Genomic DNA, 41,652 nt, shown 5'->3' on the forward strand with positions numbered 1-41,652 from the left:
AGCTCCAACCCCCGCCCCACCCGGATTGAGAACCAAACCCCTCAACCCAATGACTCACTGGAGTTGATATTAGTGACATCTTCTGGTACTGTTGTGCGGCGGCAAGTTGGGGGAGCTACGCGATCGCAAGTCCTAGAAAAGGCGCAACAACTTCGTAATGATGTCACCAATTGGCGTAGAACAGACTATCGTGGTAGCACCAAGCAGTTCTATCAGTGGCTAGTTGCCCCATTGGAAAAAGAGTTACAAGCCCAAGAAATCAATAATATTAGCTTTATTATGGATGCGGGTTTACGCTCAATCCCTGTCGCAGCACTCAATGATGGCAATCAGTTTCTGATCGAACGCTATAGTGTCGGCTTAATACCCAGCTTTTCTCTGACGGATACTCGCTACCAGGATTTGAGGAATGACCAAGTTTTGGCGATGGGAGCTGCCAAATTCATCGATCAAAAATCCTTACCAGCAGTTCCTGTAGAATTAGGAGCGATCACCGATCAGCTTTGGTCGGGTAAGGAGTTCCTCAACGAACGCTTTACCTTAGAAAATCTCAAACAAGCCCGCTCCTCACAGCCCTTTGGCATTATTCATCTAGCCACCCATGCTGAATTTCGTCCAGGCAAGCCGTCGAATTCTTATATCCAGTTTTGGAATAGTAAGCTAGGACTAGACGAGCTACCTCAACTCAAATTAAATGAACCCTCCCTGGAGTTGTTGGTATTGAGTGCCTGTCGCACGGCTTTAGGAGATGAGGAGGCAGAGTTGGGCTTTGCAGGATTAGCTGTCATGGCTGGATCAAAGTCAGCCCTAGGTAGTCTGTGGTATGTAAACGATGAAGCCACCTTGGGATTAATGACCGCTTTTTACCACTACTTAAAGGCAGCTCCGGTTAAAACCGAAGCACTCCGTCAGGCACAACTAGCCATGCTGAAGGGGGACGTGCGTATTGAAGACGGACACTTAATTGTTGCGAATGAGCGTATTCCTTTACCACCAGAATTAGCCCATTTAGGAAATAGACAATTAACCCACCCCTATTACTGGAGTGCCTTCACCTTAATTGGCAGTCCTTGGTAAGAATGCAATTGGGCATCAATTTCTCATCAGCAAAGGTCTAGCAATCCTTTTGCTGATGTAAATACTCCAATACAAAGGGTTCTAGTAAGTGAATACCATCAAGGACTCGGACAAGCCAGTTATTAAATTGCACAATATTCTTGACACCGAGCCAGTACACAACAAAACCTTCTTTAACTAATTCATAGCTCAGTCGGTCTACTTCAAAGTGGGGGGCTTCTCCATACAAAATAACTCCAGGCTTGACACCGCATAGTGAACCAAAGGTTTTTGCTAAATCTAGGTCGAGAGCTTCGTAGTGGCTAGGTAGCAAGGTGTATTTGTGTTCTAAGAGCAAGCCAACTCGACCGCCAAGCTTCAAGGGAACCCATTGATCAGGTGGGGAAACCCACTTTAAGAACTCCTGAATAGCCCACTCGTCTAGGATAGCAGAGTTGGTATGAGACATTTGGATGTAGCAATATAGTTTTTAAGCCATTATTTTATAGCGCTTCTTCGTTGAACGTAATACGCCAAATCTTGTGTAATACACGACGAGGGTTGACATCGGTCTAATCCTGATAAACTTTCTCTTCCCATCATGAACGATATCAACAACCGCAATCCAGTTCTGCTCATTCACGGCATTATCCGTACCTCCTCCGTTTTCCGCAAGATGAACCCTTATTTGAGGCAGCGGGGTTGGTCAATTTACACCCTCGATCTCAAGCCCAATAACGCCACACTGGGTCTAGACCAAATGGCAGCACAAGTTGCAGATTATGTCAACCGAACGTTTGCGCCCAACCAACCTATTGATTTAGTGGGTTTGAGTATGGGGGGACTCGTTACCCGCTATTACGTGCAGCGATTAGGAGGGATAGATCGAGTGCAGCGCTATATTACCATATCCTCACCCCATCATGGCACTTGGCTCGCTTACCTGTGGAATCGCCGCGCCTGCCTTCAGATGCGTCCTGACAGTGCCTTTTTAAAGGATTTGAATCGAGATTCAAAAATGTTAGGGCGTCTCAAATTTACCTCCATTTGGACGCCTTGGGATTTTATAATCGTACCTGCCCACAGTTCTCAAATGCCTGTAGGTCGGAATGTCAAAGTGCCCGTTGTTGCCCATGCCAGCATGGTGATCAACTCACAAAGCCTGCAAGTCGTCGCCTCTGCCCTCTCAGAACCGCTTAAACAGATTCAGCGAACCTATCCTGAAGGGCATCACCAATGGCAGCTAACTCGTGACTGCCAAAAATTGCCTCCCGATGGCGGTAAAATTTGAATTCCATTAAGTTATGGAACGGGTCTTGTAAGAAAAAGGTACGATGCTCGGTAAGCTGACCCGGAAAACGAAGTTTGGGCTGTTGGTAAAAGGTAAGTTGGCGTTGTTGCGATCGCTCTAGCAGTGCTTCCCAGTCGGCTTCAACGGTGAAAATTAAGCCGAAGTGCCGGGGATAAATCCCCTGTTGGGGGGGTAGGGGTTCGTGAGTCAAATGTGCCACGAGTTGATGCCCATACAGATTCAGAATCACCGCCTGGCGAGTTTCTCGCCCAATTTTACAGCCCAATTCGTTGCCATAATAGTTTTTAGTCTGCTCAATGTCAGTCACGGGAAAGGCTAGATGAAAAAGAACTGGATTCATAGCTACCACTCTGAGATTTGCATAAGTTTAAAATCACCTTAAAACGATCTCCACAAATTTGCGATGCTTTCTACAATTTCTGCCGTTAATCCTTGGCTCCTAGGCGTTGGCTTGAATACGGTTTTATTAGCAATGGCTTGGGCAATTCCCAAAAAGTTGCTTACTCCTGCCGGACTCATCCACGCCTGGATACTCGGTATCCTGATTTGGGGGACGCTGGGCTGGCGGGGTTACTTCGTCGTCATGTTTTATTTTTTAGTCGGTTCAGCCGTTACCCGCATCGGTATGGCGCAAAAGGAAGCGGCGGGAATTGCCGAGAAACGTTCTGGGGCTAGAGGACCTGAAAATGTCTGGGGTTCAGCCCTAACTGGTACGCTCTGCGCCTTAGGAATGCTATGGGTTGAAGAACCCTATCGGAGTTTGCTGTTACTGGGATATGTAGCGAGTTTTTCGACCAAGCTATCAGATACGACGGCTAGCGAGGTAGGCAAAGCCTATGGCAAGCGGACATTACTGATTACTACCTTACAGCCAGTAGAACCGGGGACGGAAGGAGCGATTAGTGTAGAAGGAACCCTAGCAGGCGTTGTGGCATCAGCCGCGATCGCCTTTATTAGTTGGGGCGTGGATCTAATTAGCTTGATAGGAGTAGTATTTTGTGTAGTAGCTGCCTTTATTGCCACCAACTTAGAAAGCGTGATTGGTGCCACCCTGCAATCTCAGGTGGATTGGATGACCAATGAAATCGTGAATTTTATCAATACTCTGATTGGCGCGATCGCCGCTGTCCTCTTACTCTTGACATGGCAATGGCTCACAGGACTGTGATCCCTACTGGAGGGGTGGGGGTGCGGGGGAGCAGGGAAAGCGATCGCAGAAATTAGATTTCAGCTCAAGCCTTAGATGGGTTTCAGGTTCTTTTTTAGAGATGTCTAAGGACGAATGAGCAATGACCAATGACTATTCAGCTTGAGATCCAAACACCATCTGTAGAACCATAGGCTCACCGTCAGCCCGGTGGTACTTATCTGCCCAAGCGCGGATAATTTCATCAAGTTCGTCCAGTGCCTGACCCATATTTTCGGGCGGAATATCTAATTCTTCTAATACCCGCATCACATTCGGCTGACGTTCTGCCCAATCTTTCATTAATCGGAAATACTGCGCCGTATCCTCCACCATGGTGTAAGTGCGTTCTTTGCCATCCACTGGCGAGTAAGAAGCACCCGTTAGAGCGTAGTAGGGTAAACCCCAAGGACAATCAATGCGGGTTACTGTCCCTGAATAAAGTAAACGCCGCTTGATGTGCTCTGCCATCGCCTCGCTCAAAGGCAGACGGCGCTCTGATGGTAACTCTTCTTGAGAGCGAGTGTGCAGGAATTCAATTAATTCCATAAACTGCAACGAATTAACAACCTGGGCGTCTGGCAGGTTATCGGGCAGTTTTTCTTCAATATGTCGTTTTTCGTCCGATTGTAGGCTAGTTCCCGCTATGCGGGATCGACCTGGTTGCCAGGAATACTGCTCCATCCAGACATAGGGAAATTGAATCAGATAGCGAGGTTCCTGAGACCCTAGCATCTTCAACAGTTTCCCTTCTGTTAAAGCTTGCCTGACTTCCTCAACAATAACTTTGACCCGTTTTGGCTCGATATGGTGTAGATGTCCGGTCATCCGGATATTCTCACCCTGTTCCAAATAGGTCATGTATATCGCACACTTGGCAGCAGTCGCGGCTGCATCCAGAAAAGCCCCGTGTCGGTGTCCACTGGTTCTCATCGCGCTGAAAGCCAGGTACAGCATAATCTGATCCATGGCACTGGGGCTAAGGCTTTTGATCAGATCAACATGGTTAATCATTTTAGGGGCGGTCACCTTGCATGGGTACAAAAAATTTTATCCTTTATGGCAAACTCACTAGTTCGCCTATTCTAGTGAGTTCAACTCAAACAGCAGAACACGCGCTTCCTTATAATCAGCACCCTAATGCTCGAATTTGAACTCTCTTTGACTGTATAAAATTATAGAAAGCCAAAGGAAAACCCGAAACTGGAAGATTTCACCTCCAACGTTGTAACTGGTGGAGAAATTCTTCCAGTAAGGTTAATATTATATCAAAAGTTAGACTCGCTTATGCCCAAGAGAACTGCCGACGACCGCTACCTCGATGGCTAATCAGAGGAGCTTGAGTTTTTTCAGCTTGGAAGAAATCCCGACGCCGCTCGCCACGGGCGGGACTCTTCGGACCAGCATCTCCGGTTTGAACTAGTGATGGTAGGTTGTTGGCAGTAGCAGACTTGAGTCGCACAGTTGAGTGATCACCAATAACCTGGGGATTAGCAGCCAGTGAAATTGTGAGCAAGCTTAACAAAGTGATAGAGCTGTAAATGCGCATAGCAGACGTCCGTGTCAGGGTTTCTAGTCCCTGATACGGAGTTCTTAGCAATACTTCAGGAAAAACTTTTATCGAAGTTTATGTAGATTGGATGAAGGTTGATGTAGAATAGCGGATTTACCTTGAACCCAAACCTGCCCCAGATCGGCAATATACCCGTCCTACGGGTACGGGATACGGGATAATTTTTTTTAAAGTTCTCAAACTCATCAGTCTTGAATCATTTCTACCACCAACCAATTCCCAGCTTCATTAAGACGACCCCAGACCGTAAGCTGTTGCTGATCACGACAACTCAGCAGCCGCTCGTTTACTTCTGGCTGCAATGTGATTAGCCTCCAAATCTCACCAGCACGCTCCGTTGGTTGCGACAGAGCGATCGTGTAATCTTGTTCACCGTTACAGTAGAAAGTGCCAGTGAAAAGGGTAGAAAATAAGCCGCTAAAAGACTGACCCGAATAAGGCAAAACCAGCTCCCCCGCTCCCCTGCTAACATGACCGCTAGCTGGATAATCTTCTGGCTTATCCAAGTAGTAACGCTGCCAGTACAGCCAGTCTGGATGCTGAGGCGGTACATTAAAGAGCGGAATCAAAGCGGCTGGGGCAATTGCATCACTAAGCATTGCCTCTTGAAGATGCCGGACGGACAACTCTTTAGGTTGACAGCCCAGTTCAACACACAACGCTGCTGCCATTCCCGCTGCTTGACCGAGGTTCATTACTACAGGTTGCAACCGAGTCGAACCGTTAGCAATGTGAGATACCGAGATATTTTTTTCACAGACAAGAAGACCATCTGTTGACTGTGGCACCAAGCAACCGTAGGGAATAGTGAAAGGTGTTCCCGTCCAACGACCTCCCCAGGGGAGCGATTTTGGTGCTAAGGGGAAATTAACACCAGGATAGTGGTGGTCATTCGGATAGTTACCCAGGGTGATGGTACTCACGTTTCCCGACTCATCCACTGGCAACGTTGCCACTTGTCCCCCTGACACGGGTAAAATATCATGTTCCCATAACGTTTCCAGCCCTATTAGCCGTCTGCTTTCGCGGTAGTAGGGATGTAAGGCGTAGGCACCGCCACCGAATGGGGAGTGGGCTTCGCCGTGAGCGTTCAGCCGAACGGGAGTGGGGAATGGGGAATAGGGGAAGATATCATCAGCTAAACCGTAACGACGCCCTAGCTGAGTTTGAATAAACCGTGCAAAACTCTGGGCGTGCCACCGGGCTTCTTGACAAAATTCCTGTTGGGATGAGAGGGATTCAACTAAACGTCCGACACCTTCACCGTAATCATTACCGCACTGGGGCCAGTTGAGCATAAACAATCCCCCAGGCAGGCGTCCGTAATTGAGAAAATGCTCTGGGCTGTAGCCGTCCCAAGCACCGACGAATTGCTCTGGGGTGTCGTGGGGAGGGGCAGGAATTTCTGGGGCTTCAGCCGCCGTCCCGAAATCCTTGAGGATAACAACCCAGGTTGGGACTTGCACTGGATACCTTTGGGTCAGCTCGTTATGAGATACTGGGGCGCTAGGTTCCTCAACTTGCGATCGCAATTTGCGGGTGTGTAGTGCAGATCCCATCTCCCAACCCCAGCGATATGGCACGTCCCCTAGAGCCAGCAAGTCGCCCAGTTCCGTAGCGTCTAAGATGATTTTTGCGTTAACAGTGATATCGGCAAACCGGACACCTGTAATGCAGTTGCCCTGTTTAAAAACATCTAACGGTGTTTGTCCAGCAATCCAATGCAGGTTGGGTAAAGCCTGCACCCAATCTGCAAATATCTTGGCACCCGTGCGAGGATCGTAAGTGAATAGACTAACCCAAGCATGATCTAATCCCTCTGCCTGTCGATGCTGAAGTGAGTTTAAGAATGCCCCCCACAACCCTGTTTGAAACGCGGCTAATTCACTGCCATCGGGTGCTGAGACACCTGCACAAGTGAGCATTCCTCCCAACCAAGAGAATTCACTTACCAGAACAGTTCGGACACCTCGACGCGCTGCTTGGATAGCCGCAGCCGTTCCACCTGTACCACCTCCGACCACTAAGACATCGGTTGTAATCATCTGGTTAACCATTGAAATTGAAAAATAATATTAAAAAATACTTACTTTTATAGGTTAAAAAAGTCAATACTTCATTTTAAAAAATAATTACGAATAAGCCTTTTGGGTTAGGCATTTTTAATGAAAGGTTATAAAATTTTAATTTATTTTTTGTGGCTATGTATTGCAGATACTCTTACTGTGTTAGCCGATTCTTTGTTTCTAGCTGGAGACATTTCCCTCAGTGCTACAGGCAACCTGGGCATCAATTCTAATGTCTCGTCCATGGGCGCATTGGAATAAGAGTTCCATCTTGTCAATCCAGACATTTAGATTTTTGATAAAAATAATACGGTTAATGGACGGCTGAACTGTATAGAGAAAAAGCACCCAATTCTTGGGCTAACTTCCTCATATTCAAAAATGTTGTCTCGAATTAAGTTCAGTCAATGAATTCACTTAATCTTAAGAATTTGTACAAAAGCCGAAAAAATCAGAAATGGTTGAACGGGTTAAAATGGCTCTGCTGTTTCGGACTGGTGTCAACTCCGCTTTTTTATTCCCTAAAAATTAATGCTCAACTAGTTCCCGATACTACATTAGGAACAGAAAATTCAATTGTCATCCCCCAAGGCGTGCGAGACTTTATTGAAGAAGGGGCAAGATACGGCAGTAATCTGTTCCATAGTTTTGCAGAATTTAATGTCAAGGAGGGACAGTCTGTTTATTTCAACAACCCCAATGGTGTTGATAATATCTTCACTCGTGTCACAGGAGATAACCCCTCCAATATCTTGGGCTCGTTGGGTGTTGATGGAACTGCTAATCTATTTTTACTCAATCCCAACGGTATTGTCTTTGGCGCTAATGCTCAGTTAGATGTAAGAGGCTCGTTTATTGGTTCAACAGCCGATAGCATCAAGTTTGCAGATGGCAGTGAGTTCAATGCGACTAATCCCCAAAATCAGCCCCTACTTACCATTAACGTTCCCATTGGCTTGCAGTTTGGCTCAAATCCCGAAAGTATCATCAATCAATCAACAGCATTGTCTCCCCCCAACCTGCCAACCTTTCCCCCAATTCTTCCCATTTCCACTAACGTAGGTTTAGCCGTACAACCCGGTCAAACCTTAGCCTTAATTGGTGGTGATCTTCTCCTCAATGGTGGTAATTTAACAGCGAATACGGGACAAATTCTCCTCGGTAGTGTTGCTAGTCCTGGTTTAGTTCGTTTCTCTCCCACACCTGATGGTCTAACTTTAAACTATGACAATATTCCTAAGTTCGGCAACATTGAACTATCAAATGGAGCCATTATTAACACGACCGGACTGGGGGGTGGAAAAGTAGAGATTAGAGGTGAAAATGTCAGCCTCAACGGTGGGCGAATTTATGCACTAACGTTGGGAAATATTGATGGTAAGGGCATCGACATTAACGCCCAAACCTTTCGGGCTGAAGGTGGAACGCAAATCTCTACGTTGACATTAGGAAATGGTGCAGGGGGTGCTGTCAACATCCGTGCTACCGATTCAGTAGAACTTAAGGGGATTGGAGTTGATCGCTATAAAGAGTTTGTTGCTAGGTATACGGCATCTGGATTGATAACCCCTTTTGACCCACAAATTCTTCTGATAACTGGTACGGCTGGCGCTGGAGTCGCAGGAGACATCACGATTGATACCGGACAGTTATTGATTGACAATGGGAGCGCCTTAGGTACCCCCACATTAGGTGCTGGAAATGGGGGAGCTATTATCCTGGGTGCCAGGGATTTGGATATAGCCAGTTCAGCAGTCAACAGTGGCACAATTGCGGGGAGTACAGGCACAGGAGGAAGCATTACCATTGAGGCGGAACGATTAAGAGTGCGTGATGGAGCAGGTTTAGTCAGCATCACTCGCACTGAAGCAGCATCGGGGAATATCAACATTAAAGCGTCTGAATCAGTAGAAGTTTTGCGGACTCCCGACGGAAATCCTATTCCAACCTTTATCGGTACAACCGCAGTTGGCATTAATGGGCGAGCTGGGGACATTAATATAGACACCAAGCGGTTGATTATCTCTGAGGGAGGCGGAATTAGCTTATCAAGTGGATCAGTTGTTGGCGATCAACCATTGAATACAACTGCAGGACTAGGAGGTAATTTAACGCTTAGAGCTACTGAGTCAGTAACGGTAGAGGGTAGTTCTGGAGTTTTGGCAAATGGGAGTCGGACTGCTAGTTTCATCTCTGCTGATGCCTATTCTGCTAGTCCCGGAGGGAGTATGCAAATTTTTACACCTGTATTGACTCTCCGGAATGGGGGACTTATTTCTACGGCATCTTTAGGCAGAGGAGATGCAGGAAGTATTACGATTAACGGAGATCGGGTAGAAGTTATTGGTAATGGGAGTCAAGATCAATTTAACAGTCAAATTCAGATTTCTGTTGGGATTGCATCTGGCGTAATCAATCCCAATGCTATAGCAAATGGAGGTTCGTTGAATCTGAATGTTGGGCAATTGATTCTTCGCAATGGGGGAACCCTCAATCTGCAAGCGTTGGGTACGGGACAAGCTGGTAACATCAACGTGGTAGCAGACGCGATCGCTCTTGACAACCAAAGCAGCATTGATGGCAGAACTGCATCCGGTGCAGGCGGAAATATTAACCTCCAGGCGCAGAATATTTTGTTGCGTCGTGGTAGCCAGATTAGCACCGATGCCGGGAATACCACTGGCGGCAACATCACAATTAATACTAATACTTTAGTGGCAGTACCTAAAGAAAATAGCGACATAACAGCCAATGCTCAACAAGGTTCTGGAGGTCGAATTAGTATCACCGCTTCTGGTATTTTTGGTACTCAGTTTCGGGATAGATTGACACCCTTCAATGATATTACCGCTACCTCTGAACTGGGTCTTGAATTTAATGGTACTGTACAAATTGATATTCGAGCCGTTGACCCCAACCAAGGATTAGTTGAATTACCCTCCACTTTTACCGACTCGTCCAATCAAATTGTCGCAGGTTGTCCCGCTGATAAAGGGAATAGTTTTACTGTTACCGGACGCGGTGGTATTCCAGATAATCCCGAGCAATATCTGCGCGGACGTGCTGTTTGGACAGATAGGCGCAATTTATCAGCATCTTATCCAGAAAACTCACCCACACCCTACACCCCACACCCTACACCCCACACCCAATTAATAGAAGCCCAAGATTGGATTGTTGATGAAAATGGCACAGTTACTCTGACGGCTGCACCCTCTGGAGAAAAACTACTGAGTTCTGGGATGAGAGTGAACTCTTGTCAATCCAATGAAAATTCCTAGCTAGCTATAAATCCCAAGTCAAGATTGGCATTCAATCACCTTATCCGTTGAAGTCGCCGCTTGGCTTTTCCAATGGCACATCTGAAACCCCCCCAGCCCCCCTTAACAAGAGGAGAGCAAGAGAGAATATGTGCCAAATTCAAACCCATTTGGTATAACCTGCAACCGTTCAGCGTTTGTTACCGAACAGAGAGGATTCTCCCAACTCTTGACGGCTGGCTTGTTTGCCTACCTTTTGTCGCTTACTCACTAAAGATGAGCGATCGCTTCCTACATCTAAGTTAGACTTTGTTGCTTTGTTGTACTATTACCATTTTTACTTAGTATAACATCTAGTGGGCAATTGTCGGGAAGAGATTACTCCCTTGGTTTGAGTAATTTCTGTGAGAAGCGGAGAAATAAGCCATGGAAAAATCCGCAAAAATACGGTCTATTTAACGCTCGTCTATTAGGTAAAGTCTATTCATCTGCCTGTCAAACGTTATCTCACTCAATCACTTACCCATTAATTCTTATCTTATAAGTCGTATCAAGTTTATGTTTCAAATACCCAAAAACTTCTAGTGGCGGTGAACTTATAGATTAATTCGATGCCTATCCTGATTTCAGCACAGTCTCTACAACGTCAAGGAGTTTAACAATGACAACTTACAATTCTCAAAAATCTCCCCTAATTCTGATTGCTGACGACGACCGATTTACGCGACTCATGCTGCGTCAACTCCTGGAACGAGAGAAATACCAGGTGGCAGAGGTGGAGGATGGAGAACTATGTCTGGCAGCTTACCAACAGTACAAGCCCGATATGGTGCTGCTTGATGCAATGATGCCAGTGATGGACGGCTTTACGTGCTGTAGCCAACTGCAACAACTCAATCGAAAGGATGCACCAGAAAGCGATCGCACTACAGAAAGTATTCCCATCCTGATGATCACCGGACTCAACGATCAAGCATCTATTGATTGGGCATTTAAAGCCGGTGCTACAGATTTTGTGACTAAACCTATCCATGCACCAGCCTTGTTGCAACGCATCCACCGCTTACTAGAAGCAAGTTGGGCGCAAAAGGCGTTGCGCCACAGCGAACAACAGTATCGCTCAGTGGTTGAAAACATCAAAGAAGTAATCTTCCAAATTGATGGAGATGGTAACTGGACATTTCTCAATCCGTCTTGGACTCGACTGACTGGCTTTACCGTTGACGAGAGTCTAGGAACGAATTTTTTGAATTACGTTCATCCTGATGATCAAGCACTGCATCGGGAACTATGGCAATCTGTAATAGTCGGTCAAAAAGCTTGTTTTCAGCAGGAATTGAGATACTTAACCAAAGCTGCAGAATGCCGCTGGATCGAAATTCATGCCCATCCCACTCAGGGGACGACCGATAAAATTATGGGAATTTCTGGTTCTTTTCAAGATATCACTGAACGGTTGTATGCGGCAGCTTTAGAAAAAGAGAAAGTAAGACTGGAAACGGAAGTAATCGAACGCACACGCACTGAGGCAATGGTGCGTCACGCCTTGGAAAAGGAACAAGAATTGGGCGAAGTGAAATCCCAAATTATTACTACGATTTCTCACGAGTTCCGTACTCCACTAACAACCATTCAGTCATCTAGCGAACTGCTAAAACGGTACTCAGAGAAGTTTACAGACGAGAAGAAGCTAAGACATTTTCAAAAAATTGAGAATGCAGTAGAACACATGACTCAACTGCTCAATGATGTAATTTTAATCGGGCAAGCAGAAGCAGGACAATTGCGGTTCACTCCCACTCAACTAGATTTACAGGGTTTGTGCCGCGAGGTGGTTGAGGAGTTTCAGTCTAGCTTGGGAAACCAACACACCCTAATTTTTTCAGGGCAAGGCGATGCAATTCAAGGCAATCTAGATGAGAAGTTACTACAGCAACTTTTAAACCATTTAATCGGCAATGCAGTCAAATACTCACCTCAAGGAGGCACAGTACGTTTCGACTTAGTTTTTCAAGAAGATAAAGTTATTTTTCAGATTCAGGATGAAGGGATTGGCATTCCTCCAGAAGATCGACAGCGGTTGTTTGAATCTTTCTATAGAGCTAGCAATGCTGGCACTATCCAAGGGACTGGATTAGGTTTGGCGATTGTTAAGCGCTGCGTGGATTTGCAGGGGGGGCAAATTCAGGTAGAGAGTGAAGTGGGAGCTGGAACAACGGTAACAGTAACACTGCCGTTGAATTCGAGTTATTCTTAGAGTCAGGTTCTACGTCTAGAGAGTCATTTATTGCAGAAGACCACTAAAATAGAAACTCTTATCCAGTCCTCTTAAGAGGACTTTAGCTATAAGACAGTGGTTTTAACCACTGACTGCATAGTGTTGCAACTGGTGCAAGATCTGAGAAAACCTGTTGTTGGATTATCTGTGACTATGCAAGCCCTTGAAGTCACCGGAACGATCGCTCTAATAAAATTATGAGTAGGATGCTAGGATAGAACAAATGTATTAACCTAGCAGTGTCAGGATTATAGAGGTAGCAGCCATCGTTACTCCCATGACTCCCTTTCATCTGCAAGCCCCCTTTGAAGCCACTGGCGATCAACCTCACGCGATCGCACAACTCACCACCTCACTTCAAGGGGGTAACCGTTTCCAAACCCTACTGGGTGCCACAGGTACGGGTAAAACCTATACCGTTGCTAGAGTTATTGAGCAAATTGGCAAACCTGCCCTAGTTCTCGCTCACAATAAAACCTTAGCGGCTCAACTGTGTAATGAGTTGCGAGACTTCTTCTCTGATAACGCCGTTGAGTACTTTATTTCCTACTACGACTACTACCAACCCGAAGCCTATATTCCCGTCACCGATACTTATATTGAGAAAACGGCGGCGATTAATGATGAAATTGATATGCTGCGACACTCTGCCACGCGATCGCTCTTTGAACGGCGAGATGTGATTGTCGTCGCGTCAATTAGCTGTATCTACGGTTTGGGCATTCCCTCAGAATACCTGAAAGCCTCGATTCCCTTGCGAGTTGGGAAGGAAATGGATCAGCGCCAACTGTTACGAAACTTGGCATCAGTGCAGTATTCCCGTAACGATTTGGAGATGGGGCGGGGCAAATTCCGGGTGAAGGGGGATGTGCTGGAAATTGGTCCTGCTTATGAAGACCGAATTATTCGGGTAGAATTCTTTGGGGATGAAATTGACGCAATTCGCTATGTCGATCCGGTTACAGGTGGCATTATCCAGAGTACGGATGCGTTGAATATTTACCCAGCCCGTCACTTTGTTACCCCCGATGAGCGATTGGAAGAAGCTTGTGAAGCGATAGAAGCGGAACTTCGAGAGAGTTTGGAACAGTTGGTGCAAGCTGGGAAATTGCTAGAAGCGCAGCGCCTCGAACAGCGTACCCGGTATGATTTGGAACTGTTGCGGGAAGTGGGGTACTGCAATGGCGTGGAGAACTATTCCCGGCATTTGGCAGGGCGCATAGCTGGGGAACCGCCAGAATGTTTGATTGATTATTTTCCTAAAGATTGGCTGTTAGTGATAGATGAATCTCACGTTACAGTGCCGCAAATTCGGGGGATGTATAATGGCGACCAATCCAGGAAACGGGTGTTAATTGAGCATGGTTTTCGTCTACCGAGTGCTGCTGACAACCGTCCTCTGAAGGCAGAAGAGTTTTGGACGAAGGTGAATCAATGTATTTTTGTTTCTGCTACTCCAGGAGATTGGGAACTGCAACAATCAGAGGATCAGATCATTGAACAGGTAATTCGTCCGACGGGAGTAGTTGATCCTGAAATCTTTGTGCGTCCTACAGAAGGTCAAATTGATGATTTACTGGGTGAGATTAAAGACAGAGTTGCTAAACAGGAACGGGTTTTGATAACCACCCTTACCAAGCGCATGGCGGAAGATTTGACCGAGTATTTGCAAGATCGGGGGGTTCGGGTACGCTATTTGCACTCGGAAATTAACTCGATTGAACGAATTGAAATCTTGCAGGCGTTGCGCCAGGGTGAGTTTGATGTATTAATTGGGGTCAATCTGTTGCGAGAAGGGTTGGATTTGCCGGAGGTATCGTTAGTCGCTATTTTAGATGCGGATAAGGAAGGGTTTTTGCGAGCAGCGCGATCGCTAATTCAAACCATTGGTAGGGCGGCGCGTCATGTGCGGGGGCAGGCGATTCTGTATGCGGATAATCTCACCGATAGCATGATTAAAGCGATTGATGAGACAGAACGGCGGCGGGGGATTCAGTTGGCATACAACCGGATGCATGGGATTACACCTCAATCGATTATCAAGAAATCTGGTAATGCGATTTTGGCGTTTTTAGATGTGTCGCGGCGGTTGAATGCTCAACAGTTGGAAACCGTTTACGAACAGGTGGATGATTTGCCGTTAGAACAGATTCCGGAGTTAATTAGTCAACTGGAAACCCAGATGAAGGAGGCGGCGAAGAATCTGGAGTTTGAGGAAGCGGCGAAATTGCGCGATCGCATTAAGCATCTGCGGGATAAGTTGTTGGGGCATTAAGCCCGAAAATCAGCCCGGAGTTCAAACTCCGGCGTCATAGATTAAGTCCACTTAAGTTGAGTGAAATTCTTTTAAAGCCAACATTTATTTCCATATAGCAGTCCTAAATGGTTGTGGCAATTTTCCGAAAGGAGATCCTTGCTATACCTGGGTTTCAAGTCACGCAGTTGTCACAAATTATTTAGGGTTGCTATATTTATTACCGAAGTAAAAAAATGCAACTGCTTATAGGAAAAATTATTATGACTAAACGTTACTTTTCTTACACAATCCTTATTGCCAATATCATTTCTATGGGTCTGTGCATCGCAGGCTACTTACTCAACATCGGCTGGTACAGATTTTTGTTTGGCATTATTCTTATTCCGATTCTGCTTATTCACTTCATCTTCCATTGGAGTCTAGTTATAAAGCACACGCGGATCAGCAAGCAGACAGAGCTATATTCATGCCTCAGTAACATAGCCATAGCACTTACCTTGGTTTTACTCCCAGATGTGTCTGATGTGCCTCCATATTACGCAGTTTTTGGTCTGTATAAAAATCCCCCAGATTTATTCGGAACTATTGCTTTGGTTAGTTTCGTTGCTTCCTTTATCCTGACTTTTATTGCAAAGCGAACAGACCGCAAAGATACAAAAAAGTAAGTTGAGTAGAACGAAGTGAAACCTAATATATATTCAGAAGTGAAGAGTAGGGATCGCGCCCTATGGCTTTGTAGGGTGGGGAGTGTCAAAGTTAAGGTGACAAACTCAGGTATTAGGGTATAGCTAATGAACGCTATCACATTGACCATTCCTCGTTTGAGCGCCGATGGTTTTCTCGAACTGTGCAAAGCTAATCAAGACTTGCAGCTAGAACTTACGGCGACAGGAGAAGTCATTATTATGCCCCCAACTTTTTCCTGGACAGGTAAGCAAAATTCTGGTTTAAATGCTCAGTTGTGGAACTGGAATGACAAAACAGGTTTAGGTACTGTCTTCGACTCCTCTACTGGATTTACTCTCCCTAATGGTGCTATCAGGTCGCCTGATGCGAGTTGGGTGAGTAATGAGCGATGGGAGGCGTTGACTGAAATTCAGCAAAAGGAGGAGTTTTCTCCCCTATCTCCTGACTTTGTGGTGGAATTGCGCTCTAGTAGTGATTCCCTCAAAAAGCTCAGAGAAAAAATGCAGGAGTACATCGATAACGGAGTTCGCTTAGGTTGGCTGATTGATACGACAAAAAAGCAAGTAGAAATCTATCGTCCAGGGCGGACTGTAGAGGTGGTGGAGTCTCCTACAATGCTATCGGGTGAGGAGGTGCTGCCAGAGTTTGTGTTGAATTTGAAGAAGGTTTGGTAAGATGCGATCGCTTTAAGCCTTTGCTGAATTGGTAAATATTTAAAATACAGTAGGGAGAAGGGAGAATTCAAAGCCTCTCTACCTTGCAGGAGAGAGGTTTGGAGAGAGGTCTAAATTCTGAGGGAATTAGAGTTGTTGACAAGGGTAAAATCCTACCCTTGAGGCTAAAAAATGATTTAAACTGCATGGGATATCTTTATTTATGGTAAATTTACCTGCCCATGCTCGACAAAAACGAATGCGACTTTATCAGAGAAACTGAAGCCACTCGCGTGCGGGTACTCAGTGAAGCCCTACCCTACATCCAGCAATTTGCAGGTCGGACAGTCGTTGTCAAGTACGGGGGAGCTGCGATGAAAGACAGCAACCTCAAAGACAAAGTAATCCGGGATATTGTCTTCTTATCTTGCGTCGGTGTGCGTCCTGTCGTTGTTCATGGTGGTGGCCCAGAAATTAATAGCTGGTTAGATAAGCTGGGAATCGAACCCCAATTTAAAGATGGCTTGCGAGTCACGGATGCTGCCACGATGGATGTGGTGGAAATGGTATTAGTCGGTCGGGTGAATAAAGAATTAGTCTCCCTAATTAACCGTGCCGGTGGCAAAGCAGTGGGACTGTGCGGCAAAGACGGCAATCTCATCAAAGCCCGTCCAGAAGGTCGAAAGGGGATTGGCTTTGTTGGAGAAGTCAACAGTGTAGACACCCAGCTCATTGAATCTCTAGTAGACAGTGGTTACATTCCTGTTGTGTCGAGTGTTGCCGCTGACGAAACCGGTCAAGCCTACAACATCAATGCCGACACCGTTGCCGGTGAAATTGCAGCAGCGTTGGGAGCAGAAAAGTTAATTTTGCTCACCGATACCCCTGGAATTTTGCAGGATTACAAAGACCCTTCAACCCTGCTTGCTAAACTAGATATTCAACAAGCCCGAAGTTTGATTGAGACGGGTGTTGTTGCTGGTGGAATGATTCCCAAAGTCACCTGCTGTGTGCGATCGCTCGCCCAAGGGGTACGAGCTGCCCACATCTTGGATGGTCGTATTCCCCACGCTCTGCTGCTGGAAATCTTGACGGATGAAGGGATCGGCTCAATGATTGTGGCATCAGAATTTACCAGCTAATCGAAAGAGGCTGCCCCGCTTATCTCTTCAACAATCGACTCAACGGGAGACGACTTTGAGATCGCCTCTTAGCTCTGGCATCTCTTCTCTGTTTGGCTAACTTCAACCCTCTCAATCGGACGGGAGTGTCTTCAGTTTCCTCTTCTTCCTCAGGCTCTACCTCCTGGGGTTCGTCTTTCGTTTTCCACCAACCATACACCCACCCACCAGCGAACCCACCTACAGCGCCAGCTAGGATACTGAAGGGTACAGAATATCTCAAAAAGACAAAGGCAAATAGGAAAACCAACCAAAGTCTCAGTGCCGTTGAAAATCCACCTGAGGAACCTGGTATGAGTTTATTCATATCTTTACCCACTCATCATACTTGACCGTTGGTAATCGGCAACTCACTTAATCCTGTTACCCAACTTGACCATAACAATAGCACTGGAATTAACTCTTAAGTCCTAATTGGGATGCCCAATCTTGAGTGGTATCCAATGAAGTTACCAGCGATTGCTCTGCCTCTGTAAAGGCTTCAGCCGTTGCTCGTTGTTTTTCCAACAAATTGGCTGTGGCATCAGACACATCACCCGTGCGAGATGAGAGGCGATCGCACAACACCTCTACCGGGGCAATGCAGTGTAAAATTTGTAGAGGTAACTGGTGAGCTTGAGCCTGAGCGATCGCCTCTTTTCTTAACGCCTGTCGGTCATACTTCGCATCCAAGATTACCGCGAAACCCTGACTAGCCAGCATAATGCCCAGTTCTAACAAGCGATCATACGTCCTCTGATTCATTTCTGGCGTATATATCTCATCCCCTCCCTGTTGATCTAGGGAAATGCCAGCTAGATGTTTGCGCACGGCATCCGAACGCAGGTGAATCGCTCCCAAATGCCGCGCCAACCGCCGCGCTACCGTACTTTTCCCAGAACCCGACAAACCCGACATTATCATTAACCGTCCCTGATTGGTTTTGGTATATTCCCAAGCCAGCCGATAATAATCAGCCGCCGTAGCTGCGGCTTCCTGTTTGGCATCCTCCGGCACCTCCGGATCATCTAGCAAAAAAGAAGTCACCTTGGCTCGCACATAAGCCTGTCGGCTCAAATAAAGAGGCAGAACTTGCAACCCTTCCCAATCACCCGTTTGCTCCACGTAGGTATTCAAAAAGGCATTGCCTAAATTTTTACACCCCCGCGCATCCAAATCCATCACCGCAAACGCAACATCATACATGACATCAACAAAGCGGAATGGCTCGTTAAATTCAATCCGGTCAAATAGCTGAATTTTATCGTGCCACAAGCAAATATTTCTCAGGTGTAAATCCCCGTGGCATTCACGAATCGCTCCCTTTTCCCGGCGTGCTGACAACAATTCCTGACGCTGTTTAAAAAAGCGATCGCTAAATTCCTGGGTTTCCTCGTACTGTTGTTGAGTTTGAACACTGCCGATGTATTTGTTAGTTTGCTTATAATTTTCGTCAAGAGCCTCACGTACTTTATCCACTGTCCCAAAGCTACGAATGTAATCATTGCTCGGTGCTTGGGCATGAAACTGAGCAACCACTCGCCCGAGTTCTTCCATGTGAGCTTCTGTCAGTTGGCTTTGCTCAAACAGATTAACCAACAGGGTATCTTGGGGAAATTGGCTCATTTTGAGGGCGTATTCTACGGGTTCACCCTCCCCTGCCAAAACAAGCTTGCTATCGGTTTGAGTGATGGGTAAAACCTCCAGATAAATCTCTGGCGCATAGGGTTGATTGAGCCGGAGTTCTTCCTGACAGAAATGCTGCCGACGCTCCAAAGTAGAAAAATCCAAAAATCCAAAATTAACGGGTTTCTTAACTTTGTAGGCGTAATCCCCCGTCAGGAACACGTAAGAAACGTGAGTTTGCATCAACTCAATGGGTGTCTTGACTGGGTGGGGATAGAATCCCGGTTGTTTCATCTGTTCAAGTAGGGAAGACATGGTGCTTTGTGTTGTGTCTGTTTGTCTGTATTGCTTATTATCTTCGCAGTTTTCCCCTCCTTCTTCTGTGACATACAAAAAGCCAGGGACAACTAGATTCCCTGACTTGAGAAGAAGAATACACTGACACCAAGTTTTAGATTACTGCTGGTGCTTCTGATGCTGTTGAATCCTCAGAGCTATCGGATGCCAGAGCGGATGTACCTAGAATGTTGACGACTGTTCGCTGGGGATCATCACTGATGGTAACGCCTTCTGGCAAAACTATCTCATTAATATGCAAGCTTTCGCCTAATTCCAAGTTAGAGACATCTACCTCAATCGATTCTGGAATATTATTTGGAGAACATTCTACTTGAACTTCATTCATGACGTGTTCTAAGACACCACCTTTCTTGACTCCTGCTGCTGTTCCCAACAGATGAACAGGCACGCCTATCTTGACGCTATCCTGAGACGCCATAGAGAAAAAGCTGAGGTGATAGAGAAACTTCTTCCAGGGATGGGTTTGTACTTCTCGCAGCAGTGCTTTTCCACTCCAAGGCAGGTCGGGAATAGTGACCTGAATGGGGGTGTGGTTAATAACATCAGCATTTTTGAGCAAAGTTTCTGCTGCTTTGGCGCTTACTGTCAGAGCCACAGATTCCGCTCCATCGTGACCATAAAGGGTTGCCGGGATTAAACCTTCTCGACGTAGGGCTTTAGGCTTACTGCCTTCGGGTCGCTTTTGACATTCAACTGTAACTTCCATTTCCGTAGCTTTTATGGGTTTTCAAGGGGTGGTTAGTGGTCATTGAGTCATTAGTCTTTTGCTAAAACTAATGAAAAAGTTCAGACTCCTGAGGCTACTGGGGTGCCGTTGGCATCTAGTAGCGCTCGCTTGGGACCGTGGATCGGGTCTTCGACAATAATGGTCTGGTCGCGGCTAGCTCCTAACGAAACTAATGCAATGGGTACTGCCATCAGTTCTGCCAAGAATTTGAGATAATCCAGCGCCTGTTTGGGTAAATCGTCTAATGACCGACAGTCAGCAGTGGATTGCTGCCAACCGGGTAGGGTTTGATAGATCGGTTGGCATCGGGAAAATCGACGAGTGCTGCTGGGAAAGTCTTGACAGCGCTGAGTGTCTATTTCGTAGGCGACGCAAACCTTTATCTCTTCTAGGGTATCGAGCACATCCAGTTTTGTGATTGCCAGACAGTCAATCCCATTGATGCGTACAGCATAGCGACCGATAACAGCGTCGAACCAACCACAACGACGACGGCGACCGGTGGTGGTGCCGAATTCGGCACCGCGATCGCATAATAACTGTCCAAGTTCTTCATGGAGTTCGGTGGGAAAGGGACCTTCACCCACACGGGTGGTATAGGCTTTTGCCACGCCAATTACGCGATCAATGGTCGTCGGTCCAACACCTGCGCCCACGCAAGCACCTCCAGCAACGGGATTCGAGGAGGTAACGTAGGGATACGTCCCGTGATCTAAATCCAGTAACGTCCCTTGAGCGCCTTCAAATAGAATATTGCGTCGTTGTTGAATCACGTCGTAAATTTTCAGGGAACAATCTACGACATGGGGACGCAACCGTTCAGCATACTCCAGGTACTGCTCAATCACCGTATCTGGCTCTAGCGCCGGCAAATTGTAGAGCTTTTCGAGAATGGCATTTTTATAGTTAATCGTCCAGTTGAGCTGTTTTTTTAGGATTTCTGGATCGATAAGATCAACGACTCGAATACCAATCCGCTCCGATTTATCCGCATAAGTCGGACCAATGCCACGACCCGTGGTGCCGATTTTATGGGTTCCGCGCCGCTCTTCCGATGCCTGGTCAATTAACCGATGGTAAGGCATCGTTACGTGGGCAGTTTCGGAAATCAGCAGCTTTTTGGTAGAAATGCCTAAGCTCTCCAGTTGGTCGAGTTCGGCAATTAAAACTTGAGGGTCGATGACTGTGCCAGAACCAATAATGCACTCCGTATCTGGATATAAAATCCCAGAGGGAATCAAGTGCAGTTTAAAGGTTTGACCCTGTACGACAACGGTATGTCCAGCATTGACCCCCCCCTGGTAACGGACGACGACATCTGCGGACTTGCTTAGTAAGTCGGTGACTTTACCTTTCCCTTCGTCGCCCCACTGGGCACCGATTACAACAACGTTAGCCAAGGGTTTGTTAAAAACGCTAAAGTTTACACAAATCACCATTATGAGCAGGGGTTGTGACCCCTGTCAACATAACCTTTAAGAGGTAATCAAAATATATGGCACTCTATGCTGAGTTACATCGTCACTTAGGCGGTTCGGTTGTCCCTCGGATTCTTTGGCGGTACTTCCAACGCCAAACGACTGACCTAGCGCACCGCTTTCCAGAATATCCCGAATTTGAGGAGTTTTACACGCGATCGCGCAGCACACTTGATGAGTATCTGGAACTGCACACCTTAGTAGAAAGCGTGCAAACGGCTCAAACGCTACCTTATTTTATCTATCGCCTGATTCGGGGAGCTTACATCTTTGAAAATTTAGCCTATTTGGAGCTGCGGTACACCCCTTATTTGCGAACGTCTGAACAGTTGAGTCAGTCTGAGCGGATCGAGCAGATGGCAGAGATTATTGAGATTGTAGGTCAAGCTAGTCGGGTTAAGGACTATCCGATTGTCATCAGCCAAATTCTCTGTATGCACTCGCGCCTACCCTATGAGGTAAATAAAGCGATTGTAGAGTTAGCTGCCCAAGGGAAAGAGTATGTGTGTGGGGTGGATCTGGCAGGGGGAGATGCCCACTATGCCGAGCGTTTGGATGAATTTGTGAGATTGTACAAGTATGCGCGATCGCTGGGTCTGAAAACAACGGGTCATCTCTACGAAACTACCGAAGGCTGTTATCCAGAATTGCTTCCTTATTTAATGAGGATTGGTCACGGTATCCACATTCCTATAAAATATCCAGAATTGTTAAAAGAAGTAGCTGATCAACAGCAATGCCTGGAAGTTTGTCCTACAACTTACTTAAAAACGGGTACTCTAAATGACCTGCGTCAACTCAAGGTGGTTTTTGACCGTTGTTTTGATGCAGGTGTAGATATTGCCATTTGCACGGATAACGCCGGGTTGCACAACGTGCGCCTGCCGTTTGAGTATGAAAACCTGCTGACTCAGGATGTGATTGATTTTGAGCAGTTACAAGCCTGCCAGGATGCCGCGTTCCGCCATGCCTTTGCGTGGCCCCATACTCAGCGTCCGGCTTCGCTGTTGACAGGTTTGCTGCAAGATAAAACATCAGAGGCTGTGGTGGTTAACAGTCGTTAGGGGTAGAGTTAAGCGATTCCCTACCCTTCGTGACTAGAGTCCCATTCCATGAGACATCTCCATCAATTAAACTTCAGTCCAAATTTTATAAGGGTTTTAGATTAATTATTGGAGATGTCTAGTGTAATTGAACGATTGCCCTGAGAGTTTAAGCGCGATCGCTTGACAATGAGGAGGCAATACCTGCTAATCTTTCTCGAATGGATAGCTGGGACGGTATAATCGGGTGCCAGTTCCCGAAGCGACCATCTCTGGTTAGAGCGATCGCTCTTTCGGATAAGATGAGAAGATGCGCAAGCACAAAGTAACACCACTTGATAAATTACTAGCGACTGGGTTGAGGAATAGTTGATGAACCAAGAGATTTTTGAGAGAGTCAAAAAAATAGTAGGAGAGCAGTTAGAAGTTGATCCCGGTGATGTGAAGCCGGAGGCAAACTTTGCTAACGATCTCAACGCTGACTCTCTGGATACGGTTGAACTCGTGATGGCGTTAGAAGAAGAGTTCGATATTGAAATTCCTGATGAGGCAGCCGAGCAGATTGCCACAGTTCAATCTGCTGTGGACTACATTAGCTCTAAAGTCGAAGCTGCTGCTTAATATAGCTGTTGATCGTTACAGAAAGTTCTGCGTTCTGGGGGTAGTTACCCTGGTGTACAAGTATCATGACAAACTTTGAACAAAAACGGGTTGTTGTTACAGGTCTCGGCGCGATTACACCGATTGGCAACAATCTCGCTGAGTACTGGGAAGGGTTGTTGACCGGACGTAATGGAATTGGTCCGATTACTTTATTTGACCCTTCTCGACACACCTGTCGAATTGCTGGTGAGGTTAAGGGTTTCAATCCTCACGACTATATGGATCGTAAAGAAGCAAAGCGTATGGATCGCTTTGCTCAATTTGCGGTGGCTGCCAGCAAGGACGCTCTCGCTGACGCCCAGTTTGTCATTAACGAACTGAACGCAGAACAGGTGGGTGTTGTCATAGGCACCGGAGTGGGAGGTCTTAAAGTCTTAGAAGACCAGCAAGAGATCTATCTGACTCGCGGACCCGATCGATGCAGCCCCTTTATGATTCCGATGATGATTGCCAACATGGCAGCGGGTTTGACCGCCATTCACACCGGTGCCAAAGGACCCAATACCTGCACGGTAAGTGCCTGTGCCTCTGGAGCGCACGCTGTCGGAGATGCCTTTCGGCTGATTCAACGGGGGTATGCCCAAGCCATGATTTGCGGCGGTACGGAAGCGGCGGTTACTCCCTTATCAGTTGCTGGATTTGCGGCAGCACGGGCGCTTTCTTGCCGGAACGACGACCCAGAACACGCCTGCCGTCCGTTCGACCGCGATCGGGATGGGTTTGTGATGGGTGAAGGAGCCGGAATCCTGATTTTGGAAGAACTCGAATATGCCCTAAGTCGCAACGCTCGGATTTATGCAGAAATTGTCGGCTATGGCATGACCTGTGATGCCTATCACATGACTTCGCCAAGTCCAGATGGGGAAGGTGCCATTAGAGCAATACAGTTAGCGCTGAAAGATGCGAGTTTGAGTCCGGAGCAGGTGAGCTACGTCAATGCCCACGGCACCAGCACGCCAGTGAATGACCCGACGGAAACGACGGCGATTAAAAAAGCGCTAGGTGATCATGCTTATCAGGTGGCAGTTAGCTCGACCAAATCTATGACGGGACATCTTTTGGGTGGCTCTGGCGGTATTGAGTCGGTTGCCGCAGTCATGACAGTCGCCAATGACCAAATTCCCCCAACCATTAATTTAGAAAATCCTGATCCGAAATGTGACCTCGATTACGTGCCAAACAAGAGTCGTCAACAGACAGTTGAAGTGGCGCTGTCCAATTCCTTTGGGTTTGGTGGTCATAATGTAACCCTAGCATTTAAGAAATATAAACCGGATTGAGTGAGAGTTCTCAATCTGGGTACAGAGACTCAGACTATCCGTTTAAGCCAACCCTAACTTACTCTAAGTTAGGGTTGGTTATTTTATTAGACTTCTGGCAGGAGTTGGGAGTTGTGAATAGAAGCGGCTATGACAGAGAGGAAGCTGGCGATGTCTGATCAAGTGTATCTGTCGAAAAAAGCTCCTGCTCAATCCAATGAGACACCAGCGCCAAATCCATTGCAGTCACGTCCGTTCCCAGTTCAGAAGCTGTCTTTACCCCAGCAGAAAACACCCGAGACGAGAGAGCAACTCGAACGCTCATCCCGTTTGAGTCACAATTTTCTAAAAATCCCTGTCAATCCTCCAGGTACGCCACCACCACCACCACCGATTCAACCAAAATTTACCTACGGTGGCTTAACGAATCCGTATCAACAGCAGGCAGCACCAGTAACTAATCCTCTATTGAACCAACTAAAGGTTCAGCAATTCAGCCAAGGTCAAACAGTTCAACAAAAGGCTCTCACGGAGCGACAAGATAGCGAGTTCAAGCAACAAGAGGAAGAACTTGAGTCTTTAGAGGAGCAGCAAAATTCAGGCAAAACCCCTGAATTTACCTCGAATCGGGAATCGCCATCCTGGTCAAAAGAAGCACAAGCCCAACCCGAAACTCTTGAGGCAAAGAAATTAGAGTTAGAGAGTGAATCGGCTAAAGTTACCTCGAACAAAGAGCAGCAGAAGGTAGTAGTAGAAGGGGCAGGAACTATACCCCTTGAGGCTAAGACACTGAGCGATCGCTCTTTGGAAACCCAGCTAGGGAAAAGTGAATCACAGGTTAATTCAAATGTCAATGGCAAGCTAGAAAAAACTACCTCCCAAATCCCAACAGGCTCTACACAAACAAACAATTCCAATGCTGTTGAGGAGAATAAGTCCACTGAAACAGACACGGGAACAGAACAACAACTAGAAATAGAAACCCCAGTAGAAAACACAGGTAGCACTAAAACTCCCCCACCCTCGCCAGCCATCACTACTTCTACAGGCTCTGAAGCTAACTTAGGTGGAGGTGCGGGAGGTCAAGGAAATACCCCCATTCCCCAAGAGGCTGTTCCAATTAGTGCTGAAGACCCTGGTCAGATTCTTGAACAGCTAAAAAATACACCCGCCACCCAATCTATTGCCACCTACGCCCAGGCACAAACGGCTTCTGCAAAAGCGTTAGAGAAACAACGGCAAAACGTCCAAGAAACAATTCCAGAAATTCCCGCACCCACAGGATTACCCGCTCAAAAATCGGCTGAATCTGGCAAAGCAGCGCAAACAGCGGCTGAGAATGCGGCGGTTGTCAAGGCAGCTCCTGTTGGTGATGCTGGGGTAAAGAAAGCGGGTCAAGACAGTTTAAAGTATGACTCAAAAGTACCAGAAGCTCCCCTGCCTCCACCTGCAACGGCGACACAGTTAGCAGGAGGGAATGTTGCTGGAGAAGGGGAATCAGACCCCGCTCTCAGTCAGAGCGCTCAAAATGCCTTAGCAAATGTCAGCTTAGATACCAATCAAGTTAGCACCAGTGCTGGAGAACGCCCCAACGTGGATTTGACAGGTGAAGCTGACCCCTCGCAGATGGCTGCGGCTCAGACTCAATCCAGTCAGCAGGTGCAGCAGGTAAAAGCTAAAGCAGCTCAAGATATTAACCAAGACTTTGGTGAGAAAAAAATCTTCCCGGAAGCAAGTAACGAAACCCTCAAAGCCAATAAAGAACTTTCAGCAGTGGCGGCTCCTACTGGAAAGATTGGAGAAGCACCTGCTCTTCCAGGGGAATTAGTTGGTGGCTTAAATCAATCCCTGAGTCCATTTTTGAGAGAAAAGATTGGCGCTGAACAAGAGAAATATCAAGCGGGGAAAGAGAAAGGGGAAGAGAAAAGTAAAGGTGAGAAAGAAGCAAGCAAGCACTTAGAAGAAGCTGAACAGAAAGCTGAAGCTGAAAAACAGAAAGCTGACTCTGAAGCCGGGAAGAAAAAACAAGAGGCGGAGAAAGAATCCGGTGGGTTCTGGGGTTGGGTAAAATCGAAAGCCAAAGCCCTGATTGATGGACTCAAACAAGCGGTTAACTTTATCTATGACAATTTACGCAAAGCAGTTAAAGCTATCTTTGAGGCAGCCAAAAAACTGGCAGTTGCGGCAATTGATTTGGCTCGTCAAGCGATTGTCGGGTTAATCAAAGGCTTTGGCGAGATTCTTAAAGGCTTAGTAAAGGTTGTTTTTGCGGCTTTCCCAAACATCGCCAAGAAGATTACTGCTAAGATTGACCAGGCGATTAACAAAGCGGTTAAAGCTGTCAATGCGGCGGCGGATTTGTTGAAGAAAGGTGTTTCCGCTGTTCTGGGTTTCCTGGCAAATACCTTGGATACACTACTAGCTGCTCTCCAAGCCATTTACAACGCCGTCATTGACGCTGTTGGTGCAGTCATTAACGCCTTGTTAGAAGTGATGCAAAAAATCGGTCATCTAGTATCTGCTGCCAAACAGATGCCCGATCACTTCTGGGGACAAATGTCTGAGGAAGTCATGGGTATGGATGTCACTCAACCTTTACCCTTTGAACGGACTCAGGACGATTGTGCTACCTGTAATGCCCCAGCAATAGCGGAGAACGCTGCCCCAGCTACAGTTTCAGGGGGCGGTGCATCGGCAGAGATGTTGAACAAAACTGAGTTCACAGATAATGATATCGCTGTAGAGCAGGTTGCGCCCTTTGATGTAGATCCTGAGTTCCTGGCTTCCACGAATCTGTCAGACGGTGGTGAGGTTGAGTTTGGTGAATCGAATGACCCAGCTAACTCCATGGAGGCAATTAAAGCAGAGTTGGTTGGACAAGCACCAGCAGGAATAACATTGGCTGAAGGGATTGCTGGTAATGAAGCGGCTGTCGGTGGATGCTGCGACGATGAGCAAACAGCTCAAGCCAAACTTGAGCAAATGATGACACAGAAGGTTGAAGGTGCAGAAGGAACGCACAAGTCAGGTGAATCTGCCAAACAGGGTGACATTCCTGCTTCTATGAAAACAATCGGACCGCTCAGTCCCGGACAGCGATCGCAATATCTATTTCACCAGCTCAAGCAGGGGATTCAGCAGTGGTTTGCGGCGAATTGGGGTAAGTTACTGGCAGGTGCGATCGCGGGAATTACAGGTTTCGTTGCTGCCAACATTATCACAGGTGGTGCAGTGATGGCAGCCGTCCCCCCCCTGCTCCAGATTTTGGGGGCTGTCATGGTTGGCGTATCTTTAGCTCAAATTGCAGGGCATATTGGCAATTATGTGAGCCAAGGTTGGGCAGGTGAAATCGCTGGTGCCGCCAAGAGTTTAGCTCGTGCGGTAGCGGTTGGTGCGATCGAGTTAGTTTTTGCCTTACTCTTTAGTGCAGGTGCTGTCATCAAAGCGCTCAAGGGTGGCATTAAAGGAGCTACCAAAGCCGCAGCAACCTCGGTTAAGACAACGGTCAAAGCGACGGCTAAGAGTATCAAAGAGTTGGGTGAAATTGGAGTTAAAGGAGCCAAGACGACCTTCAAAAATGGCAAAATTATGCTACAAGGAGTTAAAGGTGGGTTTGCTAAGGGAGCGAAATCTATTGATGATCTAGCAGAGCGACTAAGTAACAAGTTACGTTTCAACAAGTTTAAGATTAGACGGCAGGGGCTGCGAATTCAGCTTTTGGGTCATATTAATCCTTGGATTTTGCTAGCTGATGGCAGTCTCAAGGAAGTCAGTTTTAAAGGGCAAGGGCGTAAGCGAGTTGGTGACGTAATCGAGCATGAAGGACAAGAGGCGATCGTTGTTGGCATAAAAAATCAAAGCAGTATATCTGTTCAAGATCTACAACAATCACTTCCTCGTCTGCGGGAAACTGCTAAAGCTCAGGGATGGTCGGATGAATTTTTGGACTTGTACAATGTATTTAGTCCAAAACGTCTGAAAACTATTGCCAAGAAAATAGATGATCTACCTAAAACGGCTGAGGATTGGATTCAATGGGCTGCTAATAATCCTGGTAAAGTCAAGGGGCTTGATATTCAGGGACTAGTCAGAGAATATGGCAGCGCTTATCCAGAAGCCGTCAACAGATTCCTGACCCAATGGTTCTCCGGACAATACACTCGCTATCTCAGTAATTCTCAACAAATCCGCGACCTAAATTCTCTGGGTATTCCCAAGGAAGTGCTGGAGAATATTGCTCAAGATTCAGAATTGCGGAAACTAGCCCTGATGATGAGACCGAGTAATCCAGCTCATGCTAAGGGGTTACGGCAAAGAACTCTACCGAAACCAGGAACGGCAACCATAGAAGTGCCATCGGGGACATCTATGCAAATCAAAGATCTAGCTAAGAATGCTGGTCCCAGCCCCAATCCCGATACGGGTTTTTACGAAGTAACAATCAAGGTGGATGGCAACTATCAGTCTTTCGCGTTTGCAGAAGATAGTGCTGGAACCCTAAAACTTTTGCCCAGCGAACAGGCTACAGGACTCAAGCCAGCAGACTACAACGTTTTGAAAAACAGCGAGCAGCTAATACCGCTTCCAGAAGGTAAAGTAACGACATCAATATCCTCAATGTATACCCCACCCGTCAGTACCTCTCGTGGGAAGAATGGTATGGTTGGAGCGCGTTTGTATCGAGACGGAAAGCAAGTACAGTACCTGGCAGTTAGTCCCGATGGCGGGAAAACCTATTATTTGGAGGATATCAAAAATATACTCGATGAACAAGGTAACTTCCTACCTGGATGGGAAGGTAAGGTTGTCGGGTCAGATATCGATCTTCTGGCTGTACTCTCACGGGATGGAAAACTGAATAGCATTGCAGATATCAAGAGGATTGCCCAAGAAAAACCTGAACTCTTTAATGCATTGCTAGAAGCATTTAGCACTGAACGTAAGGGCATTGGAGCTTTGGAATTAGAAGGCTCTGCCTTTAAATTTCCCAGTGCTGCTACTGACATTCAGCATGGCGCACAAATTCCCTTCTTGGCGGATAAATTATTAGAGAAGGTTTCTCGCTCTACGGGTATCCCACTGGAAGAGCTGAAGACTCGAAGTACAGAGCAGCTTAAGTCCCTAGTTCAGAGGTATAGAAACAGCATAGGCGAACAGAATTTCAAGCTAGAGATTGAAAAGATCATTGGTGTGGATGATGGTAGGACAGTTCTGACAATTAAGGGTCGAAGTTATACTATCCCCATCCGCGACGTACCAATGCTTTATAAGATTTTGGGTTATGAATTTCCTGTTGCCGCCTACTTACCTATCTAAATTTAACCATTAGGCTAGGTAAACAATCATGCCAAAACCAGATTTTGAGTTTCCGCCAAACCACACTTACAACCCAGACAGGCTGATAGCGGATTTTCTGGAAAGTAAGAGTTGTTATGAAGCCTTGTATTATGAGTGGCTTCATAACGCGAAACTACAGAGTCCAGAGGCAACAGTACTTTTTGAGCAGATGCAGATCGCACAGCAAAGTGTCTTCTATCCTTGGGTACTGGTTTCGCGATGTCCTTACTGCAACAAACCCATTCGGCAGCTTGCTACCATCATTAGCTTACGGGAGAGAGTTTGGTATCAAAACTATGGGGATGGTCGTACCGGAAACGACGACATCAGAGGCTGTTCCCACTTGTTCTGTCTAGATGGAGCCTTAAACCTGCACGGACACCAACCAATTGAGACACGTCAGCCTGCTCCCGGAGCTTTCAATAAAAGAATCACAATTGCAGCCGAAGTTCCTTTTGTCAAGCCCCGTGTCTTAAATCTCCCCACAATGGTGGCGGTAATTCACAGTCTGCCTGTGGCTGAACAATATACCGTCTATTGGACAGCTTACTTTACTCAGCAGATGCCGCCAAAAAGCGAATTCTGCGTTCCCTTTGCTCGCATAGGATATACAGAGATAGAAGATACTGATTATGATGAGGACTATACAATTGAAGGCACTCGTTGTGATGCTCAAGAGTATGACTTGACTCAGTGGATCGAGCAAGAGAAACTTTTCTGGATCGATCCGGATGATGAAACCAACCCGATTGTAAGCAATTCAGCAGCTAACTTTCCCTACTCCAATATATCTGGACGCAAGCATCCCTATTACATTGAAGATGGGCAAGTATACGATCTGCCAGACCCTAAACAAGGCTCACCGTCTATCAGAAAATATCGTTAAACAATTGCCCTGAAATCTTAAGATTTGATAGCTAACCAGCTCTCATACTTTTACAAGTATTACGACTATGAACGAAGAAATTTTTGAATTCAATGTCGTCACTGTTGATTCCCACGGGCAAATCATTCAGCGAACTCGACAACAAAATAAATGCATCAAAGAAGATTTGGGTGAGGGAGTTAGTCTAGAAATGGCATCTATTCCCGGAGGGACATTTTTAATGGGTTCGCCAGAGGATGAGGAAGGGACAGAACCTCAAGAACAGCCACGACATCAAGTAAAAATCGTGCCATTCTACTTAGGTAAGTATCCCATAAATCAAGCTCAGTGGCAATTAGTCGCCTCCTATCCCAAAGTCAAATACGACCTACCACCAAACCCCTCAGAATTCAAAGGATTAAATAGACCTGTAGACTCAATATCTTATCTTGATGCTCTAGAGTTTTGTTATCGTTTATCCCAGAAAACAGGCAAACCGTATCGCCTACCCACAGAGGCAGAATGGGAATATGCTTGCCGTGCTGGAGCAACCACACCCTTTCACTTTGGTCAAACTATTACCACAAACCTTGCTAACTATGATGGCAGTTTCACCTATGGCGCAGCTCCCCAAGGCAACAAATGCGAACACACAACAGAAGTTGCATATTTTCAGGTCGCCAATACCTTTGGACTGTACGATATGCATGGAAATGTCGGCGAATGGTGTCAGAGTAAGTATCTTCCCTACCCAGGAGGAGCAGAGTTTATTAACAACCAGAATGATTATTGGTTAGATTTCAAAAATTGTCGCGTGTTGCGTGGTGGAACGTGGATGGGTTCTGCAACAGGTTGCCGTTCAGCCGCTCGCGGTTGTGCGGAAATGGAGTATCGCTTTAGCTGGGTGGGGATGAGGGTAGCTTGTTCTTAGTCATCATTATTGAAAACCCCATATGGACGCAAAAAGTGAACATTGTCACCTAAATAGCGAACTAACACTACACGACGATTCAAAAGAGTCTCTAACCGTGCGTGCAGTAAATCTAGCACTCACCAAACAAGTTGACAAAATCAGCGAGTGCCGTCTCAGCTTCCAAGTCAACCCAGAACTCTACAAACGCATTGACACTGAAACCTTATTCAACCTCAAACCAGAAATCCGTAGTCCCCTCTCTAGTGAAGCCTTTCAAACCTCACCTGACATCCAAATCGAAGTTAGTTTAGATCCGACATTACTACCGCAACTAGCAAAACACGCCACAGACGCAAACCAAGTAGCAACCTACCTCCAGCACCTCAGTCGGGAACAGCCCAAGCATCCCATACTATCCATCTATAGTTGGTACACCCTGCAAGTAAAACAAGAACAGGAGACAGGTGAGACGGGCTACCGCACCCTCTGGGCTTATCTTAAGCCCTCCTTTATCACCCAGGATGGCATTGACAACGAAAAGCTGAATGAAGCAATGAATAACTTTGCCAAAGAGTGGGTTGATACGAATGGTTCAGAAGCATCCCAAAGTGTCATTTCTGAGGCTATTGAGGAAATGACTAAGACTTTTGAAGAGTTGACAAATAGTATCTCAGAAATGACTGAAGAGGTCGTTTCTGAAACGATTGAGGAAATGAGCCAAGCTTTTGCCGAATTAACTGATAGCATCTCTGATATTGCCGAAGAAGTGACTTCAGCCGAAAGCCTTTTTGAGACAATCATCAACTTCTTCAAAGAACAGGATTGGCAATTTCAGCCAATTCAAGGGCAACAAACCTTACGCCTCGCTTTCCAAGGTAAAAATGGAAAATGGGACTGCTACGCTAGAGTCAGAGAACACCAGCAACAATTTGTCTTTTACTCAATTTGCCCTGTCAAAGTGACTAAAGCTAAACGTCGGACTTTAGGAGAGTTCATTGCTAGAGCTAATTATGGCATGATTATCGGTAACTTTGAACTCAGCTTTGATGACGGAGAAATTCGCTACAAAACCAGTATTGATATTCAGGATAGCCTTCTGAGTTTAGAAGCATTTAAACAGCTAGTTTATACCAATGTATTGACAGTGGATAAATACCTACCTGGAATTATATCTGTCGTTTCTGGAGAGATGTCACCCGCAGAAGCGATCGCCCAAATCGAATCAGCATTACGTTAAACGCAGTCTGTAAGGGTACGACGCTGAACCTCTAGTAGCTCCCGAATTCCTTTTTCGGCTACGTCCACAATCCGATTGAGCTGCGTGCGGCTAAAACTTTCCTCCTCGGCTGTTCCTTGAATTTCAATGATGTGCAACTGCTCGTTCATCACGATATTGCAATCAACGGTAGCGGCTACATCCTCTGTATAGTTCAAATCCAAAAAGGGTTCGCCATCTAAAAGTCCTACAGAGACAGCCGCAATTTGGTGGCGTAGGGGCGATCGCTCTAACTGTCCTGTTTTCACCAGTTTATCCAGGGCGTCGGCAAGAGCTACATATCCCCCTGTAATCGAAGCGGTTCGAGTTCCTGCATCCGCCTGTAGCACGTCGGCATCAACCGTTACTGTGTATTCTCCTAAGGCTTTAAAGTCTAGAGACGCCCTCAAACTGCGTCCGATCAGTCGCTGAATTTCTTGAGTGCGACCTGATAATTTGAGTAATTCCCGGCTTTGGCGTTGAAGTGTGGCGGCTGGTAACATCCGGTACTCCGCCGTCAGCCAACCGCTGCCTGTGCCTTCTAAAAACCTAGGCACTCCCTCTTGAATTGTGACATTACAAAGCACTTGGGTATCACCGCACTTGGTTAAGACGGAACCTGGGGCAAATTTCGTGAATTCTCGGACAAAACTGATGGGACGTAGCTCGTCGGATTGCCGATGATCAAGACGCTGCCAAGACATAGGCTTAGTTGTGGGTTATGGGTTACTTTACTGTTGTCATTAGCTGCCGAGGGCTGCCAAAATATCCTGCTGGACTTGCTCTCGCGGTTGATTGCCGTTGATAGTTAACAGCTTCTGACGATATCCGTAGTATTCCAAAATGGGAACAGTCCGTTCGTAGAATAGATGAATACGACGCTCTACGATTTCTGGGTGATCATCTAGGCGCGAACTCCCTCCCTTGGAACTTCCATCTGGAGGAGTTGAACGCTTAACTGAACGACTCATCATCACTGATTCAGGGACTTCTAAGTAAATTGCCCAGTCGAGTTGCTGATTGAAATCCTCCAGTAAAAAATCTAATTCTTCTGCCTGAAAAGCCGTGCGGGGGTAGCCTTCTAACAGCCATCTCTTAGCGGTATCAGGTTGCACAAGACGTTGGCGCATGAATTCAATCAAGATTTCATCAGGCACTAACTCTCCCTTTTCAACATAAGGCTGCGCTTTACGACCCAAATCGGTTTGAGCGGCGATCGCCTTTCGCAATATGTTACCAGTGGAAATCTCAGAGATACCTAGTTGGTGGCACACCCATCGAGCCTGTGTGCTTTTCCCTGAACCCGGACCCCCCAGAATCACCAGTCTCACAATTAAGAACTCCTACGTTTGTAGCCTTTACAATTGTCTATAAATTTTGCACGAATCTTACCTCTAGACTGTCTCTACACTCACGAATGTCATTCTCCCACTAATTCTCAGGGATTAAAACTTATCTTCTAGCTCTTGACGGACGCATAGATGTAGTGCTTGACTAGGTAGTCTACCCTCTAAAGTACGCTATATCTTGTTCGCGGCATCTACGATTTGTAACAACTGTATCATTAGCTACTGAGGTTTGTTGCCCCCCAAGTATTGACTATGGTTTCCCAGTTAGAAGCTCCTGCTCTTAAGTCAGCTTTTCACCTCTCCTATAGTGTTGAAGGACTCGTACAAGTATTCACCAGCTCCCACCGCAGCTTTTTTACCAACGTGATGGCTCAAGCCCTGAGAATTTCAGGTCAAGGTACTCCAGCTTTGGTGGTTCAGTTCCTCAAAGGAGGCATCGGACAGGGGCATGAGCATCCAGTGCGTTTGGGGCAGTACCTAGATTGGATTCGCTGCGATTTGCCCCGTTACATTGACACACCGGAGTTAGATGAGGCAGAGCATCAAGCCTTAAAGCAGTTGTGGCAGTACACCCAAGATGTGGTGTCTGAAGGGAAGTACTCGTTAGTTGTTCTGGATGAATTGAGTTTGGCGATTAACTTTGGCTTAATCCCACTCACTGAAGTTTTAGCATTTCTGGAAAAACGCCCCAGCTATGTTGATATCATTCTGACAGGACCGCAGATGCCCGAAGCGGTTCTCAATATCGCTGACCAAATTACAGAGATTCGTCGGAGTCATCAGCTTTAAAAGGATGAACTTTGTCTTATTCTGCTTCTGGTTTCTATTCAAGTTATCCTAGTATGCTGGTTAAGATTATTTCGTCAAGTTGTGATTAAAAACGATACCTGGATTGATCAGATGGCTCACAAGGGAATGATTACACCCTTTGAGCCTAAGCAAATTCGCCGTGTTGATGATTTACCTGTAATCTCATTTGGTTTAAGCAGCTTTGGTTATGACATCAGGCTCTCACCAGTAGAGTTCCGCATTTTTAGACATATTCCAGGCACTGTAGTCGATCCCAAGAACTTTAATCCTGAAAACTTGGAGCAGACAAAACTCTATACTGATGCCAATGGTAGCTATTTTATTCTCCCTGCACACTCCTATGGTCTGGGAGTCGCCCTTGAAAGGCTAGAAATACCGGAAAATGTGACAGTAATTTGCATCGGCAAGAGTACTTATGCTCGCTGTGGAATCATCGCAAATGTAACTCCGGCTGAGGCAGCTTGGCGAGGTTATTTGACTTTAGAATTATCTAACTCTTCCAGTGCTGACTGTCGCATTTACGCGAATGAAGGAATAGTACAGTTGATGTTTCTGGAAGGAGAATCCTGTTCGGTTAGCTATGAAACTCGTAGCGGTAAGTATCAGGATCAGCCAGAATCTGTAATTATTGCTCGTGTTTGAGTGCTAAAAACAAAAGCTTAAAACACTATCTACAAACTCAAGAAAACAATTGTACAGGTTGAATAAGGTGGAAAGATTTTGCGTTGAGGTCATTGCTGCCACATCTAATCCTCAACAAGTGGTTTGGGCGGCAATGCACCAAGATTATTCAGAGCAGTATGTTTGGGATAGTCGCGATCGCTGGCCCAATGAACAACAGGCTGGTGAACTGATTGTCAAGCATCTCTTATCAGGCGATCGCGGTCATTATGGTCCTCTAGAACATCCGCAGATTACCTTTAATGTCGGCTATTTTCCCCATTCGATGATGCAGCAAGTTCGCACTCATCGTGTTGGGGTTAGTTTTGATGTTCAATCCTTCCGCTATACAGGCTCCAGAATCATTAGTGTTGCCGAAGGTAAGCAAGATGTCGAAGACATTTTTTACTTGCGTCCCCTGGGAAACTACACTAACCGCCAAGGCAAGCGTTACCTCTACTCTGAAGAACAACGTAACGAAGATCTGACGTGGTGTTTAGAGGCGTGCAAACAGTATAAAAAGCGAATTGACGAAGGGCTTTCAGAAGAACACGCCAGAGGATTGATTCCCTTCGATGCCAGACAGCATTTTGTCCTCAGTTGCAATATGCGATCGCTCATGCATCTTTTAGACTTGAGATGGAAAAAAGATGCTCAACTAGAAGCACAAAAGTTATGCGAACTTCTGTATGTTCATTTTGAACAATGGTCTCCTGCTGTCGCTCAGTGGTATAAGGAAAATCGTGCTAAAAAAGCCAAATTATCTCCCTAGTGCAAGTTGAGGGAACAACTGTCACAGAATTCTGTTCTCCTTTAACCTTTTCCCCACCTGATGGCTTAAACAGTTGGTAGACGAATCTGAAAGCAGCTACCGCACCCAACTTGACTGGTGACAGTGATTTTTCCCCCATGGCGTTGAGCGATCGCTTGAGCAATAGCTAATCCTAACCCAGTCCCCCCCTCTCGACGAGAGCGTGCCTTGTCTGCACGCCAGAAGCGATCGAAAACAAAGGGTAAATGTTCTCGCTCAATTCCAATGCCGGTATCCTTAATACTGACTAGGGCAAAGCGATTGTGTTTGGCGAGAGTCAGAATGACTTTGCCGCCAGGAGGTGTGTATTGGAGGGCATTTTCTAGCAAGTTGGAAAATAAACGAGTGAGTTGGGTTTCATCTCCCATCACCGATAGATTGGCAAACCACTGAGACTGGAGAGCAACATCTTTATCTTGGGCAAAGGGTTCCAACAATTCCACCAAATGCTGCAAAATTTTATTGAGGGGGATGGGTATGCGATCGCGTACAGGGGTTGACACCGTACCATCAGTTCGCGCTAAAAAAAGTAAATCTTCTGTGAGATGACTCATCTGAGCGGTGGCACTAGCAATGGCGGCTAGCTTTTTGGCATCTTTGGGATGAATTCGCTCTGGGTGATTCCGCATGACATCAACGGACGCTTTGATGGCAGTTAAAGGACTGCGTAGTTCGTGGGATGCATCAGCAGTAAACTGTTTAAGCTGCTGAAAACTTTGCTCAATCGGTTCGATAGCTTTCTGACTCAGCCAAAGCCCACCTAAACTAACCAGTCCCAAAGCCATCATTCCTCCCATGCCCAACCCCCAAAGCATTTGGCTTTGAACAGTTTCTATATCCTCAGTAGACTGACTCGCCCGAATATAACCTTCTAGGTTCGGCTGGTTTGGGTTTGAGCCATCCTTAAAAACGGAAATCGTGTAAATCCGAATTTGCTTCGGCTTTTGCCACCGCTCTAACGTCTGCGAACCAACGCTGAGTCTAAAGTTGAGATCGAGAGTTCCTCGACTTGCCAAAAGTTTACCCTTAGCGTCAAACCATTCCAAACTTTGTTGGTCTCGGTTGAAAATATCACGCCAGGGAACTGCATCAACCTGTTCGAGGTATCGACTTCCTTTAATTTCTACATCAGTAAAAGAGGGAGCCGCTGCTTGTGCTAACGTTAGCAACTTTTTATCCAGTTGGCGGTAGAGATTGCGGCTGACAAAGATATAGACTCCCGTGCCGAATATACTTAAAATTGCTGCCATTACCATGAGGTAAGACAGCAGCAGACGCCAGCGCAAATTTTGAAACATTGATTGATAACCGGAGTTAGATGTGCTCTTTCAGACGATAACCCAGACCGTAAACTGTCTCGATCAAATCGGAGGGAGCGCCTACTGATTCCAGTTTCTGCCGCAAGCTCCTGATGTGAGCTTTAACCGTAGCTTCTTCTGGTAATCGCTCGAAGGGCCACAGGTGTTCGAGGATTTGAGCTCGGCTAAACACACGACGACCGTGGCGTAGGAAAAATTCTAGCAGAGAGTATTCCTTGGGAGAGAGTGGCAAGAGGCGGTCTTCATAAAAAACTTCACAGGTACTCGGGTCAAGCCGCAGCTTTCCCCACTCCAGTATGGGGGGTAATGTGGAACCCCCTCGGCGGAGCAACGCTCGAATGCGTGCAGATAATTCTTGTAAGTCAAAGGGTTTGACCAGATAATCATCTGCACCTGCATCAAGTCCTACGACTTTATCGTTAATGGTGTCCCGTGCCGTCAGCATCAGCACGGGAGTACAACAGCCTTGAGAGCGCAGTCGCCGACACAACGTAACCCCATCTATCTTGGGCAGCATGATGTCGAGCAAAATCAAGTCATAAGTAAAAGCACTAGCTAAATCCCAACCCGCTTCTCCGTCATAAGCCACGTCGATTGCGTAATGCTGGTCGGTGAGGTCTTCGGCAAGGGCATCGGTGATACGCTCATCGTCCTCCACTAGTAAAATTCTCATGCCTTATACCTTTTGCTCAAGACGACCTGTTACCCCCAAGTAAACTGTTAGTTCTTTATGTTATTAAGGTGAGGGTGATTCCTCAGCTTCCATGGGTGACTCTTCAGCATCCATCGGTAATTCTTCAACTGCTCCATCAATAGGTGAAGCCTCTTCATCCCCAGCTTCTGGAACTGCGGGAGTTTCAGTTGTTTCTGTTGGAAGTGGTTCTTCTATGCCTCCCGTTTCGTCTGCAGGCGCAACATCCTCAGCAGGTGCCTCGATCTCGCCCCCTGTCTCACCACCCTGACAAGCTCCTAAAATGGATGCCAATCCCAACATCAATGAAAAAGCAACGATCTTCAGTCTCACTACGATACCTCCTACAAGTCTTTTTGAAATCTTGGAGCCTGGAAAGCGAGTGGTTTACCCCATTTCTGAGGGAATCCAGCTTCTAAATACTTTCCCTGTTTAAGTGAATTGGCGTTACACCCCAGTGAGTAGTCTGTTTTTTTGGACTCCTCTCAGAGATTAAGCTCAAAAAGTAAAAAACTCGGTAAAAAACGGAAATAACTCGGTAATATTAAGATTTCCGATAGGATGGGTGAGAAACTGTAACTTAATCCTTACTAAGACCAGTTGCGGCGCAGGTGAAAGAAGCTTTCCAAGACGTTCTTTAACAATCTGTTATGGTTTAACCGTTGCTGCCGCCACTCTTGGGCAGTTTTTTGCAGAATCTCTGAGAAGGTGGGAGAAACATGGGGCAAGTTTGCGATCGCACCCATCTTAATGTTCTGCTGCATTGCCAGAGCGATCGCTCCAATCAACTCGCTTGCTTGTGCCCCAACAATAGATGCGCCCAAAATTTCCCCACTGCGACGAACGACAAATTTACAGAACCCAGTCGTTTCTCCTAGTAGCTGCGCTTTTTCCAGGGTTTTGAAATACTGCCGCACGACCCAGACATCTTTGCCGTATTGCTCTCTGGCTTGAGCTTCTGTCAAACCTACCCGTGCTAGCTGGGGTTCAGTAAAGACTGTTCTGGGAATCCCCCGATAATTCACTTTAAACAGGGGATAAAACAGGGCATTTTTTAGGGCGATGCTGGCTTCGTACTCGGCAATATGGGGGTGATAGCCACCTCCGTGAATACCACAAGCATAGATGCGGGGGTTGGTGGTTTGCAGTTTCTCATTGAGTTCTACACCGTCTTGGGAGAACTTCACCCCCACTCCTTCCAGATTTAACGCTTCAATATTCGGCTGTTGACCAGTAGCCACTAAAATTTCATCGGCTTCAAGGGCACGATTTCCTGCCTGAACCCACTTTTTATTCTCAATCTGCCTGACTTGAGTCACCGGACTCTGAGTGAGTACTCGAATTCCTTCTGCTTCTAATTGAGCTTGTATCAACCGAGAAGCCTCTGAGTCTTCTTCTGGCAAAATATTCGATTCGCTAATGACTAGCGTGACTTGACAATTTAGCCGTGTTAGGGTCTGAGCCAGTTCGATGCCTAGAGAATTGCCACCCATAACCACCCAGCTACCTTGTAAATGTTGGGTTTTTCCACTCTCCTTCTCCCTTGCTTCTACCGTCTCTTGATGCCAGAAAGTTGCAGGGGTGAGGTAGCTAATGCTAGATAACCCTTCAATATCAGGAATCTCTGGACGAGAACCTGTTGCAATCAGATAAGCCCGTCCCCGGAGACGTCGGTTGTTGACAACAAAACCTAAGTGAGGGAGTCGGCAAAATTCACCATCTCCGGCAATTACATCAATACCCAAAGAGGCTAACACAGGGGCAGCCGTCAGTTCCGAACAGGTGGAGACGACGGCACTAGCCCACTGCATTGCCTGCGTCAATTGTACGGAGGGAACTGCTGCCTGTTGAGTAGAGTCCGCGATGGAAGAATAGATGCCAAATTGAGGAGCATCTCTTACCTGTTGGACAATACGCCCCACCTGAGTCAGTGTTTGGTGGTATATTGCCCCATGACCAAACCCGTTGGTTTGGATAGACTGGGGGTTTACCAGAGCAACACGAGCATTTAACTGAGTAGCAGCAATGGCGGCATGGATACCGACCGGATTGCCACCAATAACAATTAAGTCGTATTCAACAGTCATGAGTTATTAGTCATTGGTCATTCGTCATTGATATTTTTTATACAAAGAACAATTGAAAAAAAACAAACATCCGTTACAGTTGCAGTCGTCTTTAGACGACTTTAGCTATAAGACGGTGGTTTTAACCACTGACTAGCGGATTGTTGCCACTAATGACTGAGAACAGCATTTAGAGCGTCTAATAAACGTTGGTTATCAGCTAGTGTGCGCACAGCTACCCGGAAGTATTTGTCGCCTAATTCGGGAAAGCTCAGGCAGTCGCGGATTAAAATCCGGCTGCCTTGGAGCAGGTTTTCCTGGAGGCGCGAACAAGATTGCTCGGAGTACACCAGGAGAAAATTAGCGGCACTGGGGTAGGGTTGCAATCCGGGTAATGATGTCAGACCTTGGAAGAGTTGCGATCGCGCTTTAGGTAGCCAATCCCAGGTTTGTTGTTGAAAGTCTCGATCTTGCACGACTGCAATCCCGGCGGCGGCAGCTAGAACGTTGACGGGCCAAGGGTCGCGCCACTGCTGCCAGCGTTGGAGTCGGTCGGGGTGAGCGACGCAGTAACCCAGCCGCAGTCCGGGGAGACTGTAAAACTTGGTGAGCGATCGCAAAATCACCAAATTTGGATAGTCTTGCACCCAGGGTATCAGGCTTTGCTGTTGGTCAGGTGGCAGAAAATCCATAAAGGCTTCATCCACAACCACTAGGGCAAATTGCTCCAACAGAGGCAGAATGCTTTCTCGCTCAAACAATTGACCCGTCGGATTGTGCGGGTTATTCAATAGCAAGCCTCTATTGGATGAGGAGTTGGGAAGATGCAACAGGATAGAGATTAAGTTGCAGGGGAACTGACAGAGAACATCAGTTGTCCTATTACGGATTGGAGTTAACAATTGCTCCCCCGCTCCCCCGCTCCCCCGCTC

The 41,652-nt window shown here is 46.6% G+C and carries 38 protein-coding genes; 21 read left to right on the plus strand and 17 right to left on the minus strand.

Going from position 1 to position 41,652, the window contains the following annotated elements:
* On the plus strand, positions 1–1,077 hold a 1,077-nt coding region (locus IQ257_RS14000; RefSeq protein ID WP_193873834.1), incomplete at its 5' end, for a CHAT domain-containing protein.
* Between the two features lie 37 nt (positions 1,078–1,114).
* On the opposite strand, the gene IQ257_RS14005 is transcribed toward IQ257_RS14000, so the two are convergent.
* A complete protein-coding gene (locus IQ257_RS14005; RefSeq protein WP_193873833.1) occupies positions 1,115–1,525 on the minus strand; it encodes a hypothetical protein in 411 nt (136 codons plus the stop codon).
* Between the two features lie 132 nt (positions 1,526–1,657).
* Here IQ257_RS14005 and IQ257_RS14010 point away from each other — a divergent pair, with 132 nt between their 5' ends.
* On the plus strand, positions 1,658–2,347 hold the full coding sequence (locus tag IQ257_RS14010) for an esterase/lipase family protein (protein WP_193873832.1): 690 nt from the start codon (positions 1,658–1,660) through the stop codon (positions 2,345–2,347).
* Here IQ257_RS14010 and IQ257_RS14015 read toward each other — a convergent pair.
* Positions 2,253–2,708, minus strand: coding sequence for a VOC family protein (locus IQ257_RS14015; RefSeq protein WP_193873831.1), 456 nt, complete (start codon positions 2,706–2,708; stop codon positions 2,253–2,255). The genes IQ257_RS14010 and IQ257_RS14015 overlap by 95 nt on opposite strands.
* Positions 2,709–2,771: 63 nt before the next feature.
* Between IQ257_RS14015 and IQ257_RS14020 the strand changes: the two genes are divergently transcribed.
* Entirely contained in the window at positions 2,772–3,536 is a 765-nt protein-coding gene (locus tag IQ257_RS14020; RefSeq protein WP_193873830.1) for a TIGR00297 family protein, read from the plus strand.
* Positions 3,537–3,668: 132 nt separating this feature from the next.
* On the opposite strand, the gene hetR is transcribed toward IQ257_RS14020, so the two are convergent.
* The 3 genes from hetR to IQ257_RS14035 form a co-directional block, all read right to left on the minus strand.
* Positions 3,669–4,568: a heterocyst differentiation master regulator HetR gene (hetR, locus tag IQ257_RS14025; protein ID WP_193873829.1), complete on the minus strand. Its 900-nt coding sequence runs from the start codon at positions 4,566–4,568 to the stop codon at positions 3,669–3,671.
* A gap of 271 nt (positions 4,569–4,839) precedes the next feature.
* Positions 4,840–5,103, minus strand: a complete 264-nt coding sequence (gene patX / locus IQ257_RS14030; protein WP_193873828.1) for a heterocyst-inhibiting protein PatX — start codon at positions 5,101–5,103, stop codon at positions 4,840–4,842.
* Between the two features lie 209 nt (positions 5,104–5,312).
* Positions 5,313–7,184 (minus strand): FAD-dependent oxidoreductase, encoded by a 1,872-nt coding sequence (locus tag IQ257_RS14035; protein WP_193873827.1) that lies wholly within the window; start codon positions 7,182–7,184, stop codon positions 5,313–5,315.
* A 108-nt stretch (positions 7,185–7,292) separates the two neighbouring features.
* Here IQ257_RS14035 and IQ257_RS14040 point away from each other — a divergent pair, with 108 nt between their 5' ends.
* From IQ257_RS14040 to argB, 7 genes are all read left to right on the plus strand, one after another.
* The gene (locus IQ257_RS14040) at positions 7,293–7,454 is read left to right on the plus strand and encodes a hypothetical protein (protein WP_193873826.1); all 162 of its coding nucleotides are present in this window, start codon (positions 7,293–7,295) and stop codon (positions 7,452–7,454) included.
* A gap of 236 nt (positions 7,455–7,690) precedes the next feature.
* Positions 7,691–10,474, plus strand: coding sequence for an S-layer family protein (locus tag IQ257_RS14045; protein WP_322744330.1), 2,784 nt, complete (start codon positions 7,691–7,693; stop codon positions 10,472–10,474).
* A 640-nt stretch (positions 10,475–11,114) separates the two neighbouring features.
* A complete protein-coding gene (locus IQ257_RS14050; protein ID WP_193873824.1) occupies positions 11,115–12,710 on the plus strand; it encodes an ATP-binding protein in 1,596 nt (531 codons plus the stop codon).
* A 298-nt stretch (positions 12,711–13,008) separates the two neighbouring features.
* The gene (gene uvrB / locus IQ257_RS14055) at positions 13,009–15,006 is read left to right on the plus strand and encodes an excinuclease ABC subunit UvrB (RefSeq protein WP_193873823.1); all 1,998 of its coding nucleotides are present in this window, start codon (positions 13,009–13,011) and stop codon (positions 15,004–15,006) included.
* A 242-nt stretch (positions 15,007–15,248) separates the two neighbouring features.
* Positions 15,249–15,653 carry a hypothetical protein gene (locus IQ257_RS14060; protein ID WP_193873822.1) on the plus strand — a complete coding sequence of 135 codons (405 nt, stop codon included), beginning with the start codon at positions 15,249–15,251 and terminating at the stop codon, positions 15,651–15,653.
* Positions 15,654–15,779: 126 nt separating this feature from the next.
* Positions 15,780–16,349, plus strand: coding sequence for a Uma2 family endonuclease (locus tag IQ257_RS14065; protein ID WP_193873821.1), 570 nt, complete (start codon positions 15,780–15,782; stop codon positions 16,347–16,349).
* Between the two features lie 221 nt (positions 16,350–16,570).
* Complete coding sequence (gene argB / locus IQ257_RS14070) at positions 16,571–17,470, plus strand: acetylglutamate kinase (protein WP_193873820.1); 900 nt, start codon at positions 16,571–16,573, stop codon at positions 17,468–17,470.
* A 19-nt stretch (positions 17,471–17,489) separates the two neighbouring features.
* Here argB and IQ257_RS14075 read toward each other — a convergent pair whose 3' ends face one another.
* From IQ257_RS14075 to IQ257_RS14090, 4 genes are all read right to left on the minus strand, one after another.
* Entirely contained in the window at positions 17,490–17,816 is a 327-nt protein-coding gene (locus tag IQ257_RS14075; protein WP_193873819.1) for a hypothetical protein, read from the minus strand.
* Positions 17,817–17,905: 89 nt separating this feature from the next.
* Positions 17,906–19,429 carry an AAA family ATPase gene (locus IQ257_RS14080; RefSeq protein WP_193873818.1) on the minus strand — a complete coding sequence of 508 codons (1,524 nt, stop codon included), beginning with the start codon at positions 19,427–19,429 and terminating at the stop codon, positions 17,906–17,908.
* A gap of 136 nt (positions 19,430–19,565) precedes the next feature.
* Positions 19,566–20,180, minus strand: a complete 615-nt coding sequence (locus tag IQ257_RS14085; RefSeq protein ID WP_193873817.1) for a 50S ribosomal protein L25/general stress protein Ctc — start codon at positions 20,178–20,180, stop codon at positions 19,566–19,568.
* A gap of 80 nt (positions 20,181–20,260) precedes the next feature.
* A complete protein-coding gene (locus IQ257_RS14090; RefSeq protein ID WP_193873816.1) occupies positions 20,261–21,601 on the minus strand; it encodes an adenylosuccinate synthase in 1,341 nt (446 codons plus the stop codon).
* 95 nt (positions 21,602–21,696) lie between these two features.
* Between IQ257_RS14090 and IQ257_RS14095 the strand changes: the two genes are divergently transcribed.
* The gene (locus IQ257_RS14095; RefSeq protein ID WP_193873815.1) at positions 21,697–22,743 is read left to right on the plus strand and encodes an adenosine deaminase; all 1,047 of its coding nucleotides are present in this window, start codon (positions 21,697–21,699) and stop codon (positions 22,741–22,743) included.
* Between the two features lie 148 nt (positions 22,744–22,891).
* Here the strand turns inward: IQ257_RS14095 and IQ257_RS14100 are convergent, their stop codons facing one another.
* Complete coding sequence (locus IQ257_RS14100) at positions 22,892–23,044, minus strand: hypothetical protein (protein ID WP_193873814.1); 153 nt, start codon at positions 23,042–23,044, stop codon at positions 22,892–22,894.
* A gap of 50 nt (positions 23,045–23,094) precedes the next feature.
* Here IQ257_RS14100 and acpP point away from each other — a divergent pair, with 50 nt between their 5' ends.
* The 7 genes from acpP (at position 23,095) to IQ257_RS14135 (ending at position 32,996) form a co-directional block, all read left to right on the plus strand.
* A complete protein-coding gene (gene acpP / locus IQ257_RS14105) occupies positions 23,095–23,343 on the plus strand; it encodes an acyl carrier protein (RefSeq protein ID WP_193873813.1) in 249 nt (82 codons plus the stop codon).
* Positions 23,344–23,408: 65 nt separating this feature from the next.
* Positions 23,409–24,665, plus strand: coding sequence for a beta-ketoacyl-ACP synthase II (gene fabF / locus IQ257_RS14110; RefSeq protein WP_193873812.1), 1,257 nt, complete (start codon positions 23,409–23,411; stop codon positions 24,663–24,665).
* Positions 24,662–24,823: a hypothetical protein gene (locus IQ257_RS14115; protein ID WP_193873811.1), complete on the plus strand. Its 162-nt coding sequence runs from the start codon at positions 24,662–24,664 to the stop codon at positions 24,821–24,823. Before fabF ends, IQ257_RS14115 begins: the two co-directional genes overlap by 4 nt.
* Positions 24,816–29,960: a hypothetical protein gene (locus tag IQ257_RS14120; protein WP_193873810.1), complete on the plus strand. Its 5,145-nt coding sequence runs from the start codon at positions 24,816–24,818 to the stop codon at positions 29,958–29,960. The genes IQ257_RS14115 and IQ257_RS14120 overlap by 8 nt, the downstream gene beginning before the upstream one ends.
* A 28-nt stretch (positions 29,961–29,988) precedes the next feature.
* Positions 29,989–30,867 carry a hypothetical protein gene (locus IQ257_RS14125; RefSeq protein ID WP_193873809.1) on the plus strand — a complete coding sequence of 293 codons (879 nt, stop codon included), beginning with the start codon at positions 29,989–29,991 and terminating at the stop codon, positions 30,865–30,867.
* A 67-nt stretch (positions 30,868–30,934) separates the two neighbouring features.
* Positions 30,935–31,777 carry a formylglycine-generating enzyme family protein gene (locus tag IQ257_RS14130; RefSeq protein ID WP_193873808.1) on the plus strand — a complete coding sequence of 281 codons (843 nt, stop codon included), beginning with the start codon at positions 30,935–30,937 and terminating at the stop codon, positions 31,775–31,777.
* A gap of 97 nt (positions 31,778–31,874) precedes the next feature.
* On the plus strand, positions 31,875–32,996 hold the full coding sequence (locus IQ257_RS14135; RefSeq protein WP_322744331.1) for a YbjN domain-containing protein: 1,122 nt from the start codon (positions 31,875–31,877) through the stop codon (positions 32,994–32,996).
* On the opposite strand, the gene rph is transcribed toward IQ257_RS14135, so the two are convergent.
* Positions 32,993–33,718, minus strand: a complete 726-nt coding sequence (gene rph, locus IQ257_RS14140; protein ID WP_193873806.1) for a ribonuclease PH — start codon at positions 33,716–33,718, stop codon at positions 32,993–32,995. The two genes, IQ257_RS14135 and rph, sit on opposite strands and share 4 nt — an antisense overlap.
* Positions 33,719–33,757: 39 nt before the next feature.
* Entirely contained in the window at positions 33,758–34,345 is a 588-nt protein-coding gene (locus IQ257_RS14145; protein ID WP_193873805.1) for an adenylate kinase family protein, read from the minus strand.
* Between the two features lie 270 nt (positions 34,346–34,615).
* On the opposite strand from IQ257_RS14145, the gene IQ257_RS14150 reads away from it, so the two are divergent.
* The 3 genes from IQ257_RS14150 (at position 34,616) to thyX (ending at position 36,605) form a co-directional block, all read left to right on the plus strand.
* Positions 34,616–35,152 carry a P-loop NTPase family protein gene (locus IQ257_RS14150; RefSeq protein ID WP_193873804.1) on the plus strand — a complete coding sequence of 179 codons (537 nt, stop codon included), beginning with the start codon at positions 34,616–34,618 and terminating at the stop codon, positions 35,150–35,152.
* An 81-nt stretch (positions 35,153–35,233) separates the two neighbouring features.
* A complete protein-coding gene (dcd, locus tag IQ257_RS14155; protein ID WP_193873803.1) occupies positions 35,234–35,815 on the plus strand; it encodes a dCTP deaminase in 582 nt (193 codons plus the stop codon).
* 67 nt (positions 35,816–35,882) lie between these two features.
* A complete protein-coding gene (gene thyX, locus IQ257_RS14160; RefSeq protein WP_193873802.1) occupies positions 35,883–36,605 on the plus strand; it encodes an FAD-dependent thymidylate synthase in 723 nt (240 codons plus the stop codon).
* 65 nt (positions 36,606–36,670) lie between these two features.
* Here thyX and IQ257_RS14165 read toward each other — a convergent pair whose 3' ends face one another.
* The 5 genes from IQ257_RS14165 to IQ257_RS14185 all read right to left on the minus strand — a co-directional run.
* The gene (locus tag IQ257_RS14165; RefSeq protein ID WP_193873801.1) at positions 36,671–37,942 is read right to left on the minus strand and encodes a sensor histidine kinase; all 1,272 of its coding nucleotides are present in this window, start codon (positions 37,940–37,942) and stop codon (positions 36,671–36,673) included.
* Positions 37,943–37,958: 16 nt separating this feature from the next.
* Positions 37,959–38,636: a response regulator transcription factor gene (locus IQ257_RS14170; RefSeq protein WP_193873800.1), complete on the minus strand. Its 678-nt coding sequence runs from the start codon at positions 38,634–38,636 to the stop codon at positions 37,959–37,961.
* Positions 38,637–38,699: 63 nt separating this feature from the next.
* Positions 38,700–38,987, minus strand: coding sequence for a hypothetical protein (locus IQ257_RS14175; RefSeq protein WP_193873799.1), 288 nt, complete (start codon positions 38,985–38,987; stop codon positions 38,700–38,702).
* A 257-nt stretch (positions 38,988–39,244) separates the two neighbouring features.
* The gene (locus tag IQ257_RS14180; protein ID WP_193873798.1) at positions 39,245–40,741 is read right to left on the minus strand and encodes a dihydrolipoyl dehydrogenase family protein; all 1,497 of its coding nucleotides are present in this window, start codon (positions 40,739–40,741) and stop codon (positions 39,245–39,247) included.
* Positions 40,742–40,890: 149 nt separating this feature from the next.
* A partial coding sequence (locus tag IQ257_RS14185; RefSeq protein WP_193933070.1) for a pyridoxal phosphate-dependent aminotransferase occupies positions 40,891–41,652 on the minus strand: 762 nt, incomplete at its 5' end.

Origin of the sequence: Coleofasciculus sp. LEGE 07092 (assembly GCF_015207375.1) — a bacterium.
Taxonomy (GTDB): domain Bacteria; phylum Cyanobacteriota; class Cyanobacteriia; order Cyanobacteriales; family Coleofasciculaceae; genus LEGE-07092.

Coding starts and splice junctions, on each gene's coding strand:
- IQ257_RS14080 (WP_193873818.1), bottom strand. CDS start 19,429: ATGTCTTCCCTACTTGAACAGATGAAACAACCGGGATTCTATCCCCAC.
- uvrB (WP_193873823.1), top strand. CDS start 13,009: ATGACTCCCTTTCATCTGCAAGCCCCCTTTGAAGCCACTGGCGATCAA.
- IQ257_RS14085 (WP_193873817.1), bottom strand. CDS start 20,180: ATGGAAGTTACAGTTGAATGTCAAAAGCGACCCGAAGGCAGTAAGCCT.
- rph (WP_193873806.1), bottom strand. CDS start 33,718: ATGTCTTGGCAGCGTCTTGATCATCGGCAATCCGACGAGCTACGTCCC.
- IQ257_RS14060 (WP_193873822.1), top strand. CDS start 15,249: ATGACTAAACGTTACTTTTCTTACACAATCCTTATTGCCAATATCATT.
- IQ257_RS14035 (WP_193873827.1), bottom strand. CDS start 7,184: ATGGTTAACCAGATGATTACAACCGATGTCTTAGTGGTCGGAGGTGGT.
- patX (WP_193873828.1), bottom strand. CDS start 5,103: ATGCGCATTTACAGCTCTATCACTTTGTTAAGCTTGCTCACAATTTCA.
- IQ257_RS14005 (WP_193873833.1), bottom strand. CDS start 1,525: ATGTCTCATACCAACTCTGCTATCCTAGACGAGTGGGCTATTCAGGAG.
- IQ257_RS14180 (WP_193873798.1), bottom strand. CDS start 40,741: ATGACTGTTGAATACGACTTAATTGTTATTGGTGGCAATCCGGTCGGT.
- IQ257_RS14130 (WP_193873808.1), top strand. CDS start 30,935: ATGAACGAAGAAATTTTTGAATTCAATGTCGTCACTGTTGATTCCCAC.
- IQ257_RS14065 (WP_193873821.1), top strand. CDS start 15,780: ATGAACGCTATCACATTGACCATTCCTCGTTTGAGCGCCGATGGTTTT.
- argB (WP_193873820.1), top strand. CDS start 16,571: ATGCTCGACAAAAACGAATGCGACTTTATCAGAGAAACTGAAGCCACT.
- IQ257_RS14170 (WP_193873800.1), bottom strand. CDS start 38,636: ATGAGAATTTTACTAGTGGAGGACGATGAGCGTATCACCGATGCCCTT.
- IQ257_RS14050 (WP_193873824.1), top strand. CDS start 11,115: ATGACAACTTACAATTCTCAAAAATCTCCCCTAATTCTGATTGCTGAC.
- IQ257_RS14150 (WP_193873804.1), top strand. CDS start 34,616: ATGGTTTCCCAGTTAGAAGCTCCTGCTCTTAAGTCAGCTTTTCACCTC.
- hetR (WP_193873829.1), bottom strand. CDS start 4,568: ATGATTAACCATGTTGATCTGATCAAAAGCCTTAGCCCCAGTGCCATG.
- IQ257_RS14010 (WP_193873832.1), top strand. CDS start 1,658: ATGAACGATATCAACAACCGCAATCCAGTTCTGCTCATTCACGGCATT.
- IQ257_RS14020 (WP_193873830.1), top strand. CDS start 2,772: ATGCTTTCTACAATTTCTGCCGTTAATCCTTGGCTCCTAGGCGTTGGC.
- fabF (WP_193873812.1), top strand. CDS start 23,409: ATGACAAACTTTGAACAAAAACGGGTTGTTGTTACAGGTCTCGGCGCG.
- IQ257_RS14040 (WP_193873826.1), top strand. CDS start 7,293: ATGAAAGGTTATAAAATTTTAATTTATTTTTTGTGGCTATGTATTGCA.
- IQ257_RS14075 (WP_193873819.1), bottom strand. CDS start 17,816: ATGAATAAACTCATACCAGGTTCCTCAGGTGGATTTTCAACGGCACTG.
- IQ257_RS14095 (WP_193873815.1), top strand. CDS start 21,697: ATGGCACTCTATGCTGAGTTACATCGTCACTTAGGCGGTTCGGTTGTC.
- IQ257_RS14120 (WP_193873810.1), top strand. CDS start 24,816: ATGTCTGATCAAGTGTATCTGTCGAAAAAAGCTCCTGCTCAATCCAAT.
- IQ257_RS14015 (WP_193873831.1), bottom strand. CDS start 2,708: ATGAATCCAGTTCTTTTTCATCTAGCCTTTCCCGTGACTGACATTGAG.
- IQ257_RS14125 (WP_193873809.1), top strand. CDS start 29,989: ATGCCAAAACCAGATTTTGAGTTTCCGCCAAACCACACTTACAACCCA.
- acpP (WP_193873813.1), top strand. CDS start 23,095: ATGAACCAAGAGATTTTTGAGAGAGTCAAAAAAATAGTAGGAGAGCAG.
- IQ257_RS14165 (WP_193873801.1), bottom strand. CDS start 37,942: ATGTTTCAAAATTTGCGCTGGCGTCTGCTGCTGTCTTACCTCATGGTA.